The sequence below is a fragment of the Endozoicomonas sp. 2B-B genome, assembly GCF_053470045.1.
Map to the genome: position 1 here is coordinate 1,801,543 of NZ_JBLZMU010000001.1, position 57,671 is coordinate 1,859,213.

At 47.7% G+C, this 57,671-nt stretch carries 51 protein-coding genes and 1 riboswitch (2 of these 52 only partly in view); of the genes, 29 read left to right on the forward strand and 22 right to left on the reverse strand.

Going from position 1 to position 57,671, the window contains the following annotated elements; translation table 11 throughout:
* On the reverse strand, positions 1–1,252 hold the 5' portion of the coding sequence (gad, locus tag ACOMHB_RS07200) for a glutamate decarboxylase (protein ID WP_448216073.1). 167 nt of this gene lie to the left of the window's left edge; 1,252 of the gene's 1,419 nt are visible here — the first part of the coding sequence; it begins with the start codon at positions 1,250–1,252; its stop codon lies beyond the left edge, outside the window.
* A 394-nt stretch (positions 1,253–1,646) separates the two neighbouring features.
* Entirely contained in the window at positions 1,647–2,543 is an 897-nt protein-coding gene (locus tag ACOMHB_RS07205) for a lysophospholipid acyltransferase family protein (protein WP_422132655.1), read from the reverse strand.
* A 372-nt stretch (positions 2,544–2,915) separates the two neighbouring features.
* Here ACOMHB_RS07205 and ACOMHB_RS07210 point away from each other — a divergent pair, with 372 nt between their 5' ends.
* From ACOMHB_RS07210 to ACOMHB_RS07220, 3 genes are all read left to right on the forward strand, one after another.
* Entirely contained in the window at positions 2,916–3,704 is a 789-nt protein-coding gene (locus tag ACOMHB_RS07210; protein WP_448216074.1) for a sulfite exporter TauE/SafE family protein, read from the forward strand.
* A gap of 132 nt (positions 3,705–3,836) precedes the next feature.
* Complete coding sequence (gene lgt, locus ACOMHB_RS07215; protein ID WP_448216075.1) at positions 3,837–4,706, forward strand: prolipoprotein diacylglyceryl transferase; 870 nt, start codon at positions 3,837–3,839, stop codon at positions 4,704–4,706.
* A 39-nt stretch (positions 4,707–4,745) separates the two neighbouring features.
* Positions 4,746–5,579, forward strand: coding sequence for a thymidylate synthase (locus tag ACOMHB_RS07220; RefSeq protein ID WP_448216076.1), 834 nt, complete (start codon positions 4,746–4,748; stop codon positions 5,577–5,579).
* 69 nt (positions 5,580–5,648) lie between these two features.
* Here the strand turns inward: ACOMHB_RS07220 and ACOMHB_RS07225 are convergent, their stop codons facing one another.
* Positions 5,649–6,527, reverse strand: coding sequence for a hypothetical protein (locus ACOMHB_RS07225; protein ID WP_448216077.1), 879 nt, complete (start codon positions 6,525–6,527; stop codon positions 5,649–5,651).
* A gap of 203 nt (positions 6,528–6,730) precedes the next feature.
* On the opposite strand from ACOMHB_RS07225, the gene ACOMHB_RS07230 reads away from it, so the two are divergent.
* On the forward strand, positions 6,731–7,498 hold the full coding sequence (locus ACOMHB_RS07230) for an alpha/beta fold hydrolase (RefSeq protein ID WP_448216078.1): 768 nt from the start codon (positions 6,731–6,733) through the stop codon (positions 7,496–7,498).
* Positions 7,499–7,541: 43 nt separating this feature from the next.
* Here ACOMHB_RS07230 and ACOMHB_RS07235 read toward each other — a convergent pair whose 3' ends face one another.
* The 4 genes from ACOMHB_RS07235 to ACOMHB_RS07250 form a co-directional block, all read right to left on the reverse strand.
* On the reverse strand, positions 7,542–7,796 hold the full coding sequence (locus ACOMHB_RS07235) for a hypothetical protein (protein ID WP_448216079.1): 255 nt from the start codon (positions 7,794–7,796) through the stop codon (positions 7,542–7,544).
* A gap of 91 nt (positions 7,797–7,887) precedes the next feature.
* Entirely contained in the window at positions 7,888–8,670 is a 783-nt protein-coding gene (cpdA, locus tag ACOMHB_RS07240) for a 3',5'-cyclic-AMP phosphodiesterase (protein ID WP_422132662.1), read from the reverse strand.
* A 101-nt stretch (positions 8,671–8,771) separates the two neighbouring features.
* On the reverse strand, positions 8,772–9,128 hold the full coding sequence (locus ACOMHB_RS07245; RefSeq protein WP_448216080.1) for a DUF1249 domain-containing protein: 357 nt from the start codon (positions 9,126–9,128) through the stop codon (positions 8,772–8,774).
* A gap of 110 nt (positions 9,129–9,238) precedes the next feature.
* Positions 9,239–9,889, reverse strand: coding sequence for a cupin domain-containing protein (locus ACOMHB_RS07250; RefSeq protein WP_448216081.1), 651 nt, complete (start codon positions 9,887–9,889; stop codon positions 9,239–9,241).
* A 241-nt stretch (positions 9,890–10,130) separates the two neighbouring features.
* On the opposite strand from ACOMHB_RS07250, the gene ACOMHB_RS07255 reads away from it, so the two are divergent.
* Together ACOMHB_RS07255 and ACOMHB_RS07260 are read left to right on the forward strand one after the other, a co-directional pair.
* Entirely contained in the window at positions 10,131–11,528 is a 1,398-nt protein-coding gene (locus ACOMHB_RS07255) for a TolC family outer membrane protein (RefSeq protein WP_448216082.1), read from the forward strand.
* Positions 11,529–11,860: 332 nt separating this feature from the next.
* A complete protein-coding gene (locus ACOMHB_RS07260; RefSeq protein WP_448216083.1) occupies positions 11,861–12,841 on the forward strand; it encodes a hypothetical protein in 981 nt (326 codons plus the stop codon).
* A 246-nt stretch (positions 12,842–13,087) separates the two neighbouring features.
* Here the strand turns inward: ACOMHB_RS07260 and waaA are convergent, their stop codons facing one another.
* The gene (waaA, locus tag ACOMHB_RS07265) at positions 13,088–14,377 is read right to left on the reverse strand and encodes a lipid IV(A) 3-deoxy-D-manno-octulosonic acid transferase (protein ID WP_448216084.1); all 1,290 of its coding nucleotides are present in this window, start codon (positions 14,375–14,377) and stop codon (positions 13,088–13,090) included.
* A 265-nt stretch (positions 14,378–14,642) separates the two neighbouring features.
* Here waaA and ACOMHB_RS07270 point away from each other — a divergent pair, with 265 nt between their 5' ends.
* The 4 genes from ACOMHB_RS07270 (at position 14,643) to ACOMHB_RS07285 (ending at position 20,164) form a co-directional block, all read left to right on the forward strand.
* Positions 14,643–16,088 carry a cobyric acid synthase gene (locus ACOMHB_RS07270; protein WP_448216085.1) on the forward strand — a complete coding sequence of 482 codons (1,446 nt, stop codon included), beginning with the start codon at positions 14,643–14,645 and terminating at the stop codon, positions 16,086–16,088.
* Positions 16,089–16,135: 47 nt separating this feature from the next.
* Entirely contained in the window at positions 16,136–16,729 is a 594-nt protein-coding gene (locus ACOMHB_RS07275; RefSeq protein ID WP_422132671.1) for a cob(I)yrinic acid a,c-diamide adenosyltransferase, read from the forward strand.
* 117 nt (positions 16,730–16,846) lie between these two features.
* Positions 16,847–17,055, forward strand: a riboswitch (cobalamin riboswitch).
* 132 nt (positions 17,056–17,187) lie between these two features.
* Positions 17,188–18,255, forward strand: coding sequence for a cobalamin-binding protein (locus ACOMHB_RS07280; RefSeq protein ID WP_448216086.1), 1,068 nt, complete (start codon positions 17,188–17,190; stop codon positions 18,253–18,255).
* Between the two features lie 4 nt (positions 18,256–18,259).
* On the forward strand, positions 18,260–20,164 hold the full coding sequence (locus ACOMHB_RS07285; protein WP_448216087.1) for a TonB-dependent receptor domain-containing protein: 1,905 nt from the start codon (positions 18,260–18,262) through the stop codon (positions 20,162–20,164).
* A gap of 355 nt (positions 20,165–20,519) precedes the next feature.
* On the opposite strand, the gene ACOMHB_RS07290 is transcribed toward ACOMHB_RS07285, so the two are convergent.
* The gene (locus ACOMHB_RS07290; protein WP_448215063.1) at positions 20,520–21,533 is read right to left on the reverse strand and encodes an IS110 family RNA-guided transposase; all 1,014 of its coding nucleotides are present in this window, start codon (positions 21,531–21,533) and stop codon (positions 20,520–20,522) included.
* Between the two features lie 275 nt (positions 21,534–21,808).
* Between ACOMHB_RS07290 and ACOMHB_RS07295 the strand changes: the two genes are divergently transcribed.
* The 8 genes from ACOMHB_RS07295 (at position 21,809) to ACOMHB_RS07330 (ending at position 28,519) form a co-directional block, all read left to right on the forward strand.
* Positions 21,809–22,393 (forward strand): cobalamin adenosyltransferase, encoded by a 585-nt coding sequence (locus ACOMHB_RS07295; RefSeq protein ID WP_448216088.1) that lies wholly within the window; start codon positions 21,809–21,811, stop codon positions 22,391–22,393.
* Positions 22,394–22,660: 267 nt separating this feature from the next.
* Positions 22,661–23,605, forward strand: coding sequence for a CNNM domain-containing protein (locus ACOMHB_RS07300; RefSeq protein WP_448216089.1), 945 nt, complete (start codon positions 22,661–22,663; stop codon positions 23,603–23,605).
* Positions 23,606–23,799: 194 nt separating this feature from the next.
* Complete coding sequence (locus ACOMHB_RS07305) at positions 23,800–24,273, forward strand: YHS domain-containing (seleno)protein (RefSeq protein WP_448216090.1); 474 nt, start codon at positions 23,800–23,802, stop codon at positions 24,271–24,273.
* Between the two features lie 137 nt (positions 24,274–24,410).
* Complete coding sequence (locus ACOMHB_RS07310) at positions 24,411–24,929, forward strand: hypothetical protein (protein ID WP_448216091.1); 519 nt, start codon at positions 24,411–24,413, stop codon at positions 24,927–24,929.
* A 34-nt stretch (positions 24,930–24,963) separates the two neighbouring features.
* Positions 24,964–25,818 (forward strand): D-alanine--D-alanine ligase family protein, encoded by an 855-nt coding sequence (locus tag ACOMHB_RS07315; protein WP_422474268.1) that lies wholly within the window; start codon positions 24,964–24,966, stop codon positions 25,816–25,818.
* Positions 25,815–26,723: a cyanophycin synthetase gene (locus tag ACOMHB_RS07320; RefSeq protein ID WP_448216092.1), complete on the forward strand. Its 909-nt coding sequence runs from the start codon at positions 25,815–25,817 to the stop codon at positions 26,721–26,723. The genes ACOMHB_RS07315 and ACOMHB_RS07320 overlap by 4 nt, the downstream gene beginning before the upstream one ends.
* Positions 26,724–26,739: 16 nt before the next feature.
* The gene (locus ACOMHB_RS07325; RefSeq protein WP_422137306.1) at positions 26,740–27,960 is read left to right on the forward strand and encodes a hypothetical protein; all 1,221 of its coding nucleotides are present in this window, start codon (positions 26,740–26,742) and stop codon (positions 27,958–27,960) included.
* A gap of 28 nt (positions 27,961–27,988) precedes the next feature.
* Positions 27,989–28,519 carry a DinB family protein gene (locus tag ACOMHB_RS07330; protein ID WP_448216093.1) on the forward strand — a complete coding sequence of 177 codons (531 nt, stop codon included), beginning with the start codon at positions 27,989–27,991 and terminating at the stop codon, positions 28,517–28,519.
* On the opposite strand, the gene rsuA is transcribed toward ACOMHB_RS07330, so the two are convergent.
* Positions 28,501–29,217: a 16S rRNA pseudouridine(516) synthase RsuA gene (gene rsuA / locus ACOMHB_RS07335; protein ID WP_448216094.1), complete on the reverse strand. Its 717-nt coding sequence runs from the start codon at positions 29,215–29,217 to the stop codon at positions 28,501–28,503. The two genes, ACOMHB_RS07330 and rsuA, sit on opposite strands and share 19 nt — an antisense overlap.
* Entirely contained in the window at positions 29,214–29,993 is a 780-nt protein-coding gene (locus ACOMHB_RS07340) for a YccT family protein (protein ID WP_448216095.1), read from the reverse strand. Before ACOMHB_RS07340 ends, rsuA begins: the two co-directional genes overlap by 4 nt.
* 427 nt (positions 29,994–30,420) lie before the next feature.
* On the opposite strand from ACOMHB_RS07340, the gene ACOMHB_RS07345 reads away from it, so the two are divergent.
* Entirely contained in the window at positions 30,421–33,852 is a 3,432-nt protein-coding gene (locus tag ACOMHB_RS07345) for a hypothetical protein (RefSeq protein WP_448216096.1), read from the forward strand.
* 42 nt (positions 33,853–33,894) lie between these two features.
* Here ACOMHB_RS07345 and ACOMHB_RS07350 read toward each other — a convergent pair whose 3' ends face one another.
* The 4 genes from ACOMHB_RS07350 to pxpB are packed head-to-tail and all read right to left on the reverse strand — an operon-like array spanning position 33,895 to position 37,040.
* Positions 33,895–34,587, reverse strand: a complete 693-nt coding sequence (locus ACOMHB_RS07350; protein WP_448216097.1) for a Dph6-related ATP pyrophosphatase — start codon at positions 34,585–34,587, stop codon at positions 33,895–33,897.
* Positions 34,587–35,366, reverse strand: a complete 780-nt coding sequence (locus ACOMHB_RS07355) for a LamB/YcsF family protein (protein ID WP_448216098.1) — start codon at positions 35,364–35,366, stop codon at positions 34,587–34,589. The genes ACOMHB_RS07350 and ACOMHB_RS07355 overlap by 1 nt, the downstream gene beginning before the upstream one ends.
* Positions 35,356–36,342, reverse strand: coding sequence for a 5-oxoprolinase subunit C family protein (locus ACOMHB_RS07360; RefSeq protein WP_448216099.1), 987 nt, complete (start codon positions 36,340–36,342; stop codon positions 35,356–35,358). Before ACOMHB_RS07360 ends, ACOMHB_RS07355 begins: the two co-directional genes overlap by 11 nt.
* Positions 36,339–37,040: a 5-oxoprolinase subunit PxpB gene (gene pxpB / locus ACOMHB_RS07365; protein WP_448216100.1), complete on the reverse strand. Its 702-nt coding sequence runs from the start codon at positions 37,038–37,040 to the stop codon at positions 36,339–36,341. Before pxpB ends, ACOMHB_RS07360 begins: the two co-directional genes overlap by 4 nt.
* A gap of 199 nt (positions 37,041–37,239) precedes the next feature.
* Between pxpB and ACOMHB_RS07370 the strand changes: the two genes are divergently transcribed.
* A complete protein-coding gene (locus ACOMHB_RS07370; protein ID WP_422413360.1) occupies positions 37,240–38,454 on the forward strand; it encodes an FAD-dependent oxidoreductase in 1,215 nt (404 codons plus the stop codon).
* Positions 38,447–39,256 carry an aldo/keto reductase gene (locus ACOMHB_RS07375; RefSeq protein WP_448218613.1) on the forward strand — a complete coding sequence of 270 codons (810 nt, stop codon included), beginning with the start codon at positions 38,447–38,449 and terminating at the stop codon, positions 39,254–39,256. The genes ACOMHB_RS07370 and ACOMHB_RS07375 overlap by 8 nt, the downstream gene beginning before the upstream one ends.
* A gap of 33 nt (positions 39,257–39,289) precedes the next feature.
* Here ACOMHB_RS07375 and ACOMHB_RS07380 read toward each other — a convergent pair whose 3' ends face one another.
* The 3 genes from ACOMHB_RS07380 to msbA form a co-directional block, all read right to left on the reverse strand.
* Positions 39,290–40,681 (reverse strand): hypothetical protein, encoded by a 1,392-nt coding sequence (locus ACOMHB_RS07380; RefSeq protein ID WP_448216101.1) that lies wholly within the window; start codon positions 40,679–40,681, stop codon positions 39,290–39,292.
* A 142-nt stretch (positions 40,682–40,823) separates the two neighbouring features.
* Positions 40,824–42,266, reverse strand: a complete 1,443-nt coding sequence (hldE, locus tag ACOMHB_RS07385) for a bifunctional D-glycero-beta-D-manno-heptose-7-phosphate kinase/D-glycero-beta-D-manno-heptose 1-phosphate adenylyltransferase HldE (RefSeq protein WP_422132692.1) — start codon at positions 42,264–42,266, stop codon at positions 40,824–40,826.
* A 123-nt stretch (positions 42,267–42,389) separates the two neighbouring features.
* Entirely contained in the window at positions 42,390–44,231 is a 1,842-nt protein-coding gene (gene msbA, locus ACOMHB_RS07390) for a lipid A export permease/ATP-binding protein MsbA (RefSeq protein ID WP_448216102.1), read from the reverse strand.
* 229 nt (positions 44,232–44,460) lie between these two features.
* Between msbA and ACOMHB_RS07395 the strand changes: the two genes are divergently transcribed.
* Together ACOMHB_RS07395 and typA are read left to right on the forward strand one after the other, a co-directional pair.
* Positions 44,461–45,111, forward strand: a complete 651-nt coding sequence (locus tag ACOMHB_RS07395; protein ID WP_422132694.1) for a BUD32 family EKC/KEOPS complex subunit — start codon at positions 44,461–44,463, stop codon at positions 45,109–45,111.
* A gap of 22 nt (positions 45,112–45,133) precedes the next feature.
* The gene (typA, locus tag ACOMHB_RS07400; RefSeq protein WP_422132695.1) at positions 45,134–46,948 is read left to right on the forward strand and encodes a translational GTPase TypA; all 1,815 of its coding nucleotides are present in this window, start codon (positions 45,134–45,136) and stop codon (positions 46,946–46,948) included.
* Between the two features lie 35 nt (positions 46,949–46,983).
* Here typA and ACOMHB_RS07405 read toward each other — a convergent pair whose 3' ends face one another.
* Positions 46,984–48,684, reverse strand: coding sequence for a CAP domain-containing protein (locus ACOMHB_RS07405; protein WP_448216103.1), 1,701 nt, complete (start codon positions 48,682–48,684; stop codon positions 46,984–46,986).
* A 267-nt stretch (positions 48,685–48,951) separates the two neighbouring features.
* Here ACOMHB_RS07405 and pip point away from each other — a divergent pair, with 267 nt between their 5' ends.
* Both pip and dtd read left to right on the forward strand, forming a co-directional pair.
* Positions 48,952–49,905, forward strand: a complete 954-nt coding sequence (gene pip, locus ACOMHB_RS07410) for a prolyl aminopeptidase (protein WP_448216104.1) — start codon at positions 48,952–48,954, stop codon at positions 49,903–49,905.
* 87 nt (positions 49,906–49,992) lie between these two features.
* A complete protein-coding gene (gene dtd, locus ACOMHB_RS07415; protein ID WP_448216105.1) occupies positions 49,993–50,430 on the forward strand; it encodes a D-aminoacyl-tRNA deacylase in 438 nt (145 codons plus the stop codon).
* Between the two features lie 31 nt (positions 50,431–50,461).
* Here the strand turns inward: dtd and ACOMHB_RS07420 are convergent, their stop codons facing one another.
* Positions 50,462–50,950: a DUF29 domain-containing protein gene (locus tag ACOMHB_RS07420; RefSeq protein WP_448216106.1), complete on the reverse strand. Its 489-nt coding sequence runs from the start codon at positions 50,948–50,950 to the stop codon at positions 50,462–50,464.
* 183 nt (positions 50,951–51,133) lie between these two features.
* On the opposite strand from ACOMHB_RS07420, the gene ACOMHB_RS07425 reads away from it, so the two are divergent.
* A complete protein-coding gene (locus ACOMHB_RS07425) occupies positions 51,134–52,726 on the forward strand; it encodes an FMN-binding glutamate synthase family protein (RefSeq protein ID WP_448216107.1) in 1,593 nt (530 codons plus the stop codon).
* A 48-nt stretch (positions 52,727–52,774) separates the two neighbouring features.
* Here the strand turns inward: ACOMHB_RS07425 and argS are convergent, their stop codons facing one another.
* Positions 52,775–54,517 (reverse strand): arginine--tRNA ligase, encoded by a 1,743-nt coding sequence (argS, locus tag ACOMHB_RS07430; RefSeq protein ID WP_448216108.1) that lies wholly within the window; start codon positions 54,515–54,517, stop codon positions 52,775–52,777.
* A gap of 26 nt (positions 54,518–54,543) precedes the next feature.
* Between argS and ACOMHB_RS07435 the strand changes: the two genes are divergently transcribed.
* The 3 genes from ACOMHB_RS07435 (at position 54,544) to ACOMHB_RS07445 (ending at position 56,142) form a co-directional block, all read left to right on the forward strand.
* Entirely contained in the window at positions 54,544–54,774 is a 231-nt protein-coding gene (locus tag ACOMHB_RS07435; protein ID WP_422132702.1) for a hypothetical protein, read from the forward strand.
* Positions 54,775–54,945: 171 nt separating this feature from the next.
* Positions 54,946–55,074, forward strand: coding sequence for a hypothetical protein (locus ACOMHB_RS07440; protein WP_448216109.1), 129 nt, complete (start codon positions 54,946–54,948; stop codon positions 55,072–55,074).
* Between the two features lie 126 nt (positions 55,075–55,200).
* Positions 55,201–56,142: a class I SAM-dependent methyltransferase gene (locus tag ACOMHB_RS07445; protein ID WP_448216110.1), complete on the forward strand. Its 942-nt coding sequence runs from the start codon at positions 55,201–55,203 to the stop codon at positions 56,140–56,142.
* A gap of 6 nt (positions 56,143–56,148) precedes the next feature.
* Here the strand turns inward: ACOMHB_RS07445 and ACOMHB_RS07450 are convergent, their stop codons facing one another.
* Positions 56,149–57,671: the 3' portion of an ATP-binding cassette domain-containing protein gene (locus ACOMHB_RS07450; RefSeq protein ID WP_448216111.1), read on the reverse strand. Its footprint extends 1,075 nt past the window's final position; only the last 1,523 of its 2,598 coding nucleotides appear in the window; its start codon lies off the right edge, out of view; the stop codon is at positions 56,149–56,151.

The following is a 57,671-nucleotide window of genomic DNA, read 5'->3' on the forward strand; positions in this document are numbered from 1 at the left end:
CCAGATCCTCACGGTTGGCTGGCATTGAATAGGCTGCAATCTGCCAGCCCCTGATGCGAATGCGATCCGACAGGTCATATAGGTTAAAGCCGGGGTTAACGTTCTGCTTCAGTGACCAGCTTATGGCCGGAATCCCGCCATTTCCATTGTAGATTACGTCGAACAAACCCAGGCTTTCGATCTTTTTGCTGAGGTATTGGGCTGTGTCATAACAGGCTTGCTGTATACGTTGATAACCCTCTTTTCCAAGACGCAGGAAAATATAGTATTGAGCCGCAATCTGACCTCCGGGACGGGAAAAGTTCAGAGCAAAAGTTGGCATATCACCGCCAAGATAATTGACCCGGAAAATCAAATCCTCAGGCAAATCTTCATGATCTCTCCAGATGACCCAGCCAACGCCTAAAGGTGCCAGACCAAATTTGTGACCGGAGGCGTTGATGGACTTTACCCTTGGCAGTCTGAAATCCCAAAGTAAATCTGGCTGGCAAAAAGGAGCAAGAAAGCCGCCACTTGCGGCGTCGACATGTACCGGGATATTGAGACCAGTATCCTCCTCAAGTTTATCCAAAGCCTTGCAAACCGCCTCTACTGGTTCATACTGGCAGGTAAAGGTGACGCCCAGTGTTGGAATGACACCAATCGTGTTTTCATCACAGCGCTTAACGGCTTCTTCCGGAGTCATTATAAGACGGTCGCCTTCCATTGGAATCTCACGAAGTTCTATATCCCAATAACGGGCAAATTTGTGCCAGCAGATTTGCACCGGACCGCAAACAAGATTCGGCCTGTCAACAGGTTTGCCCTGTTGCCTCATCCGCTCACGCCATCGCCACTTAAGAGACATACCGCCGAGCATGGCAGCTTCGCTTGAGCCAGTAGTGGAACAGCCCAGGGTGTTTGCTGCATCCGGTGAATTCCACAAATCAGCCAAAATATGCACACATCGTTTTTCCAATTCTGCTGTTTGAGGGTATTCATCCTTGTCGATCATATTTTTGTCGACACATTCATCCATGATTGCATGAATCTCCGGATCTACCCACGTCTGGCAAAAGGTGGCCAGATTTTGACGGGAATTACCGTCCAGCACCAGCTCATCATGAACGACCTGATAAGCATGCCGAGGATCTTCGGATGTTTTCGGCATTTTGTACCTGGGCATACTGACGGACAAATCAGACGATGCGTAGACGTCATCAGTCTTTTGATAGTCCCTGCTATAGCTTCGATGGATAGAGTGAAGAGGCATGGCTGCAGTTCCAAATCACTGGAAATGAGAGATAAATGACATTAGACCCGACAGGATAAAACGGTAATAAGAGTGTAGCAAAGTTCTTGGAAGTAGGCTGAGATGACGAAAAGTTTACGAAAAGTCGGCCCCGAGCAATACCCTTAAATGCAATTTTGGTAACACTTTTATCTCCTGAAAAGCGCCATCAGTGAATAACTGAGAGCAGTGCAATGAATACCTTTAACTTAATCGAACAACTCGCCATTATCACAGGCTTTTGCCAGTCATGGAAAGTTGTCATAAAGGGCGTTGTCAGACAGTCACCAGTGAAAAAAATTGAACGTTGAATTCGTAAGGAGAGCTGTCGTTCAGGGGACTGATCTTGAGCCATCTATACCCGCACTAGTCGATTTTATGATACATCCGGCTTGGTTGAAGATAATGAAATGCTTTTGTTCCCGTAAATCTTGTTTTTCAACTTGAACCGGTCGTAATGCCATATCCAAAGTTGGGGGTTTTCCCTGATCACCTGTTCCATTCTGTGCATCAGTTGTTGAAGGTCGTGCTGGGTGTCCAGTTTTCTGTTACCGGTTCGGGTCAGTGGCAGAGGCTCAAAATGCAACTGCCATTGATTATTTTCAAACGTGCAGTAGTGAAAGAGAACGGGAGTTTTTAGAAGATGAGCTGTCATGATTCCGCAGGCAGGGGCCCGGGTTGCCTGTCCAAAAAATGTTACAGGCATCTCTTTTGAGCGGAGATCGCTGTATAGAAATACGGCTTTTTTCTTTTTCAGAGCCTGAAGCAGGGCAGTGGGGTCACCTTTCACAATGGGCTCAATGCCGACCCTCAAAAGAAATGCTTTTCCGAACTTATGAGTCAAAGGCGACTGCTTTCCTGAACCAATCAGGGTAGTTGCCGGTAAACCCCGTTGTGAGAGTGCCAGGGTTCCCAAATCAGGAGGGCCCAAGTGGAGAGAGAGTACAACCACACCCTTGTTTTCTGAAAGGGCGCGGGCAATGACATCCTGATTGTTGAGCAGATAAGGCACTTTATCAAGAAAAGGCAGGGTAAGAATATAATCAACGGTGTGACGTGCAGACTGTCGAATGATCTGTTTATGCGTCTTCTCGGATACAGGCAATAGAGCTAGTTGTAGTGACGCTCGGGCAATATGCCCCTTTTTAGCTCGCAAGACGTAAGAAAATATCAGGCCTATGACAGAATAAAGCACCTGAGGCGTTCGAGACAAGAGCCCGATTAAGAGATCCAACACTGAGTCCTTCCAGCCGGACTTTAAGAGTATCGCCATTTTTATTCTTGTTATGTAAAAAAATTGTGAGAACCAGATTAGGTGAAGGAATGCTTTATTACCAGTCGATGGGCAAAATTTGTACTTTGTTGTTTATGTTGCACAACGCCCCGGATACAGGGAAGTTGCTTAGATGCTGTATTAAATGCGGTCATTGTGTTGAGCCTTAATGAGCTTCCCGTCGGGTTATGTTTTTGAAAGAGATGAGCTAAATCGCTGTTTTCTAGTTTATTAACTTGTTGATTTTATTTACAATAAGGGTCACTCTTCATTCCATCAAGGAATGCTGCCCTGATAATATTTGTTGGCCTTGGCTATGGGTAATCACAACAGGATTCCTGATTTGAGGCTGCTCAGCTGGATAGTTGTTTAATGATTTTTCTTTCCTACCTGCTGCTCGGTGCTCTGGCCGGGACTCTGGCCGGTCTGTTCGGGATTGGTGGAGGGCTGATAATTGTTCCGGTGCTGGTATTTAGTTTCGAACTGCAAGGATTATCTCCCGATATTCTCACTCATCTGGCTGTGGGTACCTCGCTTGCCACTATTGTTGTTACTTCAGTCAGCTCCATTAGGACTCATAATGCCAAGGGTGCTGTTCAGTGGCCTGTTTTCAGCGTTTTGGCTCTGGGGATTCTGTTGGGTTCATGGCTGGGGGTTTACACAGCGATCCAGATGTCAGGTTCTATGCTTCAGAAACTTATTGGGGCATTTGCCCTGGCAGTGGCTGCAAAGATGTGGTTTGGCTTCAAGCTTTCTGAAAGCAGCAAGGTACCGGCACGACCAATACTGGTGGCAGCTGGAGGTGTCATCGGTTGGGCTTCCAGTATGTTTGGCATCGGGGGTGGAAGCCTGTCGGTACCCTTTTTGCGCAAGTGCAATCTCTCAATGACTGATGCGGTGGGGACTTCTGCTGCATGTGGTTTACCGATTGCTCTTGTGGGAACTGCTGCGAACATGTTTCTGGGTCGGGAAAACGAGCTGCTGCCGACGATGAGCACTGGCTATGTCTATTGGCCGGCATTTCTTGGCATTGTCTTGACCAGTATGCTCTTCGCCCGCTTTGGCGCTCAGTTAGCCCATAAGCTGCCTTCCGAAAAGCTGCAAAAACTCTTTGCTCTCCTGCTAGTGATAGTAGGGTTTAAGTTTCTTTTCTCAATGTAAAAGAGTCCGGCCAGCTGGCTCACTCCTCTGTACAGCTGATACACTGGTCCAACTCGTATCCATGGCACTCCACTCGAACTGAGAGAGAGGGGTGTGTAATAGCAAACCTTGAGAACTATCCGGAATCCTCCTGTGATCCCATATCCTCAAATTGATCCCGTTGCGATCAGCCTTGGGCCACTCAAAGTCCACTGGTACGGCCTGATGTATCTGGTGGGTTTTGCCGGAGGCTGGTGGCTTGCGGTCCAGAGAACCAGGAAATCAAACGGCTTATGGAATCCCGAACAAATCGGGGATTTATTGTTCTACATAGCTGTCGGGGTCATAGTAGGTGGGCGCATGGGCTATGTGCTGTTCTACAACTTTGATTATTTTCTGCAAAATCCGCTCTGGCTATTCAGTATCTGGGAAGGTGGCATGTCTTTCCACGGTGGTCTGCTGGGGGTTCTGCTGGCCGTATTCCTCTTTGGTCGCAGGATTGACAAGAACTTCTTTCAGATGACGGATTTTATTGCCCCTTTCATTCCACTGGGGTTGGGTATGGGCCGTCTGGGTAACTTTATAGGTGGTGAGCTATGGGGAAGGGTAACTGATGTTCCATGGGCTATGGTATTTCCGACAGACCCCTCCCGGATGCCAAGACATCCATCACAGCTTTACCAGTTTGTTATTGAGGGTGTCATCCTGTTTGGAGCACTCTGGTGGTTCTCGGCCAAACCACGTCCCCGTATGGCTGTATCGGGACTATTCTTGTTGATCTATGGCATCGGACGCTTCTGCGTAGAATTCGTAAGGCAACCCGACCAGCAGCTGGGCTTTATTGCTTTTGACTGGATGACCATGGGGCAGTTGCTGACAGTGCCCATGATTTTTCTGGGTGTGGCGCTTATGGTGGTAGCCTATAAAAAGTTCCCACTGGTGGATGGTCAGAATCAGGATGATCGGGCCTGGTTGAAAAAGTATAAACCCAAGCCCGCTAAGGAAGTCAGCCATGAGCGTTAATAACAGCCATGAGCGTTAATATAATAAAGGATCAATGTCATGAAACAGTATCTTGATCTCCTGCGTCATGTAAAAGAGCAAGGAACTTTCAAATCTGATCGGACCGGCACTGGAACCTACAGTGTTTTTGGTTATCAAATGCGCTTTGATCTGTCGAAAGGTTTCCCCTTGGTTACCACCAAGAAGTGCCACCTGCGCTCCATTATTCATGAGCTGCTCTGGTTCCTGAAGGGCGACACTAATATCGCCTATCTGAAGGAAAACGGTGTCAGAATCTGGGACGAATGGGCGACGGACGAAGGTGATCTGGGCCCTGTTTATGGCAAGCAGTGGCGGAGCTGGGAAGGTGTAAACGGAGAAACGTTTGATCAGATACAGTGGCTGCTGGATGAAATAAAAACCAATCCAGATTCCAGAAGGCTGGTCATCAGTGCCTGGAATCCCAGTGTGCTGCCGGACGTAAAGTTCAGCCCTAAAGACAATGCCGCGATGGGTAAGCAGGCCTTACCTCCCTGTCATTGTCTGTTTCAGTTCTATGTTCTGGACGGCAAGCTGTCCTGCCAGCTCTACCAGCGCAGTGCTGATATTTTCCTGGGTGTGCCTTTTAATATCGCCTCTTATGCACTACTCACCATGATGATTGCCCAGGTCTGTGACCTGGAGCTGGGGGATTTTGTTCATACCTTTGGTGATGCCCATCTATACTCCAACCATCTGGAACAGGCAGAAGAGCAGCTAACCCGCAAGCCACTTCCCTTGCCAACAATGAAGTTGAATCCTGTCATCAGGGAGCTGTTTGAATTTACTATTGATGACTTTGAGTTGATTGATTACCAGGCTCATCCTCATATCAGGGCGGCTGTTTCGGTTTAATCAGTTTTCGAGGTTTTCAAGTGCTCTGACGTATCAGGCCAGAGGCAGTTGTTACGTCAGATTGAATCATTAATTTACTTCTTCGTCGAAGGGGGTGGCAACATGGATGGAGTTGAGGATTGAGAACGTCGCGGTATCAGCCTGGGCTTTTACTCCATAGTATTCAACATAGACTTCTGACTGCGATATAGCGGAATCTTCTGCATAGCGACAAATGGCTTCGCTGTCCGTGTATAACTTAACAACGTTAGGCACTTCTACTTCATAAGTTTCATAGGTTAAAACCGTTCTGTGTTCATATTCACGCTTATCGACATTGTATTCAAGAGACGGTTTATAAGTCGGCCTGCTTTTCAGACTCCTGGCGGTGCCACCCAAATGAAGGTATACCGTACATTTGTGGTTCAGTAGCCAACGGGCTACATGGAGCACCAGGCCGAATGTTTGCCGCTGAGTGTAGGTTCCTGAATTTTTTATCGTCGGATTTAAATCTATGCCATTAGGGTATTGTGTAAATGAAGGCGTTTTGGAAAAGCTGCTCTCAACCGGTTGGACATCAATCACTCGATAACCACTGTTAGTAGCGAAGGGGTTAGACCAAAATGGATATTGGTATCTGATCACTAAAGGTTTCCTGGAAACTCTCAGTTTGTCCCAGAGGTAATAAAATTCAGGTTGTACCGATACCTCGTAGGTTTTGGCTGGGTAGTTTGTGCCATTCAAGGTGCCTTTCCCTGCCAGAACTTCCAGCTCTCCGGATTCCCAGATAAAGCCCACTTCCCAGCCTTTTGAGGAAACCGTGCCAACCAGGAAACCAGTTTTCCACCACCCTTCTTTGTCTGCCTGCACCTGCTCGGACAGCAGTTCGGGTTTTAAGGGGGGCGTAGACCAGGCAGGCAGACAAAATACCGAGATTAAGAAGCCGCAGAGCCATTGAGAGCCTTTCATAATGGTGTCCTTACCAGATAGTGAAGTCATAAAGTTCAGACTAGCATTACGTCTGAGGGAGAGTCTTAGGCTTTTTCCGTATTACTGAAGAAAAACCATACTGATAAAGTATCTTAAGGAAATACAATGTCCACGTGGTCAACCAGCATGATGCCTTATCCTGCGTGGATCGCTGCAAGACGAAAGGAGAGATTAAATAACCCATGAAATTGTATGCCAGACAACAGGGAGAAGGTGGGCACCTGGTTAGTGTGCACGGATTATTTGGATCACAGGAAAACCTGGGGGCTATCAATCGGCAGCTTGCAGAAAGATTCATGGTACACGGTCTGGATGTACGCAACCATGGTCGTTCTCCCCATGATGATGCAATGGATTATCCTGTCATGGCTGCCGATGTCGTTGAGTATCTGGATGATCAGCAGATTGAGAAAGCACACCTGCTCGGGCACTCTATGGGCGGTAAAGTCGTTATGGAAGTGGCTTTGACTCACCCTGAGCGGGTAAACAAGCTGGCTGTTATGGATATAGCTCCCGTGCATTACAGGGTGCGACGGCACGACGATGTTTTTGCAGGTTTGTTTGCTGTTGATCTTGAGACTATACAGAAGCGTGGCGATGCCGATCATGCTCTGCGCCAGCATGTAGAAGAGTTGGCTGTTCGAACATTTCTTCTGAAGAACCTTTATCGCAATGACGAGGGAAATTACCGCTGGAGAATGAACCTGGAAGCGATTCATCATAACTACCTGAATATTTCTGCGGGTCATTCCGGAAAGGAGTCCTTTGAAGGTGATGTATTATTCCTGAAAGGCGGTAACTCGGATTACATTCTCGCAGAACACCGTGAAGAAGTACTTAAACGATTTCCAAAAGCAGCCATGAGAGAAATTGCCGGTACAGGACATTGGTTGCATGCCGAAAAGCCAGAATTGGTCGCTCGTACTTTGATGCGCTTTCTTGAATCTTGAAGTTATAAGAAAAGCCGCCTCGAGCGGCTTCACTGTATTGACTTCAATGTCTGGGTTGTTCACCTTCGATGTCATCCCATTGACTGTAATCGTCATCGTCATCTAAATCGTCGTGGGAATCGGCGAGATTTTGACTGAGGGACTTTTTATCCCAATAATCTTCAATGCCTTGTCGAATGGATTTCTTCTTTCTCTGCTTGCAGCGTTCCTTGGCGGTTTGTCTCTTTCTGAATTCCTGACCTGAATCCCAAAAGATCTTATCCTGGTCATCGAACTGCATTGACCTAACCCTGGACATAATCTTACTTCCTTTTTTACTACTCCTAATTATCAATCTAGAAAAAAACAGTCAGGGTTCTAATAAAAAATGCTGATATTGAAGGGGGTTATCAATAGCCGTTAGCAGTGAGATCCGGTTTTAAAGAGTAGCCTTCCAGTCGAACCACCCGTGTATGTAAGGTGCCATCAGGCATTAGCTCAAGCTCTCGATAGCCTGGCCAGCGGTCATCCAGCATAAAATTATCGCATTCAGGCTTGAACTGGACACAAGTAGAAGGGGTAGAAAGAAACCGGGTATTTTTGATGGTCTGATCCCGTTCCTGATGGATATGACCATTGATAACCACCCGGACATTGGAGTATGACTGGATCAGGCTCATAAACTGTTCAGCGTTCTTCAGGCTGATAGCGTCCAACCACTGACTCTCAATGGTGTAGGCCGGATGGTGAAAAGCCACCAGTGTGTGTTTATGCGGGGTCTCAGAGAGGTGTTTTTCCAGAAGCTGGAGCTCTTTGTCCGATAAAAAGCCCGGAACCTGCCCCGGAATCTGGGAATTAAGCATAATGATCTGCCAGGAGCCTGAATCCAGATAAGGACTCATGGCTTGCGGGCTGACCTGTTGCATCAGTTGAGCATCATCATGATTTCCACAAGTCCAGAGATAAGGTTTCTCACTGGTATCCAGAACCGTTTTCAACGATTGGTAGGATTCCAGGCTCTCGTCCTGGGTAAGGTCTCCGGTGACAAGGAAAATGTCCGGGTTAAAGGACGAGGATTGAATCTTCTCCCAAACGTCCAGAAAACTCTGATTGGTGTCTGCTCCCATCAATCTGCGATCAGAAGAGCCGAACAGATGGGTATCCGTTAACTGAATGATGCGTATTCCGGTCATAGGTCCTCTGATAATTCATAATGGGTGCAGCGAGTCTTCTTCATAATTTTATCAGGGAGGCCAGAATAAAGCAGTCACTCTTCGCACGTCTTCAGTTCATATCAGATTTGACTTAAACCATGAGTCAGACAGAAGTTCAGCCATTCGGAAAAAAGCTGATTCAACTGTTCCTTTTCGTCAGGCATGAGCATCTTTTCATTGGGATAAGGATAGATAGCCTTGAAGTGTCGTTCTTTATTAACACTGATGATCTCGGCCATTCTGACATCCAGATAAATTCGGATTCGGAACTCGGGCAGCCTCAGCCACTCACCCCAGGCTGCATCCAGATCGACTTGCAGAACGGTCGTAAAAGGAGCCCGCTCAAGCACCTGAAACCATGCCTGTCCTTTCTTGCCAGCGAAATAAAATGAAAGAGCAACGTTATCTTTTTGCTCAAGATCGGGCAGCAGAAGCATGAGTTTATGAAAATTCCTTTCACACAAGTTTTGCTGCTTGATGAGGTCGGCTTTGTAGCGAGCCTTTTCTGTCCTGGTGTCCATATGCTCAATTGTAGTGCATGGCCGTGCTAAAGAGGAAGGTGACCAGACTTGATCATAACGATAGTGTCTTCCGTTGCCGGTTCAAGATCGTAATTAAAATGTGGGGTTCGTATCCATGTGCCAGCAGGCCAGTCTCCTGAAGCCGTCGAAAGCTTACCAGAAATAACCAGTATTTCTACTCCTCCAGACCTGTCTTGCAGAGGCAGGGTTTTCCCTGCAGGAATTCTGAGGGTAGAAACTTTCTCATCTTTAAACTGATATAGAAACACTTCAACAACACCGGTTGAATCATTCCGGCCCAGGGCTTCGAACATATTGTCTCGAACAGTTTGCCTGTCTGACGGATCAAACTGACATAGCTTCACGAATATCACGCAGCCTTCTTTACTGAAAGGCGCGTGCTGGCTGCCTGGTGGGTTTCGCAGATAGCTACCTGGACCAAAATCTCCCGTTTCGTCGGAAAAAGTTCCTGAGAGTACCAGAATTTCCTCACCATCCGGGTGAGGGTGCGCAGGAAAACTGGCACCGGCAATATACTGAACGATGCTGGTGGCATGTCCTGACTCCTTATCTTCCCGAGCCAGTGGCTTACGGAACACTTTACTGGCGGGGCTTGGTTGCCACTGCTGATTTTCGGTTTGAATAACAACGGATTCCTGAAAGTTCATGTTCAGCATGGAATATTACCTGTTTAACTATAAGACAATGGATGACCATTCGGTGTCGGTTTCCTGATCAAACAATTATTGGATTCATGGTCGCCTGTATTAAGAAGCCAGTTCAAATCTTTTCACATTGAGTTTATTGCTTTTGACGACAGGTAAACTAGTGTAAATTCAGCGAGTTGCGCTTGAGTAACAACGGGTAAACCGACATTATTGTTCGGCTTTCGGGCCCATTTTTCAAGGAACTGGAGATATGCCAAAAACTTATCTTAAAGGCTTTTTACTGGCAGCCCTGGCCAGCTCAATTATGTCTGCCCAAGCGGCTGAGACTGAATACAACTTGCTGGAAGTATATAATCTGGCGTTGAAAAATGATGCCCAGCTGGCCGCTGCACGTGCCGATATGATGGCGACTCAGGAAGGTAGCACCCAGGCAAGAGCCCTATTGCTGCCCAATTTGTCTTTGTCGGGTGGAACTCAGTACAACAAAACATCTCTCGAGGCAGCCGTCAGTGACGTTAAAGACGATTATAACTCTCATACCTGGGGAGCTACTTTAAGTCAGCCATTGTTCAATATGGCCAGCTGGTTTGGTTATGATTCTGCCAAGTTTCAAAGTGCCCAGGCAGAAGTTACTTTTGGCTATGAGCAGCAGAATCTTATTCTCAGGGTTTCAGAAGCCTACTTTAATGTGCTGAGAGCTGAAGACAGTCTGACCACTGCCATAGCCGAAGAAAAAGCGGTCAAACAGCAGCTGGATCAGGCTCGTGAACGCTATAATGTGGGTCTTATTGCTGAGACTGATGTTCTCGAAGCCAGAGCACGCTACGACGATGCTCGAGTAGTCCGGATTGACGCTGAAAACAATCTTTCAGTGTCTTATGAGGCTCTGCGTACAATCGTCGATCAGGATATTCAGGACATTGGCAAGCTCAATAAAACCATGCCCGTCACTGCTCCCACACCTGCTGTCTCTGATGAGTGGGTCAACAACGCGCTCAAGAATAACCTGCAGCTTGAGGCCGCACGTGAAAGCCTGAAAGCCGCAGAGAGCAATATCAAGGCCAAGAAGTCAGGCCATGCTCCAACTGTTGATGCTTTCGCCAGCTATAACTACAACTCCAGTGATGCAGACTCTGCCAAAGCAGACACTACAGGTAACGGGATAAGGACCGGTGATGGCGACCAGACTGTGGTAGGCGTTAAATTTAACCTGCCCCTGTTTGCCGGTGGTGCAACCAGCTCTCAGGTTCGTCAGGCGACTTACCAGATGGAATCGGTTCAGCAGAATTACGACAAGGCTTTGCGCGAGATTAACTCCGGTACCCGTAACCTGTTCCGCACCGTCAATTCTGATGTCGCTCGTGTAGAAGCCCGTTGTCAGGGTATTGTCTCTTCTGAAAGTGCGTTGAAAGCGACAGAGAGCGGCTATGAAGTTGGTACCCGTAACATTACCGATGTTCTCGATGCCCAGAAGACACTGTTTGCTGCCCAGCGTGATTACCTGAATGCCCGCTACGACTTTATCGTGAACACATTGAAGCTGAAGCAGACAGCGGGTACCCTGAATCCGGAAGACCTTACCCAGCTGAATAACTGGATAGTGTCTTCAGAGGAGATGTCCATTCCTGCCCAGTGTCGTGCAAACTGACAGAGACATTTTGGTTTAAACAGGCTTGGATGACAAAATAATAGCGCTGGTTTCAGCGCTATTATTTTGTCCATAGATCTCAAGCGTTAAAAATCACAGAGCAAGTGTAATAACTCGAATTACTTTTATTATCTCTATTTTGTATTCATACAATGCCAATGCATCACCACTTAATGATGCAGTCAGTAGTTTGGACTCCCTCATTGATGAGATGACCGTCGACAATAAAAGCCTGGCAAGAGCATCTAATTCGCTTTTTGGCTGCCTTGAGGTTGAGTGGTAAAGCTATTTTTTGAAATACCGATAACAATAAAAATACTTGAGTCGAAAAAATGTTTAAAAAGCATCTGGTAATATTTCTGTTCTGCTTGATGTATCCTTTTTCTTTAAAAGCAGATTTTAAAGGGCTTCCAAAATTGCCAGATTTTGGAAAAGTTAACTCATACTATGATGCCGTCAGAATACTTTTCGATGATCATTTACAAGAGATAGAAGAAATAAAGACTTCTGGCAGCCAGGTTGAAAAAGTCTTTTCTGTTATATCTCTGAACAAAAGATGGTTTGTTAAAATTACAAGAGAAGACTGCGAGTCATGTGAAAGCACTCATTTTGGTACTGAGTGGAAATTAAAGAAAGAATATAAGAATTATTCATGGCTTGGTTTAAAAAATGCTGAACTGGTATTTCCTGAAAAAGGTGCAACCTTTATTCTGGAAAATAAAAAACATTTGGTTGCCAGTTATGCCTGGGTTCCTGGTGAAACATTATCAGATATTTACAGTAAGTATTTTAACGAAAAAATACGCAAAGAAACCTTGAAGAAAGCATTTTATCGCTACGGGCAGGTTTTATCAGTTAGTCATCTTGACCCTGAAAAGCCTGGTCAGGATATAGATGTCATATTAAATAGATCTGTAAGGCTACATCTTAGTGACAGAAATACCAGGAATGAAAAATATCATGAAGATAAAGATAAAATATATATCTTGGATTTAGCTGATGATGATAGATATATTGGAAGGGAAGTTAAAGTGAAAGAAGAATTGGAGTTGTGGCTATTAAATATGATTGATCTTTATGATGAGCTAGACACCGATGCGAATTGCGGTAGCAATCAAGAATGTCTATTAATCCCTTTTAATAGTTTTGCACAAGGGTACATATCCTCACTTCCAATGTACAGTTCCAATGTTATTCTGGCTATGCTGAAGACAAAATATTTAGAAATAGTAAAAGATATTTGCAAAGCCGGTTATTCTGAATTTTGTTTGCTGGAAGACAGTCTGAGGGCTGACAAAGGGCGTGGCAACTGATGCTTGTAGCAAAGGTGGCAAACACACTGAGTCATGATATTCCCCCGATAAAATGGACACAGGTCTGCAGCTAAATTGCCACTTAAGTATTCTAACGGAGATCGGTAATTTAAGAGGGGGGCTTCGAGTCAATGGATTTATGAAGTAGAACGACGCAAGAGCCAGAGTCGAGATATTTATCGACTCTGTTCAAGTGAGTTGGCTCTAATGTCCTGGTCGGTCGATCAGCGTACTTTCTGCAGCCAATTAGCCAAGATGATCAATGGTTTCTGACAACTGTTTCAAAAGCTTTTGTAATGCACCTCTATTACCTTCCACAAATCTTTGAGCCTGGCTGCCCATCTTTTTTCTGGCTGCATCGTCTGTCAGCAGATCGTATACGACTTCTGCCAGTTGTTCTGAGTTCCGAATGGTTTTCATACCGCCAGCGTCTTCTAGCTGTTGGCTGATATCTGTGAAGTTATAGACGCTGGGACCGGATAAAACAGGTATCCCCAGGGCGGCGGGCTCCAGCATATTATGACCTCCGTTCTTAATCAGACTACCCCCGACAAAGGCTATGTCTGATGTTGCATACAGCTTCATCAGCTCACCCATGGTGTCGCCAATGATTACTTGGGTATCTGCAGATGTTTCTGTCGCCTGACTGTGTCTTATGGTGATGAACCCGAGACTTTCTGACAGTTCAAAAACACGGTCAAAGCGTTCGGGGTGTCGGGGAACAAGCAACAACAGAGTGTCGGATAATTTCTCGTGCACTTTGCGAAAAGCATCCAGAACCGGCTTGTCCTCGCCGTCGTGGGTACTGGCAGCTATCAGTATTTTTGTCTTGTGACCCAATCCCGATTCCCATGTGGATTTAAGCAAAGCTGCACTGTTGTTGATCTCATCATCCACAGACATATCAAACTTGACGCTGCCGGTTATGGCCAGACGTTCAGCAGGCAAGCCCAGTTGTTTGAATCGTTCACCGTCATTCTCGGTCTGGCAGGCCACCTGATGGATGTTCTGCATCATATTTCGAGTCAGCGAGCTCAATTTTGCATAACCCCGGGCCGACTTCTCTGACAACCGGGCATTGATGATAACCACGGGAATGTTTCTGGCTTTACAGGCGGCAATGGTGTTGGGCCATAGCTCTGTTTCCATGATTAAAGCCATTTTGGTGTGAGTCCGATTTAAAAAACGGTTTTGCACGTCTGGCAAATCGTAGGGGCAATAGACATGAGAAACACGGTCACCGTATATTTTTTTAACACGCTCGGAGCCGGTGGGTGTCATGGTGGTGACGACAAAGCGGTAATTGGGGTATTGATTCATCAAGGCTTTAACCATGGGCGCACTGGCTATGGTCTCACCCACAGAAACGGAATGGATCCATATGACGGGTTTGTCATTGGGCAACTTTTTGATAAAACCAAAGCGTTCACCCCAGCGATGACCATATGCAGGAGATTTTCTAGTGCGCAGAATCAGCTTGATCAGGACAGCGGGCACCAAAAGGTACAATAAAAGTGAATATAAGTATCGACTCATGCTCGGGCTGGATTCGTTAGGAGTTGGACTACCAAGTATGTTAACAGATAGAGCCTGACCCGAAATAGATTTATGAGTCGAATCTGTCCGGCTTTCAGTGATGGGGGCTTTCGAACACTGATGTAACCCATGGAGAAATGATGCTGGACATCAAGAAAGCGCTTGCATCCATCCACTGAACAATATCAAACTGCCTCACCTTATTGTCAGGACTGCCATTCTCGAACTTATGAATCACTCAATACCGCCCGGGCGACGGACTCTCATGGTTCAGGGAACCACCAGTGATGCGGGGAAAAGTGCGCTGGTTACCGGACTTTGTCGAGCTTTCAGCAGGCGGGGTATTCCAGTGGTTCCCTTCAAACCACAGAACATGGCTCTGAACAGTGCGGTGACCGAGGATGGCGGCGAAATTGGCAGAGCCCAGGCGCTGCAGGCATTAGCGGCGGGTCTTGAGCCCCATACGGATATGAATCCGGTGTTGTTGAAGCCTAACTCCGATACAGGTGCACAGGTGATCGTCAATGGACGTTCTATCGGTGAAATGAATGCCCAGACCTATCATGAATTCAAACCGAGGTTGCTGGAGCGTGTTCTGGAATCCTGGCGCAGGCTGGCAGAGCAATACCGTTTCGTGCTGGTTGAAGGGGCGGGAAGTCCGGCAGAAATCAATCTGCGTGACAGGGATATTGCCAACATGGGGTTTGCCCAGGCCGCCGACTGTGCGGTCATTATTGTTGCTGATATCGATAAAGGCGGGGTTTTTGCCCATCTTTATGGAACATTGGCACTATTGTCGGAATCAGAGCAAAGACGGGTAGCCGGTTTTGTGATCAATCGCTTCAGAGGTGATATCAAGCTACTGGAATCGGGACTGGAATGGCTCGAGAAAAAAACGGGTAAGCCGGTGCTGGGTGTGCTTCCTTATCTTCATGGCCTGCATCTGGAGGCTGAAGATGCGATTCAGTCACAACAGGTTTCTCATGATAATGATTCAGTTTTACAAATTGCGGTGCCTATACTGACCCGTACCAGTAATCACACTGATTTTGATCCCCTCAGGCTGAGACCTGATGTTCAGATTCACTTTGTTGGCAAAGGCGAACCCATTCCTCCGGTGGATCTGATTATTATTCCCGGTACCAAAAATACCCGGACTGATCTCGACTACCTAAGAGAGAATGAGTGGGATCAGGATATTCTCAGGCATCTGCGATATGGCGGAAAGCTGATGGGCATCTGCGGAGGCTATCAAATGCTCGGCAATATTGTACATGACCCTCAGGGTATCGAAGGAGAACCTGGCAGCACTGAAGGATTGAGGTTGCTGAACCTGGAAACCACAATAGCCCCCCAAAAGCAGCTGAAACAGTTGGCTGGTTGTCTCTCTCTTCCCGATATGGAAAAGGTTCCAGTGACCGGTTATGAAATTCATGCGGGTATTACCCGGGGTTCGGCTCTTGATAATCCTCTCATTCAACTGAAACAGGGGGTGGACGGTGTCATGTCTGAAGATGGCCAGATATTTGGTACTTATTTGCATGGCATTTTTGAAACAACGGCAGCCTGTAATGCCTTTTTAACCTGGTCTGGTCTCAGGCAATTAGCGACAGTGGACTACGAAGCGCTCAGGGAAGAAGGTATTAATAGAATGGCGGATGCTGTTGAGCAGAATATTGATTTGAAGAAATTGTTAGCTGTTTATCAGTGAAAAATATTTCGTTACTTCAAATAATTACGTCTGAGGGAATATTTAAGATGACAGAAGAGCGCAAAGGCTATCGGCTGACCAAAATTTATACCCGTACCGGTGATAAGGGAACCACCCGGATTGGCAGTGGTGATGTTCTGTCAAAAGCGGATGATCGGATTGAAGCTATTGGCTCCGTTGATGAGACAAACAGCTGGATGGGTATGTTGCTAAATGTGCTCAGGCAGTCTGATGACTTGACCGAGTCGCAGCTGAGTCGGGTCAGCGAGATTCAGCACAGGCTGTTTGATGTCGGTGGAGAGTTGGCCATGCCCGGATATCAATTGATTCAGGAAGAGCATACGACAGTCATGGAGACATTGATTGACGAGTTGAATGAAGATTTACCACCATTGAAAAATTTTACATTGCCCGGTGGCGGGGCTGCCGCCTGTCATTGTCATATGGTAAGAACGGTTTCGCGCAGGGCCGAACGTGCTGTGGTCCGATTGCGTGAATCTGGTGTCGACATTAATGCCCCTCTCATTACCTTTCTCAACAGGCTGTCCGATGTGATGTATGTGCTTTCAAGGCATTGTGCCAGAAAGAACGAAGGAGAGGTGCTATGGCAGCCCTCTCCCAAATCAAAAGTTCAGGGTTAATGTCGCCTTTCTCAAGAGGGGTGAATTAATACGAAAGTTCGGGTAATATGCCCGACCTTTACGAAGGTCCCACGGTGGCAACGGCAGCGCATAAAAAGTGCTGACATGTTCAGACGCTGTGGATTGTTTGCGAAACGGTCTATTATCCGCTTGCGAACGATAGGGAACGGGGTTTTAAACCCGGCTGTGCCCGCAACTGTGACGGAGTAATGCGTTCTCAAGAAAGCCCCTGGAGGCTTTCTAAACCACTGGATTCAAGCTCCGGGAAGGTGAGAAAAGCATGTTGATCCCGGAGCCAGGAGACCTGCCTTCAGTAAAGCAACCATGGAAGCTCTGAGCTATAGAGCTTTCTAACCGGGCGGGTCACCTGGCGGTTGGGAAAATTCATATCTTCCCCGGAAACTGACAAGTCTTTGAGCAAGAGAGACAAGTCAGAATAATTCTGCGGTTGGAACTTTGTGTCTGGCCGACTGTCTGCCGCCCTGAGAAACATCGATCTCAGGGATTCCATGAGGCATCTGCATCAAACAAGTCGAGAACGAAGTTGTTCATCACTCGGGAAGGCTGTCGCAAAAGTGCTGCGCTTCGCTGAAGGGTATCTTCTGTCTGCTACCTGGCTGGCTGCTTTTGTAATTTCTGGTCATACGACATTGTTGCAGGCAGCACAGGTTTGCGTAAAAGACGACCTGAAAAGGGAAGTCTGTGCCCCCAAATCCGTCAAAAAAATAGTCAGCCTTTCTCCCGGTTCAACAGAATTGATCTATGCTGCAGGAGCAGGTAAGCAAGTTGTCGCAGTCGATGATCACAGCGACTACCCTCCCGCAGTCGCTAAAGTACCCCGAGTAGGTGGCTTTCCCAATGTCAGCATTGAAGCCATTGCTGCTATGAAACCAGATTTAGTGGTGGCCTGGGCAGGAGGCAACAGCCCGAAAGTGACGTCAAAGCTGGAGTCACTGGGTGTCAGGGTTTTCTACATTGATCCGCTAAGCTTTCCTGAGATCGCATCGGTCATCAGGCGCTTGGGCAGGCTGTTTGGTACCTCTGCGGTTGCGGATAAAGAAGCCAAAAGGTTTCTGGCTCGTTATCAATCCATCAAGAAAAAATACCAGTTTAAAAAGCCTGTCACTGTCTTTTATGAGATCTGGAACAAACCGCTGATGAGTATCAGCAGGAACCAGATTATCGGGCAGGTGATAGAGCTTTGTGGTGGCCAAAATATTTATGCCGACTCAAAAATACGGGTACCCAAAGTCAGCATGGAATCCCTTCTTGGCAAGAACCCAGAGGTTATTGTCAGCTCCAGCAATCTTAAAGACGGTAAAGCTATCGAAGAGCGCTGGTCGAAATGGAGCGATCTTCAGGCAGTGAAACAGCACCATCTGATTACCGTGCCGGGCAATTTGATATCCAGGCCAACACCCCGGGCTCTGGATGCTGCCGAATCCCTTTGCCAACAACTCGAGAGCGTCAGAAAAGAAAGTCTTGCCAGGGCTTCAAAGACGCCAGCAAACACACACAAGGAATAATCCCATGTCCCACACATTGCGTATTGCAGTCGCTCTGGCCACAGCAGGTCTGGCTGGCACGCTTCAGGCCAGTGAAGAAATTATCAAGCTGGAGGAAGTGGTTGTGACAGCCTCCAGAACTGCTCAGTCTGTGGATGAGGCTCTGGCTCCGGTTACTGTAATTACGCGGAAAGAAATTGAGCGTAGTCAGGCGACAGATGTTACCGAGCTTCTAAAGCAAGTTCCGGGTGTTCAGGTCAATAGAAGTGGTGGACCTGGTGCTTTATCGTCTGTATTTATTCGCGGAGCCAGTTCTTCACAGACACTGGTGCTGGTTGATGGACAGCGATTGAATAGCCCTACTGCTGCGACACCTGAGTTTCAGTACTTAACTCCAGATCAGATTGAAAAAATTGAGATTGTTCGTGGTCCCAGATCTAGCTTATATGGAGCTGATGCGATTGGTGGCGTTATTCAAATATTTACACGAAGAGGCCAGGGAGATCCGAAGCTGACAGTTAAAGCCGGTGCAGGTAGTAGAAAGACCAGTGATATTGGCTTGAACTATGGTGGTGAGGTTAATGGTACCCGCTTCAATATAGGTGCTAGCCTCTTTGAAACTGGCGGATATGACTATACGAATGACAATTATTCTGTAAATTCAGGTGTAAACCTGGATGATGATGGATTTAGAGATAAGTCATTCATTAGTCAGCTATCACATACTTTTGAGACAGGAACTGAGTTGGGCTTTAGTTTTATACATAATCAGGGAAAAACGGAGTTTGATGGATATACGACTGATGATTTGTATGAAAATTACCCTTATAGCGCCTACACAGAGTTTAAATCTTCAACAGCAAATGTTTACGCTGTAGTACCTGTTTCAGAGTCAGCTATTACCAGAGTTAACGCTGGATACTCTGAGTTAGAGAGTAAGCAGCTCGGTAAGAATGTTGATGCAAATGCCCCTTATACACCAAATTATTATGATACCAAACGTTACTCAATAGCGGCACAAGGAGATATCTCTTGGCTTGATGATCAGCTTTTGACACTTGGCGCAGATTATTACAAAGATGAAGTTGATAGTAGCAATAGATACTTTAATCCTGAAACGAATAAGAGGGTTGATTCTCGATACAACGCAGCGGTATTTGCTCAGAATCAATCTGACTTTGGCTGGAGTGATCTGCAGGTTGGGCTGCGCAGAGACAAAAATGAGTCATTTGGCTATAGCACAACTGGAAATATAGCTTGGGGTGTTGATTTGACTGAAAACTTCAGAATCGTTGCCTCCTATGGGACAGCCTTCAGAGCACCTTCATTTAATGATCTCTACTATCCAGACGCTGGGAATCCCAATATTAAGCCAGAAACTTCAAAAAATGCTGAGTTAGCTCTGAAGGGGCATCATGCGATTGGTAACTGGTCTGTTGCCATTTTTCAGAATGATATAGAGGATCTTATTGCTTGGGCTCCTAGTGCTGCCGACCAAAATAAATGGGTGCCTTCTAACGTTGACGAAGCCAGAATTAAGGGTATTGAAGCTGTTGTTCAAAAGAGAATTGATGATTGGAACATCAGAGCATCAGCAACTGTTCTAGATGCGGAAGATACCAAAAGGGATAAGGTTCTTGTCAGGAGAGCTGAGCAGTTTGCGACGCTTGATGTTAACAGGCAGCTTGGCCTTTTCTCTCTTGGTTCGTCTGTTAGAGCACAAGGCCACTCTTATGATGATGTCGACAATAAAACACGTTTAGCTGGCTTTGTAACCGTAGATATTAGAGGTGGATATAGGGTAACCAAAGAACTTCTTACAGAGCTGAAAGTGGTTAATCTGTTCGACAAGGATTACCAAACAGCAAATGGTTATAAAAGTGAGCCAATAGGTGTGTTCCTCACTCTGATTTGGACTCCTGAATTGTAAGTCATTTCTTGTACGACTAGCGTCTTTCATGTATTGAGCAAGCTCTCACTCTCTTCCCCTAGGAGCCTTATATGGTCCGCCCCGTTTTGCAAGAGCCTGTTTTGTTAATTAGCAAACAAAGATAACTGCAATCATATATACGGCCTATTCATGAGGTCTAACCCTCTGGCCCTGATGGGTATCCGCGCAACCTGGCCTTATCAGTCCGACGGCCTCAAGGGTCAAGGCTCCTATCAGGTTTCAGGTTGCCGGTTTTTACCTGTTTGCCATCAACTGTACATGCTCATCGCAATCTGCGGGGGGGTCCCCTTTGATTAAGCTTATGCTTTACTTTGCCGCTGCCGCCTTTACTTCATTATGCAGCCTTGTAAACTTCATTTCGGGTCATGATGACCCAGACAATCCGAGCCATTTTATTAGCCAGACCAACGGCGGCAACGTTGTGATTGCTGCGCTCATTAAGTTGGCTAACCCATTTTTTACAGCGGTCATCCTTATTTTTGAGGCAGTGGAGTACCGAACGTGCGCCGTGTATCAATAATGTGCGCAGGTATTTATCACCCCGTTTACTGATGCCCAGCAGGACTGACTTACCGCCTGTGGAATGCTGTCTTGGAACTAATCCCATCCATGCGGCAAGGTGTCGACCAGATTTAAAATACGTCGCATCACCAATGGCTGCCTTCAATGCTGTGGCAGTGATGGCTCCGATACCCGGCATAGTCATCATTCGACGACATTCGTCGTCGTTTTTTGCTAGCTCCTGAATTTTCTGGTCATACTGTTGAATACGCTTGTCAAGACTGGCCAACTCTTCTGATAAACCATGTAGCAGCTCACGAGTCAGCGAATGGAGTCCATTTTCAGCATCTTCCAGAATTCGTGGAAGCTGTGCACGAACTTTACCAATACCCTGGGCAACTACAATACCTTCTTCCAATAGTGACCCCCGGATCTGGTTAACCAGGGCAGTTCTCTGATCAACCGCTTGTTGACGATAGCGGTGCAGAAGTTGCCAGGCCTGCTGCTCTGATGTTTTAACAGGTACAAAACGCATGCTGGGCCGTGAAGCTGCTTCTGCAATCGCTTCAGCATCGTTGTAGTCATTTTTGTTGGTCTTGACATAAGGCTTGACAAATTGAGGTGAAATCAGCTTGACAGTATGCTCATAGTTCTTGAATAACCGAGCCAAATAGTGAGCACCACCACAAGCTTCCATAGCGATAATGCATGGCTCCAGATTTGCCACGTACTCTAGAAGGTTCTTCCTGGACGACTTCTTTCTGATGACTTTGCTACCCTGCTCATCAACACCAAACAGGTGAAAGTTGTTCTTGCCAATATCGATACCAAGTACTGAAATAGTCATGGGTGGTTCGCTCCGGTTAATCCTGTTTAAATGGTTAACTCCATTTTGGCTCATTTGAAGCCGTTTAGGAGGGGCGGACCATCCCATTAGACCGAGAATAGCGCCCGTAGCGAGGACGGCAGAAAATTGAGGATGAAAATTCGGTTTTGTAAGGAGAATAGCGAGCTATTTGACGAACAAAAGCGGATTTTCAGACCAATTTGCTGCCGCCGCAGTAGGGCAGTCTATTCTCGGTCGGGCTCCTAGAGTGAGAGCTTTTTTATAAGGTAGTCAATATGGCACTTAAAAAATCCAAAGACGTCCGGGAACTATGCTACCCCTTCATTTACGAGCATTCACCTTTGTGTGATCACGAAATTATTACCGATGAGCTTTGTACGACACTGGGCGGAGCTATCTATGAGCTGGAAGGAGATGAAAGGTTCAGGGATATCTACGATTTTCTCTGCGAACTGCAGCCGAAAATTTTTCATCTTAATGCGTCTATCCGGGGTAAGCAGGCCATCTTTGAAGAGCAGATAGAATGGCTCGCAGGGTATTTTGATCGTTATCAGGAAGAGATTGCCGGGCGAATAAAAGGTTTTGTTTTACCTCGCGGACCTCGAACCGTTCAGTTGCTTCACTCCTGTCGTTCGCTCAGTAAAAAAGCGATCAGAGCCATGGTTCTGGTGGATGCTGAAGGCATAGAAGTTCCGGATGTTCTGCACCGCTTTGCCAACATGCTTTGCAATCTCTTTTTCAGATTAACGGTGGTGATTAATGGACGACTGGGGATCACGGAACCTGAGTATGTGAGCAAGAGTTACAAGTCCAAGTCACCCTCAAAGTTAAAGCAGGAGTCCAGGAAAAAGGTTGTGTAATCAGGAAAGTTCGATTTAGGATAGAAAGTAGGCTCAGAATAATAAAGAAATTGGAGGCCGTGGTAAGAAAAGGACTTTCTTTTCACTACTTTTACGCTCATGGCTGTTTAAGTGCCTGTAGCTGTTCAGGCGTTCTATTTCAAAATAAGAAAGGCTGTCTGCAAGTCGTGAAATCAGCCTGTCGTCATGAGATTTTTAACTTAAACTTATCAATTAGGTGACCGATAAAGGTTTATTCCCACAGATTAAAAAAATGGAGGAGCAAGGATGCTTCTTGTTGTTGCTGTTGCCTGCCTGATTGTTGCTGTTACTGCTATTCTCTCGGTTATTGAATCTGCCATTATTTATGTTGATGATCTCAGGTTAGCCACAATTCTCAGACACAAGCCTGTTAACAAGGCCGACATTAAATACATTATCAAGAACAAGGAGGCTCATTTGTCCTCCATGGTCATGTTGATCACGCTGATCAGTATTGCCGGAAGTTCGATGATAGGAGCTATTGCTGCCAGACATTTTAATGACACCGGTTTGGCCATATTCACTGCTCTTCTGACCTACTGCATGTTGGTATTTGCCAAAATTTTGCCAAAACTCTTTGCGGTTCAGATGGCAGAGCCCGTACTCAATCATTCTGCCCGTTTCGTAAGAGTTATCTGTTTTCTGCTTCGGCCAATGCTCAAGATGACGCTGGTCTGGGCCAGACTGTTCAGGATTGAGAATACTCAGGAGCCCAGTCGGGACGAGCTGAAAGGCATCATTCGTCACTTCAATAAGTCCGGCGTGATAGAACGTGAAGAGCGTAAAATGGCAGAGCTGGCCCTGAAAATGAACCAGAAGACTCTGGCAGCCCTGACCACTGAAGATGGTCCTATGGTCTGGCTTGCCTCTGACTCCAGAGTGCAGGACATTCAGGCATTCATTTGCCAGCATTCCTACAAGCGCTACCTGGTTGTGAGCGATGGCGAAGTAGTGGGTATTGTACACTATCGTCATATCACTAGCTGTCTGGTTAATGGCCTTGCCGATAAAACGGTTGGAGAGTTGGCCAGACAGGTTGTTTTCCTGGAAGAACAGTGTACGTTGCTGGATGCCATAAAGGCTTTTGGCAAGGCCCGGGCCTCTGTCGCACTTCTTGCCGGGCGGAATCCGGAACAGACCCGAATGATCACTGCCAAACAGGTTTATCGAGCTATTCTACAGGCTTCCTGAGTCTGTAGAACCCCGCAATTCCCACCTCGTTGCCTCCCCTGAAACACGTATTCATGCATCGATAACTGAAAACTGAATGACAGTTTTGATGTGTTTGATTTTTATTTCTTTGTTCTGAAACTATTTAATTTGTCATAGCGTATATTCAGCCAAGAGGATAATGATTTTTTTCGAATATCAAAGAGGTAAAGCAAATGACCAGGACAAATCACTTATCTTTAGCTGGAGGCGTATGGGCCAGATTGATCATGGCTCTGACGCTGGTTTTTTCGATGCAGGCTATGGCCGAAGACGAGATTTATACCGGGCTTTTCAGCGACAAGGCTGTCAGTGGCTACGACCCGGTGGCTTACTTTACTGATAGTAAGCCGGTAAAAGGTTCCGATAAATTTTCTACCCGCTATAAAGGGGCTACCTGGTACTTCAGCAGTGAAGAACATAAAAAGCTGTTTTTGGAGTCTCCGGAAAAGTACGCCCCTCAGTATGGCGGCTATTGTGCATGGGCTGTGGCTCAAGGTAAGACTGCCAGTGCTGATCCTCAGCAATGGACCATCGAAGATGGTAAGCTTTACCTGAATTACAATAGTTCCGTTCAGAAAAAATGGCTCAAGGATAAGAAAAACCTGATCAATAAAGCTGATGATAACTGGCCGAAAGTGATCAATTAAAGCTTATCAAGTTCCGAGTAAAGTCTGGTTCGCTGGCGATCTGAGACTTTACTCATCTATCCCATTAGTACGATGAGTCACATCACTTTAAATCGGGTGAAAGGACTTTTTGATTTTTGAGAAATGGAATTGATCCCATGAAAAAACGCGTGATACAAGTTTTTAGTTGGTTAACTGTCCTCTGGATAGCCAAGGTGTTTCTGTTCTCCCTGCCCTACAAGTTCAGTGGGCATCCGGATACCCGGCATATCTTTGGAACTATTGGTCAGTGGATGCAGGGAGTTATTGGTGTTTCAATGGGTGAGTGGTTCAGTAGTTACGGTGCTATTGTTGTTGGAGTTGCAGAATTATCCGTCAGTTTGCTGTTGTTCCTGCCTGTCATACTGTTCATTAACAATAAGTTGAGTCGCAATGAAAGCAAAATCAGCCAGAGTCTGATACACAGTCTCGGGGGGCTGGCAGCGTCTGGTATCATGGTGGGTGCGGTTTTCTTCCACCTTGCTACACCTCTGGGAACAGAGGTATTGCACCAAGGGAAAAGTGACGGCGGCTCCCTGTTCTATGCCGCTGTATCCATCCTGGTGTTGGGGCTGATCATGGCGATAGCCAACTTTTCTTTGGTTAAAGAAGAAAAACTGGCAAGATCTAACCCTTAACTCACCGGAGACACTAAATCTGGAAGTGATCATTATGATAGTTCGTACGTTGCTGGTTTTGGGATTTATCTGGCACGCCTTGAGACAAAGAGTAAAGCCCTGGCTGTTTTTTCAGTTGAATGCCGATTACTTCAATGACGCCAAAGGACTGTACTCGAAACTTGATATGGATGAGTCCATTCCCAGACGGTGGCGCCTGAAACAGAGCCTGGATACTGATGGTATAAGGCCGGAGCAATACCCGGTTTTTCTGAAACCTGAATGGGGACAGAACTCCGCCGGGGTTATACGGGTCGATAATGAAATTCAGTTGGAGGCCGCAAGAGCGAATCGCGTTCAGGACAGTGTGCCCTATCTGATTCAGGAAGGTGCCCAGGGGAAAAGAGAGTTTGAAGTGTTTGTGATTTGCTCCCCGGATTCCACAAAGTGCCTTAGAACACTGTCCGTAACCCAGGTTCTGAATACCAGCAACGATGAACATCCTGTCAATGGTATCTACAACAGCGAAACGTTTTATCTGGACAAAACCCACGAGCTGGATAGAAAACAGGCCGATCAGCTGGCTATGCATTTGAGTGAGACCGGGCCGTTCAGAATGGCTCGCTATGGTATCCGAGCAGACAGCATCGAAGCGCTGGTTGAAGGAGAGTTCAAAATTTTTGAAATCAATCTCTTCCTGCCAATGCCTCTGGTGTTGTTAAGCAAGAATCTGGGGGCTTTCGAGAAGTTGCGGCTGATAGGTCAGTTGACCGGTCAACTGGCGCAGGTGACCGGTGAAATTCCAGAAGCCCGTAAACGGAAATCTATTTTCTTCAGGAAGCTGTTTTACCTGAACCGGCTGAATTTTAAAAAGCTGCCAGCCAAGACCGAAGAGGAGATGGTGCTGTGAAATTTATCAGGAAAGCGGTTTACAGCTACATCAGCCAGAAATTCATGAATGGTTGCACTCAGTACAACTCTCTGGAAGTTCGCAAGAGCTGTCGTTCAAAAGCTCAGGCAAGAGCGGCATTCAATAAAAATGATATTCCCCATGCCCGTGGTGAGATTTTCATTAATCCATGGAAGGCTATTCGCTTTGCCAGACAGCATGGCTTTCCTTTGGTGGTTAAGCCTAATGTCGGCGGTTTCTCACGAGGCAGCTATTTTCCCATTCGCAACTATCGGGAGTTATGGAAAGCGGCTTTGCTGGCCAAAATCTGGTGGCCTGCCAGTGTTGTAGAGCAGTATCTGGAAGGAAAAAACTATCGGGTTCTGGTGGCGAACGGTGAAGTGGTGTCTGTGATTCAGCGTTATGCTCCTTTTGTTATCGGAAATGGTGAGGACTCGATCAGCACCCTGATCGATCAGGAGAATACTATTCGAAAGGAGATGGGGCTTCTGGATTGCATGTACCCGCTTCAGAAAAGTGAACAAACCAGAAACTATATAGCGAGACAGGGCTTTAATCTGAATTCCGTTCCGGCTGATCAGGAGCAGGTAAAGCTGTTCCATCGAATTGCCCTGGCACCCGGCGGTGTTATTGAAACCATTCCGGCCACTAATCTGGCCAGAGAGAATATACGACTGATGGAAAAAGTGCTGGCTACTTTCGATGCCAATATTCTCGGTATCGATGTCATCATGGAAAAAGGCATAGAGCATAGTCATAAAGATCAGAAATGCATCCTTTTGGAGGTGAACTCTCGTCCTTACGTGAAAATGCACGACTACCCCAGATATGGAGAAAAAGAAGATATCTCCGGGGTGTTTGAGGAACTGAATAAACTCCAGATCGCTCAGACTGATATTTTCTGAGACAGGGGAGACTGGAGTGCATTACTTTTTTCAGTTCTCAGGTATTCACGCATTTCTGGTCGGTCTGTTGCCGTTCTTTATGCCCACTCTGTTATGGCAACAGGGTTATAGTCTGACCGAAATAGCTGTATTTATTGCCCTGTCCGGTTTGGCTTATCTTTTTACCCTGTGGGTTTGGGAAAACCTGAGATCTGGAAAAGGCAGCGTCTGGGCAGTAAGGGCTTCGTTTTTGACTGAGGTCCTGCTGGTGGCGGGACTGTTTTTCTTTCAACAACAAGCAGACAGCGGAGCCACAGGACTTATTCTGCTGGCCATTCTGAATGGTATTTATGGCTGTTTCTATTGGATGGCTCAACGTCTGCTGTTCAAATCCATCAGTCATAATCGGAATTCCGGTCAGCACTTTGGCAACTTCCAGATATTGGTAGCAGTGATGCTTAAAATCGGCATAGTGGCGGGTGCATTTCTGTTGGAGCAATCGAGTTACTGGATTCTGTTTCTACTCAGCGCACTGATCTCAACTGCAGGTGTTGCTCAAACTTTCAAAACGAAGGTGGCTGTTGCAATCAACACAGCGTTTTCGGCACCGGCTGCCCGTGTCTCTGAAGTGCTCCGATTTCGTGATAGTTTTGGCTCCTGCGGGGTGTTTTTTGTAGATGGACTGTTTCTTTTTCTGGAAAGTTATTTCTGGACTCTCTCACTCTATTTTATCAACAGAGAAAGTCTGCTTGAGCTGGGTGGGATGATGGTGATTCTGGCAATCGCAGTCGCTGCCCTGTTTAAACTGATACAGACTTTTATTGACCGTATGTCCGCTATCCGTCTTTTCCGGTGGGCCATATTTCTTTATGCATTCAGCTGGCTGCTCAGGGGAATGGTCGATGAAACGCTCTCAACACAGCAGCAGTATGCATTTATTCTCGTCATTGCTTTCCTGACCAGCCTGTTCCGTTTGTCATTCAACAAAGTGTTTTTTGATCGTTCCGATAAAACGGATACCCATACCTACCTTTTACTGAAAAGTTACTGCTCGCAACTGGGTGTCGCTGTTTTGTTTATTGTTACAGCTCTGTTCTTGCATCAGGGAAAAGCAGCTCTGGAGGCACTTCAGGCTGTGTACTTTGTTTCATCCATTTTAGCTTTGGTTTATTTCCGCTATAGCTGGCAGGCCGGAACTGTCAGGGTAGATAGAGAAGCCATGAGCGGAAAAAATAATTTTCTGATAAAAACTCGATAGACAGTTAAGAGAAAAGGATATTTTTATCATGCATAATGATTTTGAGCGGATACTCCGGGGCAATCAGGAAACAGTTGAACAGATGATCGGTTTTGTTTCTGGTTTGAGCGCTGATGATTACCGATTCAGGGACTCCGATCTTTTCCAAAGTACCGTCGGGCAGCACTTGCGTCATGTTCTGGATCTGTATGAAGCTATCCGTTCTTCTTCTGACAAATCGGTAGATTATGATCTCAGACGTCGGGGGCTGTTGCTGGAGCATGAAAAGAATGCGGGTCTGGCAGAGTTAAAAGATTTGCAGCAATGGTTAAAGGCGCTGAAAGCAGGGGATCTGGATTTAGATGTTGAAATCAAAACCGAGGTACTTTTGTCAGAAAGCAGCAGCGTGCGATTAAAATCCACCCTGGGAAGGGAGCTGGTCTTTGCTAGCAGTCATCTGACTCACCATCTGGCAATGATGGCGACGATCGCAAAAGTAGCAGGTAACAAAATCGACCCTTCCGTGGGTATGGCACCAGCGACGTCCAGTTTTAACCGGGGTCAGGTGGTGGCTTCCTGAACGGAGTGGATTTCGTTTTCAGTTAGATAGCGCCACTCACCCGTTTTCAGATCAGGGTCGAGCGTGATAGAGCCAATCTGTTCCCGATGAAGGGCCGTTACACGATTACCCAGAGCCGCAAACATGCGCTTGACCTGGTGATACTTGCCTTCATGTATCGTCAGCAGTACTTCCTGATCAGAAATAAATTCGAGTTGCGCGGGGCAGGTTGGCTTTTTCTCCCCATGCAGCTGGACACCCTGCGCAAACTGTTCGATGGCTGACTGATCCAGAGGCGAGGCCAGTTCTACCCGGTAACGTTTTCCGCACTTTTTAACCGGTGACGTGATTTTGTGAGACCACTGACCGTCGTCTGTAATCAGTACCAGCCCAGTGGTGTCGACATCCAGCCGACCGGCAATCCTGAGACGATCGGATTTAATGACATCCAGCAGATTAATAACGGATGGATACATCTCGGCTCTTGTTCCGGAGGGCGTTGCACAAAGGGTATCCAGCGGTTTGTAGAGCATAATGTAACGAAATCCCACCAGAGTGAGTGGTGCTCCATCCAGAAGAACTTCAGCATCGTCAGAAACCTTGCAGGCAGGGTCTTTGACGACGGTACCCTCCACGGTCACCGACCCGGTTTTCAAAAGCCTTTTGCTTTCTGAGCGGCTCAGTTCGGTGCTTTCACAAAGAAATTTGTCGAGTCTCACTGGCTGACCTGTTCCCGGGCCCAGTTGACGAAGGTCTTCCGGGTTTTCGGATCGGCTTTTTCAAACCAGTAACGCAGCATGCTGGCACTTATATTGGCCTCGTCACTTTTATTGACAGCAGAGCCATAGATTTCCTCATTCTGAGTCGCATTGGCAAAGCCTGTGTTTGTCTCTGCGAAGACACCCATACCTGAAAATTCGCTGGCTGCTGCAGGGCTGTCGCTACGATTAAACTTTTGGACGTCTGCTGCATAGTTGCGGCCGAACTGGATACCCTTGCTGGGCAGAATAGCAAATTCATAGGGAACGGCTTCGCCCTTGGCATCCTTCAATGAAATCTTGCCGGTGGGGTTGTTGTTGATAGCTTCGGCCTGACGAATGTCTCTCAGGTCGGGAACATCAATGCTGTAGTGCTTGCCAGCTGCTGGATGGAAGGTCAGGACAAAAGGTTTGGAAGTAAAGCGAGTTCGGTCCCCGCCGTTAGTGACGGTATCAGATAACTGGAAAACAATCTGATGGCGCACATTGGTAAGAGAAATGGGCTTGTTAGCCTCCACTTTGAAGTCGAGGTCTTTGACATTGGTGCCGTCAAGAACCAGTAACTCAGATTTGGCCGGTATCTGCAGGGTGGCCTGTTCTGCTCTGGATTCAGCCGCTGAGACTGAAGCGACCATGAAAAAGCCAAGAGTTGACGCCAGGAGTCTGTTTAGCCATGTGCGATGATGCAGTCTTGAGCGCTCAGAGAGGCTGAAAAAGTCGTTTAAAAGAGAGCGCATAGATATCCCCTTATGCAACTTATATTAATGAGGGTAAGAAAAGCGCTACAACATGCCGGACTCAGGGTTTAAAAGCAAGTGGCTTTTGGGAGGCGGAACTCTGCTCAGCCGGTTTGCTGCGGAGATGTGACGACTATTCGCTGCCGAACGACTGCATGGATGCAGGAGCTAGAGCAACGCAGGAGCAGTTGCCGCCGACTGCATGGATGCAGGAGCTAGAGCAACGCAGGAGCAGTTGCCGCGCAGGGCAGTCTATTCTTGGTCAGGCTCCTGTTGATGGCAAACCTTACTCGCAAGTCTTTAATCCTTGAGGGGCGAGTGCAATTAAGTCCATGGAACCAAATCACCATAATGATGTCAAAATAGTATATGCCTGATTATTACATGCGGTTATTTAATTAATGATTATTTGGTTTAAGTATCTATTATGCAAAATATCGAAAACACTTTTGCTCCGCCTTTTTACCCGCAGCCTGCCCCTGAAGAATGCAACACTCAGCGCTGCTCAGAAGGACCGGAGGACACAGGCTCAACGACTGCAATAAATCCAGAGTCTCAATTCCAGAGCAGTGATCAAAGCAATGATCCGGCATACTGCAAACCCAGTGGTTTTCCACTATCTGAAAGACAGGCTGCGATCAGTTCAGTAGAACAAAAGTACCATACACCTGATTTGACATCAGCTATTGACCAGAGCCAGCCGGAGCAGTCATCAGCCTGCCGTTCTCCCCTCGAAGTTCTCCTGGGGCCTCTGCCTGATGACATCATTCTGGATACTCTTCCTTGTTTTCACAAAGCACTGTCCTCACCTTCTGAAGAAATTACGATAAAGGATGTCCAAAACTTCAGGCAGGAATTACTCGAATTCCAAATGAAACTTGATCAAGAGTTTTTTGATAGAAATTTCCTTGATACAGATGCTCTGCAGTTCCATAGCTTAATCTACAATAGACTGGCTTTGCTCAAGCGTCTCGCTAATAAATATCAGGTACTCAAGGAGAGTTCATACAAACTTGTTGATTGGTTCAACACAATAAAATTGGCTGACAAAAGCCAATATGTCCTATTGTCCAAAGAGCTGTTTTTGAGCGATGACATGAGTAACGTAACACGGCAGCTGGTCCAGAACTATCGTGTTCTCGGGAAAATGCTATGTCTATGGTCCCCCAAGGATACTTCCCCGGGCCAGCAATCAATCAGCTTTCTGAGTGAGTCTATTGTATGCCATTTGTCCTGTATCTATAGTTTTGTGGAGAGCATGATAAGACATGCTGATTTCAGAAGAAATATTGCTCTTCGAGCGCCAGTTGAACCAAAAATCAGGAAGCACCACTCAATTTTGCGTGCGCCCCCCCGGAAACGATCTAACTCTGTGGCATCTGAGTCTCGCAGACTCAGTGAAGGGATAAGCAATCTGCTCACTACCGTTGCTTCGGCAACATTGGAAATCCAGAGCAAGAAAGATTCTCAAGATATCGTGAAAATCGCCTCTGGATGTCTTTTCAGTTCAATTGATCGATACAGGAATGAAGGGTACGATCAGGAATTCCAACCCGTCTGCGTTGACAAAAAGATGATTGCTCAGCATTTATTCTGTGCAGAGCTATTCCATGCAGCGTTAATGTCAGAACGATGGGATGTTATTAATAAGGTTTGTGAAACAACCAGTCGAATCGTTTTCCATAACGACTATTCACTGGAAAAAGTTATTCAAGGGCTTAAAAAAGACAATACGAAAGGAATCAACATTGAAAGCTGGCATGATGGTCTTAATGAATATACGCAAACCCGATGCTATCCCCTGAACCGTTATTTCGAACTTGGGATTGAAGCTTCTTCTATCTACCTGAGTACCCTGCTTGCTAACAAGGAGAGTGTCACTGAGAACCAGTCACCATTAATAAAGATAAAGAAGACAGAAGAGCTGCAACACATATTTAATGTTCTGAGCCCATGGGCAACCCAGTTGCAGGAGCTTGGCTTATTGACCAATGAAGCCGTGGAATCCTGTAAATACCATCATCGATTATCACTCGCCAAGCTAAGAATACAGACTCTGACCAACAATCACGAGGTGGCTATCAGAAATAGCTTTAATGAGGTCAAAAAAGTTATCGTGCAAGGTACCGCCACGGATGGGATAACAAATGACAATCCGCGACAGCTTCCTGAATCCCTGAAATCCCTGTTGGCACAGACTCTGATCCAGAATAATGATATTTTAAAGCTCATAAACAAAGAGTGCGATATCTATAATCCAGGCATTAACATCACAGAACTAGACAGGAAATCCTGTGAATGGCTAATCAATATTTTTGCAAACATTGCCCAATCACCACACAGTGAATTGCTCCTGACGTTCTCCCACTGCAGTTATTACTGTGCAATGCTCATTGAGCATATTTGTGAATGCGCTTCAATTTTCAGTGATCTGGAGGGCTGCATTACAAGCATTCAAACAAGTGATTCGTCGCCCTCGCTTAAGGTGACCAAAGAGAAATGGAAAGAAAAAATCAAAGCAAATGCTTCCGGGATTAAAGAGAAAATTGATCAATTTGATAAGATTAATCAAAACATCCAAACCTGTTTCAGAGATGCTTTCAGGCAATTGAACAAAATCAGAGAGCAAGTTATTACTGGGCAAGACAAATGTCTGAAGATTGTCCTGTTCGAGTCAATCAAAGCTACTTTATACCATGGCTTGCGACAACTTCAGCATTTGAATACGGGGCTTGTTACCGTTAGCACTAAACGTATCGATATTCTCAAAAGTGAATTTCCCACTATTGCCAACCTTGAGCAGGCTACAGTCAGTTGCAGGAAGAAAATTAACAAAAATATTGCTTTCATAGCAGGTTGTGTAAAAGATCTGGATAATTCCAAAGAGCTATCACTAGTGAAAATTACTGGCAATAATGAACCGAATCCAGTTCATTTTAAAAATGGCCGATTTAACAAACAAGCCAGCAAAAAGCCTGATACTCTGGCAAATTTTGTCGTGAATACATTTTTCAGGGTAGATACTCAGGAGACTCTCGAGACAAGAGCTTATTTTCATGAGCAAATAGCCAGCGAAGTACAGGCGCTGAATCATAACAATAAGCCTGTGGTATATCTGGGAAGCCGTGCCTATCAGACGCAGGTTCAGTCACGCTGGGGGAGCCAGGCATTAAAACGGGCAACCGGCAGCGATCTGTTACCGGGCGAAATATCCCGGGAAATTATTGAGCGCTCAGTCACGCCAAGGGATACAGATCTTTTAGTACTTAACAAAGAGCAATTCAGTGAGATCATAGGGAGACTCTATAACCGGCTGGAGGAAGCTGCCCGGGCAGGTGGTTACTTGCCTGAGAAATGTGTGCTGCTTAAGACCAAAGTTGGTGAGGAACTTTACTACGGAAAAAAATGTTTTTTTTGCAACCTCATTCTTCGTTTAAAAGAAGGCTATACAAAGAAAGACTGGGTTTATGTGGTTGACTTGATTACCCCTATGGATTCTGGTCCGTCAACCCTGCTGCCTTACGATTCCCCCGAGCTGGCTTCCGGTAGTCCGACCCTCGCCAGACCGCTCACTAGCATTATGATTGACGAACTCAACCTGGCGGTCGGTCAGGCTGCTGGCCCTGCCCGTGCACTGATGGCAATGATGCGCATTAATGTCCTGGCAGCCCTTGAATCTTCAGAGCCAAAGCTTGATTCCATATCAGGCATTGTACTTATGCACGTTGTGGAGCGTCTTCAGGACAGTTACCCCGATCCAGCCCTGGACAAAATGGCCAGCATTTTACGCTCCAGGGCATTTAACAGGGTTGCTTACGAAGAGATACCTGTGCCTGACCCGGACGTTTCCACGGCATAAAAGAGCGTTGTTGGAGAGGGCCAGAAAGCGTTCTCCTGAACCTCAGGCAGGTAAGAGCTCAAGCACAGAGTGGCCCCAGTCATCCTGCCAGATATCTGCTTTTTTAACGGACAAGGGTTCTTTAAAGTCAGGACCATTGATCACCAGTGTGTGAAAGTCGCCTTCTTCTCCAGTGGGGCAGATGCCTCTGGCTTCTATCTCATCGGCCAGTGAGGGTGTCAGTATTCGTCCGAGAAAACTTTGATCCAGTGATTCATTCTTGATGCTGACAATCAGGGCCTCCTGGCCCACCGAGAACATATCTTTCAGAAGCTGTTTGCGGCTGTATTGCCAGAGTGGGTAACAGGTCTGGATAGAAGTATCTTTGAGAATACGATCGTACCAATCCTTGTGGGCATCCAGGTCGATATCACCAAAAGCAAGGTGACTGGCAGAATACTCACTGATAGCGGTTGCCAGTGCCTTTTTTAATCCCTGTTCATAACCTCCAAACCCGGCAGAGCCAAAAATGATTGGGGTTCCCAGACAATCAGCCTGAGTCTGAAGAACCTCCTGGTGCAGTCCATGGGCACTGGTTCTCTGTTCACCTTCTCTGAGCATAGTGAGCAGACAGGCGGGTTTGGCGCCACTCTGACTGGAAATCCATCGAGCAAAGCAACCATCCTTGCCGCCACTCCAGGAAGTGGCAAAAAGAGATCTTGAAGAGGGCAATGAAGCCTGGGGAGAAATATTCATTACTGCGCCTGAATCGTTTGAATGGTGATGCCCTGTGCCCGGAGAAATCGTTCACAGCCACGGACAAAGTCCAGAGCCCGGGGACCATCGCCATGTATGCACAGGGTCTCGGCCTGGATAGCAATTGTCCGGCCATCCACTGACGTCACTTGTTTGTGTAATACCATGTCTCTGATCTGGTCGAGGGACTTTTGCTGGTCTTCAATCATTGCGCCGTCCTGATCTCTGGGGGTTAGCTGGCCAGTAATCTGGTAGCTGCGGTCGGCAAAGACTTCGCTGGCGGTCTTCAGGCCAATGGCTTCAGCCTGAGATATAAGGCAACTACCGGCTAACCCATAGAGAATCAGTTCCGGATTAAATTGATAAACCGCTTCGGCTATGGCTTTGGCAAGGTCCGGGTTACGGGCGGCCATATTGTACAGAGCTCCGTGAGGTTTGACATGGTGAAGTTGACCGCCTTGTGCCGTCACAAAAGCGCTTAATGCGCCTGTCTGGTAAAGTGTCAGGTTATAGGCATCTTCGGGGCTGATGTGCATGTTTCTGCGACCAAAGCCCTGAAGGTCTGGTAAACCGGGATGAGCACCGACGGCAACACTGTGTTCCAAAGCCAGTTTTACCGTGTTGGCCATGATATTCGGATCACCCCCATGAAAGCCGCAGGCAATGTTGGCAGAACTGATATACGGCATGATTCCAGTATCGTTTCCCAGCCTGTACTGGCCAAAGCTTTCACCCATGTCGCAGTTCAGATCCAGTGTCAGAACTTTATCAGTAATCATTTTGGTTTCGGTTCCAATAATATTCAGCCGCTATGGCCAGACGGTTCAGGCCGATTCTCTGTTTTACCAGTTCCCGTTGTGCTTCTTCCACAGTGACTTCCTGAAAGGTCAGTGTGTCCGATGGCTTCAGCTGGGCGACTCTGGGCAAGTCCGCAGAGATGATGTTCCCGATTTTGGGATATCCGCCAGTGGGCTGACAATCACTCATCAGAATAATGGGTTGACCATCCGGAGGGATCTGAATGGAACCCATGGCTGTCCCCTCTGTGATCAGATTTCCGGCATAGCTGCTTTTGATCTTTTGACCACAGAGACGATAACCCATCCGGTCAGAATCCGGGCGGACAGAGTAGCTCTGGTTCTGGAAAACATTCAGGCTTGGGCCGGAGAACCATGACGTTTGTGGACCCCGGATATAACGAACAGGCTGAACATGTTTCTGATCCTCAAGATACTGTGTAAACCTGTGGCCCACAGCAATATCAGGTTTGAAATTTTTCTTTGCTGCCCAGCTGTTAAAGCCAAGCCGGTCGTTCTCTTTCAGTGCCCGGCCGCCAAGGCCACCGATACCAGCTCTCAGATAAGTACTGCAACTTCCCAACACTTCCCGAGCCTGAAAGCCGTTTTTAATCGCCAGATAGCCCCGGCAGCCTGTTCTGAGACTGGCAATTTTCAGTGTTTGCCCTGCTTTAACGGCGGTTACGAAGTTGCTGGCGATGGGATGGGTATCCACGGTGGCATCGGCACTTCCTCCACTAAGACAGATTACAGTGGACTTATGAAATTCCAGAGTGGGTCCTGTCAAAGTGAATTCCAGCAGTGGGGCATTCTCAGGGTTTCCCAGTATCAGATTAGCGACTCTGGCTGCCAGGGAGTCCATAGCGCCACAGGTTGATAGGCCCAGGTTCCGGAGGCCATACCTGCCCAGATCCTGGAGGCTGGTCAGCATTCCGGGTTGTTTGACGGTCAGGCTCACCTTTGCGCCTCCATTTCCTGATGCTCTCTGGAGGAAATAGCGGTGAATTTTACTCTGTCACCGGGCTTGAGCAGGGTGGGGTGGTCGTTACTGAAGTCCACCAGAGAAACAGGGGTGTGGCCTATCAGCTGCCAGCCTCCGGGAGTGGAAAGAGGGTAGATACCTGTCTGCTCACCGGCAATGCCAACGGAGCCAGCCGGTATCGACAGACGTGGGTTTTCAAGTCTGTGTATTGATAGTCTTTCATTCATTCCACCCAGAAAGGGAAAACCCGGAGCAAAGCCAAGAAAGTAAACGTCGTAAGTCGCTGAAGTGTGAAGATCAATCACTTTTTCAGTTTTTAAGCGACAGTGTTTGGCTACACGATCCAGGTCCGGAGCAAAGCTGCTTTCGTAGCAGACTGGTATTTCAACAAGATTGCCAACGTTTGTCTGACCCACCTTGAGTGTTTGCAGGAGGTTGAGTATTTTTTCTTTCAAAGCTTCATAAGGTGTTGCTGATTGAATCTGGCAGGGATCGTAATAGACGGTCAAAGTTGTGTAAGCCGGAACTATCTCAATTATTTCAGGGGATGCCGCTTCGAGAACTTGTTTTGCCGCCGTGTGAACGATCAGGTTTATTTTGGGACTGATCCGGTCACCAAAACACAGCATTAGAGCTGAGTCACCCAGAGGGAAGCACTCACAGGGATGGTTCATATTATCGTCATATTCTCAAAGTCTGCAGCCGATTCTAACATAGGATTGGGTTATCAAGCGTTAGTCGTCGGAGAGGGTAAATCTACCAAATGCGAACGTCTGGCATCCAGAGGCTGAAGGCGATGTTGGTCTCGGACGGGTATGAGGCGTATACTGCCGGTTTTGTATTTTCCCTGTCTTACTCTCTGATCCACTTTATATGACTCAGACCATAGAAACAGATGTTGTTGTAATTGGCGGAGGCATTGCCGGTCTCTGGCTGTTCAATACCCTCAATCAGCAAGGCTATAAAGCCCTTCTGCTGGAGAATGCTACCCTCGGCGGGGGTCAGACGATCAAATCCCAGGGGATCGTTCATGGCGGGACCAAGTACACTTTGACCGGCACTCTGACCAAGGCGGCAGAGTGTATTGTCGGCATGCCAGACCGCTGGCGCAAGGCTCTCAGGGGGGAAGGTGAGGTTGATCTGTCGGGAGCCGTTATACTCTCTGAGTTCCAGTATCTATGGTCTCCCGGTGATGTGGGTTCCAGGCTTACTACGTTTTTCGCCAGCAAGGCTTTGCGCGGTCGGGTGGAGCAGTTGAAGAAACCGGAGGATTTTCCTGATATTTTTCGTCATGAAGCGTTTCTGGGCAAAGTCTATCAGCTCAATGAGATCGTGCTGGATATCCGGACGGTCATCGATGCATTGGTGAAAGGTCTGGAAGATCGGATTCTCAAGGTGGACTGGTCTGAAAACACCCGTATTGTCACTGAAGGCAAAAAAATAGATTTCATCGAGCATACCTTTGGAGGCAAAACCCTGCAAATCAGGGCCAGCAAGTTTGTTACCACGGCGGGCGAAGGCACAGAGGACCTGATAAAACTCTGGGGACTCTCCCGGCCAGAGATGCAGAGAAGGCCGCTTCATATGGTTATGGTTCGGCATCGTCATCCTGAGCCGCTCTTCGCGCATTGTCTGGGTACCAAACCCGTTCCAAGAATAACAGTCACCAGCCATCCGGATGGTGAAGGCAGCTGGGTCTGGTATCTGGGGGGCGAAATTGCGGAAGACGGGATGGAACGCACACCGGAACAACAGATCCGGGTGGCCCGGCGTGAGCTGACTGCATTATTGCCATGGGTTAATCTGGACGATGCCCAATGGGCGACGATGTTTGTAAACCGGGCCGAACCCAGACAGAGCAGACTGCTGAGACCGGATGCCGCATTCATTCATGAGATAGAAAACGGCATTGTTTCCTGGCCGACCAAGCTGGCGCTGGCACCCAACCTTTCTGATGAGGTCATTAAAGTGCTGAACAGGCAGCAACTCTCGCCTTCTGGCAATGAAGGCTTTGCTTTGCCAGAGGATGTTCAGCATCCTGAAATCTGCCAACCCTTCTGGAGCGGGGCATTTGTCGATCATGACTGATTACCGACTTGAGACAAGAACCATTGCAGGTACTGATATCCGGGTTTCTCCCATCGGTTTCGGAACCGTAAAGCTGGGCAGGGATCAGGGCGTAAAATACCCATCCGGATTCAGGATTCCGGATGATAGCGAGGCCAGAGAGCTTCTGAAACTGGCACAAACCCTGGGTATTAATCTGCTGGACACAGCACCAGCCTACGGCACCAGTGAAGAAAGATTGGGGTCTTTGTTAAAAGGTCAGAGAGACAACTGGGTTATCTGCAGTAAAGTCGGAGAAGAGTTTGAGAACGGTGAGTCTCGTTTTGATTTCACAGCGGAACATATTCGCTTCAGCATCGAGAGAAGTCTGAAACGGCTGAATACTGATCGGATTGAAATGGTGCTGGTCCATTCCAATGGTGATGACGTCAATATTATTCAGCAATATGGCTGTCTGGAAGTACTGGAAGCGTTAAAAAAAGAGGGCAAGATTCTGGCGTCAGGCATGTCTACCAAAACTGTTGAAGGCGGCATTATGGCGCTGGAAAAGTCGGATATCGTCATGGTGACTTATAACTTGAAGGAGCAGGCTGAGAAACCGGTACTTGATTACGCTCTCCGGAACGATAAGGGCATTCTGATCAAGAAAGCTCTGGCCAGTGGGCATGTTTGTCTGGAAGGTGAAGATCCGGTGGAGAAAAGCATGGAGTTGGTTTTCTCTCATCCTGCGACCTCGGCGGCAGTGATTGGCACTATTAATCCGTTACACCTGAAGAGTAATGCAGAGTCGTGCGCCAGAGTCATCAGACTTCTTGAGAGCTGATTCTCTGGCGGCCAGGTTAGAGAAAAAAGGTTTTTATTGGCGCGGGGTTGTGATGTTTTCATAGGCCGCATTCATCGCTTCAGCAGGTGTCAGTGACCGGTTTTCTGCAATGAATCCAGCTGCATGCTGACACAGGGATGCGTACTGGTCAAAGCTCCAGCCTGCGTCTCTGTAAGCTGAAAAATCTTTACCCATAAGGTTAACTAACTCTCGTGAATTGCAGAAAGTCTGCAGTTCCTTCAGATAATCACGTAGTAGGCCTGCTTCACGTGACAGCTCTGGCCTCTCTTTTTTCAGGGCTGCAAGAGAAGCATCGAAAGGAATGGCGGGTGCTGCTCTTCTAGGTGGCTTAGGAGCTGCTTTGGCTTCAGGTTGAACCCTGTTTTCCTGAGCCGGTATAGATTGACTGACCGGTTGGCGCTTGCTGGAAGTTTGCTTGCTACTGAATGAATCTTTGCTAACAGGGTCTGAATGAATTCTTTCCTTGATACTCTCTCGGTATTCAGCGTTCAGGAAATGACCCTCTCCTTTCATGGCGTAGTTCCGGTGCAGGCTTTTGAGGTCTTTTTGCGTAGCTTCTAAAATTCCCTGAACCTCATTTAAAGCACTCGCGATCTTGCTTTTTGTTTCAGGGGGTAATTGTTGACTCTTCATAGTTCTGTTCAGATTTTGCTTAATTTGGTGAGCCTCTTCAAAGCATTGGCAGGTCAGAATAGTCTGGGCCTGAATAGCAGAATATCGATTGTTGGGAAAAGAATATCCTTTTGAGTTGGGTAGTTCTTCCACCAGGCATTCAGTCAGTGCGGGATAAGATTTAAGCTGATCTCGAATGGCATCAGGATAAGTGGAGTAACTCAGTTCTTGCCGCTGAGCCCTTAACGGTGCCATGCACTTATCCAGTGCATCTCTGAAAGACTGACCATGATCTGTGGTATTCTTTAGCGGCTGAGCGTTATCTCTTGCTTTCGACAGCATCATGGAAAGACCGGCCTCCTTGAATGCTTTTTGAACATGGGGTTGCAAGGCTGCTTGTCCGGATTTTCTGGTCAGGTTAGCCAACAGGTCTTCCAATTCACCCTTGTTTTTGGCGTGCTTGTTAATCACTTTCTGAACAGACTCAAGACTGCCATTTTTGTTGTTTACTGCTTTTTTGACATCATCCATTGCCACCATAAACGCTTTGACGGCTTTCTTCTCGGTGGCTTTCTTTTCTTTCGCTGCGGCTTTATCAGAATTGCTGACACTGCGGGAGAAGAGACTTTTTATCGGTAGTTTCTTGCCTTTCCCGTTTTGAGGGACGGTATTTTCGATGGAGTATACTGAAGAGCCTTTATGGCGTCCCCTGGGTTTATCAACTTTCTGTTGAGCATGTTCAGACCATGTCGGGCTGATAGAAATCTTTTCGCCGCCGTTGATAATACCCATTACTCTATCCCTGAATCTTTGAGTGCTTTCAACTTATTATAGAGGGCGAAGTTCTGGAGATTGGCTAGCCTTGGGTTTTGAAGAAGATAGCCGCTAACTGTCGAAAAGTTGGCGGCAATGTTGTTGTTTTATGATAAAAGTATCAAGCAGACTCTTTAGATTTGTCCTTCCTGATCTTTTCAACAATGGCCGTTGTCGAACAGTTATCCAGGAACGCCAGAACCTTCACTTCGCCGCCGTATTCGTAGACGATAGGAGCACCGACCACTTCATCAATGGTGTAGTCGCCGCCTTTTACCAGAACGTCAGGTTTAACCATTCTGAGCAAGTTTTCAGGTGTATCTTCTTCGAAGCATACGACCCAGTCGACAGCTTCAAGGCCTGCCAGTACCGCCATTCTGCGATCTTCCGAGTTAATGGGGCGGCCTTCACCTTTCAATCTTTTTACAGAAGCATCGCTGTTGATAGCCAGTACCAGCCTGTCACCCTGCTTTCGGGCCTGCTCCAGATAACCCACGTGGCCGGCATGAACAATGTCGAAGCAGCCGTTGGTGAAGACGATCTTTTCGCCATGGGCCCGGGAATCTTCCAGTGCAATCTTGAGCTGATCCGGGGTCACAACGCCACGCTCTGCGCCCAGTTCTCTGTTCACCTCACGGCGCAGCTCTGGCATGCTGACCGTTGCAGTCCCCAGCTTGGCAACCACAATACCGGCTGCAATATTGGCCAGAGCGGCTGCTTTGGGTAGTTCAGCCCCCGCTGCAAGTGCAGTGGCCAGAGTGGAAATTACGGTGTCTCCGGCGCCGGTCACATCAAAGACTTCACGGGCTCTGGCTGGCAGGTGCAGTTCCTTTTCGTCTCTGCGAATCAGGGTCATGCCGTGCTCACTGCGAGTGATCAGCATGGCGTCAAGCTCCAGCTCGTCCAGTAACTGGTGACCTTTGGTGATCAGCTCCTGCTCATCTGCGCAGCGGCCGACAACGGCTTCAAATTCTTGCAGGTTCGGAGTAATGATCGTAGCACCACGGTAACGCTCAAAGTTTGTACCTTTGGGGTCAACAAGGACCGGAACGCCTTTTGTACGTGCCAGTTTGATCAGCTGCTGGTGGTTCTGCAGGGTACCCTTGTTGTAATCAGAAAGAATGACAGCCCCTATGTTATTCAGCAAATTGGCTGCTTTTTCTTCGAGAATATCGCTGCTGAGAACGGAGAAAGGTTCTTCCTGATCCAGACGAATGAGTTGCTGATGCTGGCTGATGACCCTGAGTTTGGTGATGGTAGGCATATCTTTCAGCCGGGCAAAATCGCAATAGACTCCGGCCGCTTCAAGACGGGTCTGCAGGGAGTCGGCTGCTTCATCATCTCCGGTAGCAGCTATCAGCCAGGTCGGGGCACCCAGAGAGGCAATGTTAAGGGCTACGTTGCCAGCGCCGCCGGGGCGATCTTCTATATTGGTGACGCGAACAACAGGTACTGGTGCTTCAGGGGAGATTCTGGAGGTGCCGCCGTGCCAGTATCGATCCAGCATGACATCGCCGATCACCAGAACCCTGGCTTCATTAAATCGTGGCAGAGTCAGTTTCATTCAGTGTCTTCCGCTTCGGTATCTTGGGAGGCCTGCCAAGTAAGTTGGCCCAGTTTCCGGTAGGTTTACCACGAAATCGTCTTGATGGGTAATCATGGTAAAACCTCAGCTTTTTTAAAGCGTTCAATGTTGTAATGGCTGCGAAGAAGCCAAAGGTATCACCTCTACGGCTTCTTCCTGCTCTTCCTGGAACTGCATCTGATGCAGTTTGGCATAATGACCTTCTCTGGCCAGTAGTTCGGAATGAGTGCCGCTCTCTACAATTTTGCCTTTATCCACCACAATGATACGGTCAGCATTCTCGATGGTGGAAAGTCGGTGAGCAATGACCAGCGTTGTTCGATTCTTCATGACTTCATCCAGGGCCGCCTGGATATGACGCTCGGATTCGGTATCCAGGGCCGAAGTGGCTTCATCAAGAATCAGAATGGGAGCGTCCTTCAGAATAGCCCTGGCTATGGCCAAACGCTGCCGCTGGCCACCCGAGAGCAGCACGCCATCTTCACCAACCAGCGTGTTCATGCCCTGAGCCATATTCTTGATGAATTCATTGGCATGGGCGGCTTCAGCAGCCAGGTGAATGTCAGAATCATCTTTGTCGCGCAGGTCTCCATAGGCAATGTTGCGAGCCACTGTATCATTAAACAGAGTGACATTCTGATCTACCAGAGCGATATGACTGCGAAGGTTCTTCAGGCTGTAATCATCAATGGGCGTATCATCCAGAAGAATTTGACCCTGTCCATAGGTGTAGAAACGGGGAACCAGGTTGGCCAGTGTTGTTTTTCCCGATCCCGAGCGGCCCACCAGAGCAATAGTCTCACCCGGATTAACAGTGAAGTTAATATTGTTCAGGGCGGGTTTGTCAGCATTCTGATAGGTGAAAAACAAGTTTCGAAACTCCAGCTTGCCTGCAACTGTTTCCTTTTCAAAGGTGCCGTTATCAGGTTCGGAAGGCTGGTCAGCCATTTCAAAAATGCTCTCTGCTGCGGCAATACCTTTTTGTATGTTGGCGTTTACTTCGCTCAGCTGACGAATAGGCTTTGGCAGCAGTGCCGCAGCCGTGACAAAACTCACCAGAGAAGCGGTGGTTGCATCTCCTTTTAGCCACAGCACCAGGAAGAACAGAATAGCGAGGGCTGTATTAACCAGGAATTGCAGGGTGGGCGTATGGACAGCGGAAGCCTTGACCATTTTCAGCCCCTGACGGGTATTGCGATCACTGGCATCAAAAAAGCGGCTGGTTTCATAACTCTCACCACCAAAGCCTCTGACTACCCGATAACCATTGATCGATTCCGAACTGACGTGGGTCAGATCCCCCATGGATGTCTGAATCTTCGAACTCAGCTTACGGAAACGTTTGCTGGCGGTACTGACCACCAGGGCAATGATGGGAGCAACGCCGATGAATACCAGGGTAAGCTTCCAGTTGGTCAGGATCAGATACCCGAACAGGAAAACAACGGTCAGGCCTTCCCGCACAATAACCTTGACGGCATCGGTTGCTGCCGAGGTCACCATACCCACGTTGTAGGTGATTCTGGCAATCAGGTGCCCGGAGTTGTTGTTGTCAAAGTAGTTATTGGGCAACTGAATCATTCGGTTAAACATCAGGCAGCGCAGGTCGTGCACAACCGATAAGGACACCTTGGCCAGGAAGTAGTTACCCAGAAAGGAACCAATCCCCCTGAATATGGCAATAGACAACATGACGATAGGAATCAGGGCCACCGAAGTCATGATAGAAGCGGGAAGAAAACCCCCAAGGTCTCTGTCAATAGTGGCAAAGCTGCCTTCGAGCGCTTCAACAAAATATTCCAGCAAACGGGCAAAAGCTGGCTGGCTGAGCGCAAACATGACATAGCCCAGTATACTGAGGGCAAAAAAGCCCGAGTAGGGCTTTACATAGCTGAGAAGGCGCAGGTAAATCTGCAGGCTTCCCGACTTGGCGTGTTCCGACATGGCCACTGTAATCAGTTAAAAATGAGGGGCCTATTCTGGATGAATCTGGCTTTGGGCTCAATGGATAGAGCCTCTAAAACCATGATTTTTACCGTAAAATGACGTTCTTGGTAAAGCTCTACCTTGCGTTGCCCTCCTTTACCCGGATCAAAGCGGCTTTATGAATGTTTCGTGCTAGGGTATGATTGGCCGCTTTTTTTATTGTGGAAATAATGAGTACTCAACAGACATGAGTGGTATGCAGCGATTATCTTCCACGGCTTATCAGGCCCTGATTGAAGGGGCTGAGGTGATAGAGCAGGACCATTTTGGCGACAAGGTTCTGAAACTGAAAGATAAGACTTTTCTGAAACTGTTTCGGGTTAAAAGCACTATCAGCTCGGCGTGGTTTAAGCCATATTCTGTCCGGTTCGCCAGAAATGCCTCGGAACTCGTGACCCGTGGCATTCAAACGGTTGATATTATTAGCTGCTACCGTCTTGGAAGATATAAAAAAACAGCTGTCCATTATCGGCCGTTGCCGGGTCGGACCCTCAGGCAGGTTTTCCCTGCTCTGGATGAAGATGGAACCCGAGTTCTGGCCGAGCAGTTAGCCCGATATATTGCGCAGCTGCATAAACAGGGCGTCTATTTTCGCTCCCTGCACATGGGTAATATTCTCAAGTTGCCCGACGGTGCTCTTGGGCTGATAGACATTGCCGATATGCGCTTTAGCCGGAGTCCTCTGAAAGAAGCGTTAAGGCTGAGGAATTTACATCATCTGGCTCGTTATGAGCAGGATGTTCAGTATCTGATTAAGGACCAGACATTTTGTTCCACCTACGCCAGGCTGGCGGATTTGGATGTGGACAAGGTCGAAGCTGTAATGCAGCACACCTGAAAGATTTTAAGAGAGAAAGACAGTGATAGAAAAGTTACGCAATATTGCCATCATCGCACACGTTGACCATGGTAAAACCACCCTGGTTGACAAGCTGCTTCAGCAGTCCGGAACTCTGGGTCGAAAAGATCAGGGTGCCGAACGGATCATGGATTCCAATGACCAGGAGAAGGAGCGGGGCATTACCATCCTGGCCAAGAACACCGCCATCAACTGGCAGGACTACCACATTAATATTGTGGACACACCCGGACACGCCGACTTCGGTGGTGAGGTGGAACGTGTTATGTCCATGGTGGATTCGGTTCTGCTGCTGGTGGATGCGGTTGACGGTCCTATGCCTCAGACCCGCTTTGTCACCCAGAAAGCTTTTGAGCAGGGTCTGCGCCCTATCGTTGTTATCAACAAGATTGACCGTCCTGGTGCTCGTCCGGACTGGGTCATGGATGAAGTCTTTGATCTGTTTGATCGTCTCGGTGCTACCGAAGAGCAGCTGGATTTTCCGGTTATTTACGCTTCTGCACTGAATGGTATTGCCGGTGATGATCCTGAAAACATGGCACAAGATATGACGCCACTGTTTGAAATGATCGTCAATAATGTCCCTTCTCCCAAGGTGGATGTCGATGCGCCTTTCCAGATGCAGATATCTGCCCTGGACTACAGCAGCTTTCTGGGAGTTATCGGTATTGGTCGTATCACCCGTGGTGTTCTCAAGCCCTCAACTCCGATTCGCTTGATTGGTGCCGATGGCAATGAGCGCAATGCCAAGATCCTCAAGGTTATGGGGCACCTGGGTCTGGAACGTGTAGACGTGGAAGAGGCTCGTGCTGGCGATATCGTTTGTGTAACGGGTATCGACAAGCTGAACATATCAGACACCCTGTGTGATCCAAATCACGTTGAAGCGCTGCCAGCACTGACGGTGGATGAGCCAACCGTGAGCATGACCTTCCAGGTCAATGATTCTCCTTTTGCAGGTCAGGATGGCAAGTATGTGACCTCCCGTAATATCAAAGAGCGTCTGGATCGCGAACTGCTGCATAACGTAGCGCTGCGTGTTGAGCAGGGTGATGATGCTGACAAGTTCAAGGTGTCTGGTCGTGGTGAACTGCATCTGTCGGTTCTGATCGAAACCATGCGCCGTGAAGGTTTTGAGCTGGGGGTTTCCCGTCCAGAGGTTGTCATCAAGGAGATTGACGGCGTTTTGCAGGAGCCTTACGAACAGGTTGTTGTGGATGTTGAGGAAGAACATCAGGGCTCTCTGATGGAAGAGATGGGGCACCGTAAGGCAGAACTGACCAACATGGTACCAGACGGCAAGGGCCGTATTCGCCTGGAGTTCATCATGCCTGCCCGTGGTCTGATCGGTTTTCGTTCCCAGTTTCTGACCATGACTTCTGGTAGCGGTATTCTGACCAATGTCTTTGATCACTACGGTGACGTGAAAGATGGCGAAGTGACTCACCGCAAGAACGGTGTTCTGGTTTCTATGGTGAATGGTAAGGTGCTGGGCTATGCGCTCTGGAACTTACAGGATCGTGGTCGTTTGTTCCTGAACCCGAACGTTGACGTTTATGAAGGTCAGATCATTGGGCTGCATAATCGTGACAATGACCTGGTGGTTAATCCTACCAAGGGTAAACAGCTGACGAACGTTCGTGCTTCCGGCTCTGACGAAAACATTCAACTGACACCGCCTATCCGACATAGCCTGGAACAGGCCTTGGAATTTATCGACGATGACGAGCTGGTGGAAGTTACACCTGACAATATCCGTCTGCGCAAGAAATTCCTGAAGGAGCATGAGCGCAAGCGCGCCAGCCGCAGTAAATAATTGACTGGCTGTTCTGACCGGGGGCAGCTCCCCGGTCAGTATTTTGGTGAAGCAAAAACCTGGGCCCAGTATATTCTGAATCGGCCGGAGGGGTTCTCTACAAAGCTGACTCCCATCTCGATGACATTAGGATTCATGATATTATTACAATGCCCCGGACTGCTCATCCAGCCGTTGAGTAAAGCGTCGAGGTTGTGTGCGCCTATGGCTACATTTTCGGCAAAGGCTGACCAGCGATAACCCTGTGCTTCAATTCGTTGATTGATTTCACTGCCATCTGAACCTATGTGGCTCATAAAATCTTTATTGGCCATATCCGTTGCGTGTTTAAAGGCCGCTGCTTCAAGAGAGTAGTTCCAGCGCAAACGTCCGACTGCACGCATGACGGTATTGCCACAGACCTGCGGTTTAGAGCGTATAGCATTGACAGCGGTTAGCACCTGATTTGCAAAGCCCTGGGTGGGTTGGTCCAGGACCTCGTTGTACCAATGAGAATGAGTCCAGCGAGAGTCAGACCAACGTGATCTCAGGTAGCTGTCCACTTTGAAAGTGAGGTATTTCCAGGCTTCACGACTTTTCTCCGGAATTGTATCAACGTAGCCGACCAGTTCCTCAGGCAGATCTTTAGAGTTTCCTATCACCCCTGTGCCATCGAGACGGGCCATCATTGGCAGGTTAGGAGCAATAACTTCTTTCCAGAAGTCTTGTGAATAAGGGTTAATGGTTTCCCATTTCTGGTAAATGACTGCAGAGGCAGCACCAAGAATACCCAGCTTGAAGGCACCTTTTGCACAGCTTGCACAAAAACGAGTCATGGTTCCTTTTCGATATTCGCTTGCGGCTTCGTTTCTGTAATGCTCGACATCTTGTTTCATTTTTTCTCTGGCGAATTTTCTTTTTCTGGCCTCTTTTATTTCGCGCTCCATCTCCTCCCAACTGGGTTGGTGGCGGACATTTCTGACGCCAAATTGGAGCGCAGAGAAAAAGTAAGGTGGTATATCACCGCTGCTGACAGCGGAGATCTCAAGTGTTCTGGCAGGTCGATTGATCATTGCATTCAGCGAGTCTTCAGCAAGAGCTGCCCCGGGTGTCTGATGGGGTTGCAGATTGAAGACAATGGGCTGCACATGACCAGGAGTGTCATTAACGCCGGGGGTCAGGAAAAGGCTTATATCTGCTGTGATTAAGGCTGAGAAAAGAGTTTCAGGCTCTTCTGACAATGAAATGATGTTTTCCTCGATTTCATAGCTGCCATCTTCAAAGCCTGAGAAGAATTGAATAGCAATGGTTCCATCCGCTAACGGCGTTATTGTCAGTATTCTCTTCTTAAGAAGAATGGCCAGTTGAGTGTTCAAATGGTTGATAGGCACACCCGGTGTCGCTGCTTCGGGTATGATTGCGCTGTGACTTTCAAGATAGAGATGCAGGGCAGCCGCATTGATTGGCTGATCGTCCGGGTAGTTAAGGTACTCTGCCGACTGCCTGTAGAGTTGGCTGAGTTCCTGTTCACTGAGAAGGCTCATGATGGAGCGGGCCCAGCAACTTCCCTGATCTGCATTTTTGTTACACTTTTCAGGCATTTGATAATTGTGGCTTGAGAGGTGTCTGTTCAGCTCCTCAGAATTATCCACCGGGAAGGGGTCCACCACTGCAGCATGGCAAAAACCCATGGCGGTGGAGAACGCCAAAGCTATGATCGATGGATTAATGGACCTGTGAAAAAATGGCTTGTTCATCGACTACTGCTCGCTGTTTCAACGTTATACATAGGCACTCCCTGCCTTTCATATCAGCTATGAAACTTAGATAGCCAAGAGGCGTAAAAGTTCCTCAGAAGCCATGACAATGCTTGGAAAACCTTGGTTTTTAAGAGTATTGTAGAGTGCTGGGAGCCTGTCTGATTTAAGTTTTCGGCAGTGTCCCAGAGACAAGAGGTGGATCAGATGCTCTGTTTGCTCAGCTGACTGACTTCGCTTGATTCAGTGACTTCTGAAGGAAGGAACATGCGCACGCTTTACCCGGCTATAAAGCCATACTCTGTTTTCAAACTGGCTGTAGATACCGTTCATCAACTTTATGTGGAAGAGTGCGGGAGTCCAGATGGTATTCCCGTGTTGTTTGTCCACGGCGGGCCCGGGGTGGGTACTTCAGAAAAATCGCGGCGATTCTTTGATCCCGAGAAATATAGAATCATCCTTTTTGATCAGCGAGGCTGTGGTCGGTCGCTGCCCCATGCTGAGCTGGAAGGGAATACCACTCAGAATCTGATTGCTGATATGGAGCAGATTCGAAAACATTTGGGTATTGAAAAATGGCTTCTTTTTGGCGGCTCCTGGGGCTCAACCCTCTCTCTGCTCTACGCTCAGGCTCACCCTAAAAGGGTTATGGCCATGGTGCTCAGGGGGATTTTTCTGTCCCGACAGAAGGACTTTGACTGGCTCTACACCAAGCAGGGAGCCGGCAGAGTGTTTCCGGATCACTGGAAGCACTTTGAAGAAATTATTCCGGAAAGTGAGCGAGGTAATATGCTGGAAGCTTATTACAATCGCCTGACCGGTGATGATGAGCTGGCACAGATGAATGCCGCCAAGCACTGGGCATTATGGGAAGGGAGGATCAGCACATTGAAGCCCTGTCCTGATGCTGAAGAATTTTGCAGCGAACCACATAACGCAAAAGCCATATCCCGGCTTGAAGCTCATTACTTCATGAATGACAGCTTTATTGAACCTCATCAGATTATTCGTGACATGAAATACATTGACCAGATTCCGGGCATTATTGTCCATGGTCGATACGATATGATCTGCCCTTTGGATAACGCTCAGGTGTTAGCTGATCACTGGACAGAAGCAGAGCTTCAGGTGATCAGGGAGGCAGGTCATTCGTCCTCCGAGCCAGGTATTGTCGATGCACTGGTGATTGCCACCGATAAGTTGGCGGTTAAATTCGGTTGATTTCACATGGGTTCCAGTGATTTTCTTCCTGGCACTGGCTATCAGCCGGGGCGACCTTTTATACAGACTTCCGGAGTAGGATAACCCATGCGTGGATTAATCCAGCGAGTTCAGTATGCCAATGTAAAAGTGAACGGTGAAACCGTAGGCCAGATTGCAGAAGGTCTTTTGCTATTGCTGGGCATAGAAAAGGACGATGATCAGGCAAAAGCGGATAAGTTACTGGATAAAGTGCTCAAATACAGGGCTTTCAGTGATCAGGATGGAAAAATGAATCTGGGTCTTCAAGACTCCGGTGGTGGGCTGTTGGTTGTCTCACAGTTCACGCTTGTCGCCGACACACGCAAAGGACTCCGTCCCGGCTTCAGTTCCGGGGCTTCTCCTGAGCATGGTGAAAAGCTGTATGACTATTTTGTCGAGCGTGCCCACACGCTTCATCACGATGTGGCAACGGGTCGTTTTGGAGCCGACATGAAAGTCTCCCTGTTGAATGATGGGCCGGTTACTTTCAATCTCGAAGTCTGATGTATTATTCGATGGAAAAACGCCAGAAGGGTTAATCTCCCGGCAGCCAGTCGTCATCTGTGATCTGCTCAAACGGCCATGGGCATTGTTCGGGGAAGCTGTCTTTGTTCAGGCGACTGGCCTCAGAGCGAATGTATTTGTTCATTTGTTTGATGGCATCATTTTTGGCATGTGGATAAACCTCGGCCAGCAGGTCATTAACTTTGGGTTGCAGGCAGGGATTTTTCTGTATGTGGCGTCCAATTTGTGTTCTTGAATTATTGATGCTTGGCATCCAGGTATGGATCACTTTATCTTTGACCCAAGGGTCTTTCAGTATCCGTTTCTGATAGTCGTACTTGAGAAGATGCACCAGCAATATGATCAAGTGGGAACCTAACTCGTCGGCAATATTGCCCATCTGTATATCCATCGCCTCCAAAAGATTAGGGATGTCAAGCTGATCAAATTGCCCCCTGGCCAGAAGTTCCCGTTGCTGGCCAAGCCATTGGGTGTAATCGGTTTCGTAAAGATTTTCCATAAAATACCTCCATTGCCTTACCACTGTAGGCAAAAAGCAGAAGGGAATCAAAATGAAGTCCCAAGGCTCAGACGTCTTTGTGGGGGGGCAAAAGAAGGAGCATTGCCAAAGACCGTTTTATCATCAAGACTCAAGAGCATCAGATCCAGCTATCTGGATTTTCTCGCTGAAAAAGGTGGAGAAATGGCTCGTAAACTGTTTTTCTGGGTTGCCGTTGGCGGAATGCTGATCACCTTGCTTCTGTCGTTTTTCTGGCCCGGGATACTTTGGCTGTTTGTTTTTCTGGTGCCTTACACTCTGGTCGGGATTTTTGATCTGACCTGCACCAATCATAACGTTTTGAAAAATTATCCTGTCATTGGCCATATGCGCTATGCGCTGGAGTTTATCAGTCCCGAGATTCATCAATACTTTATCGAGTCAAATCAGAGTGGCAAACCTTTTAATCGTGAAATCCGAAATATGGTGTATTCAAGAGCCAAGGGCGTGTCTGATACCCAACCTTTTGGCACCCAGTTTGAACTGACCGATTGCGGCTACCATCGGGCCAATCATTCCCTGACCCCCAAAGAGGTGGATGCCAGCCATGGAAGAATACTGATCGGTGAACATTCCTGCTCACAACCTTATCTGGCGTCAAGGCTGAATATTTCCGGCATGAGCTTTGGCGCCCTGAGTGCCAATGCCATTAGAGCAATGAATGCGGGCGCACGCAGGGGTGACTTTGCTCACAATACGGGAGAAGGCGGGTTAAGCCGACACCATCTGGCAGAAGGAGGGGATCTGGTCTGGCAGATCGGCACAGGTTACTTTGGTTGTCGTACACAAGAAGGTGGCTTCGACGAAAAAGGTTTTGCTGAAAAAGTAAAGCATGAAGCCGTGAAGATGGTTGAGGTCAAATTATCCCAGGGAGCCAAACCGTCCCATGGTGGCGTGCTACCCGCCGTTAAAGTCTCAAAAGAAATTGCTGAAGCCAGAGGTGTTCCTGAGGGAGAGACCGTCATTTCTCCTCCCGCGCATTCGGCTTTTTCAACGCCTAAAGAGCTGATTTTATTTATTGATCATCTCAGGAGGATTGCCGCTAAGCCGGTGGGCTTTAAGCTCTGTTTGGGCAACAAAGTGGAGTTTATGGGGATCTGTAAAGCCATGCTGGAAACCGGTTTGGCTCCGGACTTTATTACGCTTGATGGCGCAGAGGGAGGCACAGGTGCAGCCCCGGTGGAGTATACGGATCGGCTGGGAATGCCGTTGAACGAATCACTGGTCTTTGCACACAACTGCCTGACAGGTGCAGGTCTGAGAGAGAAGGTAAAGATCATTGCCAGCGGCAAGGTGGCATCCGGTTTTGATATGGTGACAAAGATTGCTTTGGGTGCTGACCTGTGTAACTCGGCCAGAGCCATGATGTTTGCTGTTGGATGTATTCAGGCATTGAAGTGCAACACCAATCACTGCCCGACCGGAGTGACCACTCAGGACCCGGTCAGAGGCAGAGCCGTCAACATTGCTGAAAAACAGATCAGGGTGGCAAATTATCACCATGTGACGGTGGCCAGTTTTCTCGATATTGTTGGAGCAATGGGGCTGGACAGCCCGGAACAGCTGAATGCGAGGCATATCTTCCGACGTCTCGCCGATCAGACAGAAGCTTCTTACGCAACCATATACCCGGTTCTGGAAACAGGATGCCTGTTGAATCGCGATGATATGGTTGGCTACAGCAACCACTGGGCCCAGGCTTCGGCTGATGAGTTTTTACCCGGGCTGATCGCCTGAAATAGAAAACGCCGACATTAAAGTCGGCATTTTCCGGGTTAAACAGGATTACATCTGTTCAACGGTTTCAATGCCCAGCAGGTCAAGGCCTTTCTTGAGGATATGGGCAGTCAGGGCACAGAATTGCAGGCGGCTGATTTTAACGGGTTCGCTGACGCCTTCTTTGTTAACCGGGCAGTTTTCATAGAAGCTCATGAATGCACCAGACAAGTCGTAGAGGTAGCCGCAAAGTACGTGAGGCGTTCCTTCACGGGCAGCCTGCTCAATGGTTTCGCTGAATTGGTTGAGCTTCAGCGCCAGGTCTCTCTCGGAAGGCTCTTCAACCAGGATGTTACCGGTGAGGTCGGTTTCAGAAACTCCGGCCCTGCGGAAGATGCTTTTAATACGGGTATAGGCGTAGAGCAGGTAAGGCGCAGTGTTGCCTTCGAAGGCCAGCATGGTGTCCCAGTCGAAAACGTAGTCGCTGGTGCGGTTTTTGGACAGGTCAGCGTATTTTACCGAGCCCATGGCAACGGCTTTGATAACCTTGAACTTTTGTTCTTCGTTGAGATCAGAGGCTTTGCTGGCAACCAGTCTGGCTGCACGCTCTTCAGCTTCGTCCAGCAGATCTACCAGTTTGATGGTAGTACCGGCACGGGTTTTGAACGGTTTGCCATCCTTGCCCAGCATCATACCGAATGCATGATGTTCTGTGCGAGTATCTTCATTGACAAAGCCGGCCTTGCGGGCAATGGTGAAGATCTGGTCAAAGTGTTGTCCCTGACGAGCATCAACATAGTAAAGAACACGGTCGGCGTTCAAGGCGTGAGTCCGGTGCCGCAGGGCCGCCAGATCGGTTGTAGAATAGAGAAAGCCGCCGCCAGACTTTTCAACGATGACACCCATCGGGTCGCCGTCTTTGTTCTTGAATTCATCCAGAAAGACCACTTTTGCCCCCTGGTCTTCACTCAACAGGCCTTTGCTGTCCAGTGCATTGATAATGGCAGGCAGGCTGTCGTTGTAGGCGCTCTCACCCATAACATCGGATGGCGTCAGGGAAACATTCAATCGCTCGTAGACTTCCTGGTTGTGAGATAGAGTGATATCAACCAGTTTTTTCCAGAGTTTCAGGCAGTGCTCATCGCCAGATTGTAATTCGACAACATATTCACGGGCTTTTGTGGCGAACACTTCGTCATCGTCAAAACGTTTTTTAGCCGCCTTGTAGAAGGCTTCCATATTTGAAAGCTCCATAGCCTGAGCTTCCTGACTGTCTTGCTCCAGTTCTTCGAGGTGAGCAATCAGCATACCGAACTGAGTCCCCCAGTCTCCCAAGTGGTTCTGGCGAATGACCTTGTGGCCCAGAAATTCCAGAGTGCGAGCGCTGGCATCACCAATGATGGTGGAGCGAATGTGGCCAATGTGCATTTCTTTGGCAACATTAGGCGCGGAGTAATCGACAATCACAGTTTCCGGGCTGTCGACAGAGGCTACACCGGAACGATCGTCTTTTACTGCTTCCTGCAATCTGGCAGCGAGCCATTCTGGCTTGAGATAGATATTAATGAAGCCGGGTCCGGCAATTTCCGTTTTTTCAGCAATGCCTTCCAGATCCAGGTTTTCTTCTACTTTTTGGGCCAGATCTCGAGGTTTGAGTCCCATTTTCTTGGCTGCTGCCATCACCGCATTGCACTGATAGTCACCAAAGTTGGCCCGTGCGCTCTGACGAACCATCGGAGGGGTGTCTTCCGGGGCTCCGGCGGCGATCAGTGCTTTGATGACTCTGTCTTCAAGCAGTTTAAGAATATTCATGGAAAAAATTCCTTGGTCTGAAACTTGTGTGCGATGATTTTTTTCTCTCTTGGCTGCTCATCGGGAAAAATATTTTGCACTGTCTGCGTCTCATTGTTGATGGTTTTTCAAAATATTTTTCTATCGCTTGGGCGTCTCTAATAGAGCGCCTGTTGACCTTTCCGGTCAGCGGCAGCCTTGTTCTGCAAAAAAGCAGGATGTCGAAAGTGATGGTGACTGAAAAGCAACCTTTCAGCCTTGGCATCGTCGCAATGTGAATGTCAGGCAGCCCGGAAAGTTGCCGCAACAGAGGGCAATATCAGATGCTGACTGAAGCCTTTCAGGACTTGCCGCCTGAGAGGCAGATGAAGTGGCTGATGAGAGTGATTTCATAGCGGGAAATAATAGCGAATAAAACGGCTTTGAGACAATAGCAGTCTTCTTCAATCATGAGAAATGTTGCCACTGTCGAGAAATGTGAAGTCGGGTATCTACACCATGGTCAGCTGGTTGATTTGTCTACCCAGGCTGCTGCAGAGGCTGATAAACCGGATTTATCGCCATCAATGGGAAAATAAAATAACTGTCTTTTTTCCGAAAAGCGACTAAACATAAGGATTTGAATTCAGACACTTGAATATTCTTCAGATTAGTGAGAGCTTGCGATGTTTTTGAGGACTGTCTCCTTTGCCCTGATTCTATGGTTGGCATTAGCACCTTCAGTTAATGTTTCAGCAGTTAATTTTTCAGCCGGACAATATGAATCCAGTTTAATGGAGGCGGCTGCCGAGCATCGCGATTTCAGCCTCTACACCAGTCAGATGGATGCTGCTTTACAACACAAACTGTCCCGGCTGTTACCCTATCTGCCATTATACGACGGGGCATTTATTATTGATGTAGGATCTGGCACTGGAGCTGTGGCCGCAGCCATTGCCAGGGAAAATCCCGGATTAATGGTTCAGGGTATCGATATTCAGCCTCCGATGATAGCCCATGCCCAAAGTCGATACAGCGCAATAGAAAATCTTCATTTTGAGCAGGGCAGTAGCAATAAACCTTATGGTGTGAATGCTGACGCAGTGATAATGGCTTCGGTCCTTCATGAGATCTATTCCTACAACGAAGATTCTCTCGCCGCTGTTAAAAATGCTTTAGAGCATGCCTATCAGGCTCTTAAGAAAGGGGGGAGAATCATTATCAAAGATTTTGCCCGACCTGAAGATGGTACGAGGAGAGTTCGTTTTTATCACGCAAAATCTGATGTAAAAGACCGACATTGTTTCGCAGAATTTGCACTCGGCTTCTGGCAACTTAATCGGCCTGTGCCAATTGATTTGTATAAATGTACCGAAGATTATGAATCCTTCGAGACGGATATGGCATCAGCTTATGATTACATGTTCAGAAAGGATTACACGGAAGACTGGCATGCAGAAATTAAAGAACATTACGGATTCATTCATCCCCGCAAACTTATCTTTATGCTGAACGACGTTGGTTTTAAAGTTCATGTAGCTAAGTTTTTTGATAATGAATGGATTTTAGAGCACCGGATTCGTGGAAAAGTGTGGCTTAAGGATGTAAAGACCGGTGAGGACATTCCGATTCCAAAATACGATATGGTCATTGTTGCTTATAAATAAAGAACATTACTGTTCACTTTCCATTTCCCAGAGATTGACCTGGCTGTCTTCAAGGTGGATTCTGCCCGTAAAAAATCCATCGTGGTTATTATGGGCTGCATTGTGGTCGACGATCAGCAGCAGGCTGTCAGGCAGATATTTTTTTAACATTTCCTGTGCCCGTTGCACCGATGCCTGATCCATCCCGGCGAAAATTTCGTCCAGTATGGCTACTTCGGGGCGCCGGTTAATTACCGAGAGCAGCGCCAGTTTTTTAATCTGGCCACCACTGAGCTGATCTTTCCAGTTGCGTTCGTCGCGAAGCTGTTCTTCCAGAAGGTGCCATTGATCTTCAGGGTAGAAATCGATCTCCTGCAACATGTTGATTAGCTCTCTATCTGTCAGGTCGCCTCTGTGTTCTGGCTTTTGAGGATGCGGGTCGTTTGAGTCGGTTTCCAATCTTAACGTGACGAGTTCTCTCAGGGTTGTGTTCGGAGGAATGTAGGTTAACTGTTCGGCATGGAAGACTTCAGGCAACTCGCCATTGGCAGTGGTGTAGGTCACATTACCCGTTGCCCAGATACCGTTGCCGGCTTCTCTTCTGATCTTTGAAAGCAGGCTGCTCTTGCCGCTGCCAGAAGCACCGGAAACCGCATAATAGCCCTTGGGAATGGTCAATGCCTGATCGGTCATCAGCACTCCTTCAGGATGTCCCATGGAGAAGGCGTCCAGACGAATGGCGACCTCATTCCCTTTTTTTGCCCGATAGTCAGGCTGTTTCCAAAGTTCCGCCGGGGGATCGTTTATTTCTGCTCCCAGTGAGTAAATGCTATATAGTGCTTTATCGAAGCTGAGCAGGTTTTCGATGTTATTAGCGTGCCACGAGAAGGCGTCGGAAACACTGTCAGAGGCGAAAAGAAGGGCCTGATAATCGTCGTATGCAACTTCCCCAGTGCTCATCTTTTTGACAATAAAAAGGCTTTTGGCGACGAAGTCGACAAGGCCTTTTGCTATGCTCCAGCTGCCCGAAATCAGCCCTGCTTTAGACTGGCTGGCTTCTGTTTCACGAACTGCCAGCAGCAGCTCAGAATACTTTTCGACCATAAAATCCTTTTTGGCACCGCTGCCAATGGTTCGTGCATTGGTGTTGAAGTCTTTTTTCAACAAGTCGAGTTTAGTGCTCAGGGAATGCCTTTTGGTTTCCAGATCCAGGGCTCCCTGGTTAAGGCTCAGGGTTACGGACTCAGTCATTTTGCTATAGATATCCATGAACACCAGCATATCGGCAGCGCCGCTTTTGACAATAAAAGAAAGGTCATAAAAACCACCGATATAAGCGCGGGCCAGCGAACGCTTCAGTGAGCTACCGGCATTGACGATGTTGTGGATACTGACATCCATTCCGGCAATCAGGGTGTCGAGATTTTTATCCAGATTCAGTCTTATAAAATTCTGGTCATCGAAAAAGAGACTCTCCAGTTCATCTTCTGCAGCTTGCGTCATCAGAATTCTGTAGTAGCTTTCTATCACCGAATCCATCAACCAGTGTC

Excerpts from the sequence above, each read along its gene's own strand:
- ACOMHB_RS07205 (WP_422132655.1), bottom strand. The coding sequence starts at position 2,543 with ATGGCGATACTCTTAAAGTCCGGCTGGAAGGACTCAGTGTTGGATCTC.
- ACOMHB_RS07210 (WP_448216074.1), top strand. The coding sequence starts at position 2,916 with ATGATTTTTCTTTCCTACCTGCTGCTCGGTGCTCTGGCCGGGACTCTG.
- ACOMHB_RS07220 (WP_448216076.1), top strand. The coding sequence starts at position 4,746 with ATGAAACAGTATCTTGATCTCCTGCGTCATGTAAAAGAGCAAGGAACT.
- ACOMHB_RS07225 (WP_448216077.1), bottom strand. The coding sequence starts at position 6,527 with ATGAAAGGCTCTCAATGGCTCTGCGGCTTCTTAATCTCGGTATTTTGT.
- ACOMHB_RS07230 (WP_448216078.1), top strand. The coding sequence starts at position 6,731 with ATGAAATTGTATGCCAGACAACAGGGAGAAGGTGGGCACCTGGTTAGT.
- ACOMHB_RS07235 (WP_448216079.1), bottom strand. The coding sequence starts at position 7,796 with ATGTCCAGGGTTAGGTCAATGCAGTTCGATGACCAGGATAAGATCTTT.
- cpdA (WP_422132662.1), bottom strand. The coding sequence starts at position 8,670 with ATGACCGGAATACGCATCATTCAGTTAACGGATACCCATCTGTTCGGC.
- ACOMHB_RS07245 (WP_448216080.1), bottom strand. The coding sequence starts at position 9,128 with ATGCTTCTGCTGCCCGATCTTGAGCAAAAAGATAACGTTGCTCTTTCA.
- ACOMHB_RS07250 (WP_448216081.1), bottom strand. The coding sequence starts at position 9,889 with ATGCTGAACATGAACTTTCAGGAATCCGTTGTTATTCAAACCGAAAAT.
- ACOMHB_RS07255 (WP_448216082.1), top strand. The coding sequence starts at position 10,131 with ATGCCAAAAACTTATCTTAAAGGCTTTTTACTGGCAGCCCTGGCCAGC.
- ACOMHB_RS07260 (WP_448216083.1), top strand. The coding sequence starts at position 11,861 with ATGTTTAAAAAGCATCTGGTAATATTTCTGTTCTGCTTGATGTATCCT.
- waaA (WP_448216084.1), bottom strand. The coding sequence starts at position 14,377 with ATGAGTCGATACTTATATTCACTTTTATTGTACCTTTTGGTGCCCGCT.
- ACOMHB_RS07270 (WP_448216085.1), top strand. The coding sequence starts at position 14,643 with ATGGTTCAGGGAACCACCAGTGATGCGGGGAAAAGTGCGCTGGTTACC.
- ACOMHB_RS07275 (WP_422132671.1), top strand. The coding sequence starts at position 16,136 with ATGACAGAAGAGCGCAAAGGCTATCGGCTGACCAAAATTTATACCCGT.
- ACOMHB_RS07285 (WP_448216087.1), top strand. The coding sequence starts at position 18,260 with ATGTCCCACACATTGCGTATTGCAGTCGCTCTGGCCACAGCAGGTCTG.
- ACOMHB_RS07290 (WP_448215063.1), bottom strand. The coding sequence starts at position 21,533 with ATGACTATTTCAGTACTTGGTATCGATATTGGCAAGAACAACTTTCAC.
- ACOMHB_RS07295 (WP_448216088.1), top strand. The coding sequence starts at position 21,809 with ATGGCACTTAAAAAATCCAAAGACGTCCGGGAACTATGCTACCCCTTC.
- ACOMHB_RS07300 (WP_448216089.1), top strand. The coding sequence starts at position 22,661 with ATGCTTCTTGTTGTTGCTGTTGCCTGCCTGATTGTTGCTGTTACTGCT.
- ACOMHB_RS07305 (WP_448216090.1), top strand. The coding sequence starts at position 23,800 with ATGACCAGGACAAATCACTTATCTTTAGCTGGAGGCGTATGGGCCAGA.
- ACOMHB_RS07310 (WP_448216091.1), top strand. The coding sequence starts at position 24,411 with ATGAAAAAACGCGTGATACAAGTTTTTAGTTGGTTAACTGTCCTCTGG.
- ACOMHB_RS07315 (WP_422474268.1), top strand. The coding sequence starts at position 24,964 with ATGATAGTTCGTACGTTGCTGGTTTTGGGATTTATCTGGCACGCCTTG.
- ACOMHB_RS07330 (WP_448216093.1), top strand. The coding sequence starts at position 27,989 with ATGCATAATGATTTTGAGCGGATACTCCGGGGCAATCAGGAAACAGTT.
- ACOMHB_RS07340 (WP_448216095.1), bottom strand. The coding sequence starts at position 29,993 with ATGCGCTCTCTTTTAAACGACTTTTTCAGCCTCTCTGAGCGCTCAAGA.
- ACOMHB_RS07345 (WP_448216096.1), top strand. The coding sequence starts at position 30,421 with ATGCAAAATATCGAAAACACTTTTGCTCCGCCTTTTTACCCGCAGCCT.
- ACOMHB_RS07350 (WP_448216097.1), bottom strand. The coding sequence starts at position 34,587 with ATGAATATTTCTCCCCAGGCTTCATTGCCCTCTTCAAGATCTCTTTTT.
- ACOMHB_RS07355 (WP_448216098.1), bottom strand. The coding sequence starts at position 35,366 with ATGATTACTGATAAAGTTCTGACACTGGATCTGAACTGCGACATGGGT.
- pxpB (WP_448216100.1), bottom strand. The coding sequence starts at position 37,040 with ATGAACCATCCCTGTGAGTGCTTCCCTCTGGGTGACTCAGCTCTAATG.
- ACOMHB_RS07370 (WP_422413360.1), top strand. The coding sequence starts at position 37,240 with ATGACTCAGACCATAGAAACAGATGTTGTTGTAATTGGCGGAGGCATT.
- ACOMHB_RS07375 (WP_448218613.1), top strand. The coding sequence starts at position 38,447 with ATGACTGATTACCGACTTGAGACAAGAACCATTGCAGGTACTGATATC.
- ACOMHB_RS07380 (WP_448216101.1), bottom strand. The coding sequence starts at position 40,681 with ATGGGTATTATCAACGGCGGCGAAAAGATTTCTATCAGCCCGACATGG.
- hldE (WP_422132692.1), bottom strand. The coding sequence starts at position 42,266 with ATGAAACTGACTCTGCCACGATTTAATGAAGCCAGGGTTCTGGTGATC.
- msbA (WP_448216102.1), bottom strand. The coding sequence starts at position 44,231 with ATGTCGGAACACGCCAAGTCGGGAAGCCTGCAGATTTACCTGCGCCTT.
- ACOMHB_RS07395 (WP_422132694.1), top strand. The coding sequence starts at position 44,461 with ATGAGTGGTATGCAGCGATTATCTTCCACGGCTTATCAGGCCCTGATT.
- ACOMHB_RS07405 (WP_448216103.1), bottom strand. The coding sequence starts at position 48,684 with ATGAACAAGCCATTTTTTCACAGGTCCATTAATCCATCGATCATAGCT.
- pip (WP_448216104.1), top strand. The coding sequence starts at position 48,952 with ATGCGCACGCTTTACCCGGCTATAAAGCCATACTCTGTTTTCAAACTG.
- dtd (WP_448216105.1), top strand. The coding sequence starts at position 49,993 with ATGCGTGGATTAATCCAGCGAGTTCAGTATGCCAATGTAAAAGTGAAC.
- ACOMHB_RS07420 (WP_448216106.1), bottom strand. The coding sequence starts at position 50,950 with ATGGAAAATCTTTACGAAACCGATTACACCCAATGGCTTGGCCAGCAA.
- ACOMHB_RS07425 (WP_448216107.1), top strand. The coding sequence starts at position 51,134 with ATGGCTCGTAAACTGTTTTTCTGGGTTGCCGTTGGCGGAATGCTGATC.
- argS (WP_448216108.1), bottom strand. The coding sequence starts at position 54,517 with ATGAATATTCTTAAACTGCTTGAAGACAGAGTCATCAAAGCACTGATC.
- ACOMHB_RS07440 (WP_448216109.1), top strand. The coding sequence starts at position 54,946 with ATGAGAAATGTTGCCACTGTCGAGAAATGTGAAGTCGGGTATCTACAC.